We start from the raw sequence: 52,148 nt of genomic DNA on the forward strand, positions 1-52,148 counted from the left end.
ATGGTGATGCCGGGCGACAGCGTGACGATGGACGTGGCGCTGATCGTGCCGGTGGCGATGGAGGAGAAGCTGCGCTTCGCCATCCGCGAGGGCGGTCGCACGGTGGGTGCCGGCGTCGTCGCCGCCATCAACGACTGAAGCTCGGGCAAGCATCCTTAGCAGGGCGCGGCGGGGTGAAAGCCTCGCGTACCCCGCCGTCCCTCTCAAGGTCCTAGGAACATGAACGGTCAGAACATCCGTATCCGCCTGAAGGCGTTCGATCACCGCATCCTCGATGCGTCGACCAAGGAGATCGTCTCCACGGCCCGGCGCACCGGCGCGACAATCCGGGGTCCGATCCCGCTGCCGACGCATATCGAGAAGTTCACCGTGAACCGCTCGCCGCATATCGACAAGAAGTCGCGCGAGCAGTTCGAGATGCGCACGCATAAGCGTGTGCTCGATATCGTCGATCCGACGCCGCAGACCGTGGACGCGCTGATGAAGCTCGACCTCGCCGCCGGCGTGGACGTGGAGATCAAGCTCTGAGTCCGTTGAGGACTTAGAGCTTACCGTTTCATCGCGCGAGGGAGAGAACCTATGCGCTCAGGCGTCATCGCACAGAAGGTCGGCATGACCCGCGTCTTTACGGACGCGGGGGAGCATGTCCCCGTCACCGTGCTCAAGATCGATCAGTGCCAGGTGGTGGCCCACCGCACCGTCGAGAAGAACGGCTACGTCGCGCTGCAGGTCGGCGTCGGTAAGGCCAAGGTCAAGAACGTGTCTCGCGCCGAGCGCGGCCGCTTCGCGGTCGCCAAGGTCGAGCCGAAGAAGAAGCTCGCCGAGTTCCGCGTGTCCGAGGACGCGCTGATCCCGGTCGGCGCCGAGATCACCGCGGACCACTTCATCCCCGGCCAGTTCGTGGATGTCACCGGCACCACGACCGGTAAGGGCTTCGCCGGCGGTATCAAGCGCTGGAACTTCGGCGGCCTTCGCGCCACCCACGGTGTGTCGATCTCGCACCGCTCGATCGGTTCGACCGGTGGCCGTCAGGACCCGGGCAAGACCTTCAAGAACAAGAAGATGCCGGGTCACCTCGGCGTCGAGCGGGTCACGACCCAGAACCTGCGCGTCGTGCGCACCGATCCCGAGCGCGGCCTGATCCTGGTCGAGGGCGCGGTGCCGGGCGTCGCCGGCGGCTGGATCCAGATCCGCGACGCGGTGAAGCGTAAGCTCCCCGCCGATGTTCCGCTGCCGGGCAAGTTCCGTGAGAACGGCGCGTCCATCCCGGCTCCCGAGGCCGCTGCGGCTGAGGAGACCGCGTGATGAAGCTCGATATCAAAACCCTCGATGGGGCCGGTGCCGGTTCGGTCGAGCTGAACGAAGAGATCTTCGGCCTGGAGCCGCGCGCCGACCTGCTGCAGCGCATGGTTCGCTGGCAGCTCGCCAAGCGGCGCGCCGGGACCCATGCCGTGCAGAACCGCTCGGACGTGAACCGGACCCGCAAGAAGCTCTACAAGCAGAAGGGCACCGGTAACGCCCGCCACGGTGCGGCTTCGGCGCCGCAGTTCCGTGGCGGCGGCCGGGCCTTCGGTCCGGTGGTGCGCGATCACAGCCACGACCTGCCCAAGAAGGTCCGTGCGCTGGCGCTGCGCCACGCCCTGTCGGCCAAGGCCAAGGCCTCGACCCTGATCGTCGTCGACGACATCAAGATCGAGGATCACAAGACCAAGGGTCTCGTCGAGCGCTTCGGCAAGATGGGCCTCTCGAACGCGCTGATCATCGGCGGTGCCGAGGTCGACGTGAATTTCGGCCGGGCCGCCCGCGCCATCCCGCAGATCGACGTGCTGCCCGTGCAGGGCATCAACGTCTACGACATCCTGCGCCGCGACACGCTCGTCCTGACGAAGGCTGCCGTCGACGCGCTGGAGGAGCGTTTCAAATGAGTGCCGATCCGCGCCACTACGACATCGTCGTCTCCCCGGTCATCACCGAGAAGGCGACGAACCTGACCGAGCAGAACAAGGTCGTCTTCCGCGTCGCCCCCAAGGCGACCAAGCCTCAGATCAAGGAGGCCGTCGAGAAGCTGTTCGACGTGAAGGTCACGGCCGTGAACACCCTTGTCACCAAGGGTAAGAAGAAGATTTTCCGCGGCCTCCGCGGACAGCGCTCCGACGTGAAGAAGGCGATCGTGACCCTGGCCGAGGGCCACTCGATCGACGTCACGACCGGGCTCTGAGGACGGGATTTAGGGATCCAAGCCGATGGCCTTGAAGACATTCAAACCGGTCACGCCGAGCCTGCGCCAGCTCGTGCTCGTCGACCGCCGTGAGCTCTACAAGGGCAAGCCGGTGAAGGCGCTGACGGAGGGCAAGTCGTCCTCCGGCGGCCGGAACAACCTGGGCCGCATCACCGTCCGCTTCCGCGGCGGCGGCCACAAGCGCGTGCTGCGCAACGTCGATTTCAAGCGTCGCGAGCAGCTCGGCGTCGCCGCCACAGTGGAGCGGATCGAGTACGATCCGAACCGCACGGCGTTCATCGCGCTGATCAACTTCCCCGACGGGAAGCAGAGCTACATCCTGGCTCCCCAGCGCCTGCAGCCGGGCGACAAGGTGGTGGCCGGCGAGAGCGTCGACATCAAGCCGGGCAATGCCGCTCCCGTTGGCTCGATGCCGGTGGGCACGATCGTCCACAACGTCGAGCTGAAGATCGGCAAGGGCGGCGCAATCGCCCGTTCGGCCGGCAACTACGCGCAGATCGTGGGCCGCGACCAGGGTTACGTGACGCTCCGCCTGAACTCGGGTGAGCAGCGCCTGGTCCACGGTCAGTGCTTCGCCAGCGTCGGCGCGGTCTCGAACCCGGACCACATGAATATCTCGCTCGGCAAGGCCGGGCGCAACCGTTGGCTCGGCAAGCGCCCGCACAACCGCGGCGTGGCGATGAACCCGGTCGACCATCCGCACGGCGGCGGCGAGGGTCGCACCTCGGGCGGCCGCAACCCGGTCACGCCCTGGGGCGTGCCCACCAAGGGGAAGAAGACCCGGTCCAACAAGCGGACCGACGTGTTCATCCTGTCCAGCCGCCACAACCGCAAGAAGTAATCGCTATGGCACGCTCTCTCTGGAAGGGGCCGTTCGTCGACGGCTACCTCTTCAAGAAGGCCGAGGCGGCGCGGGGCTCCTCGCGCTCCGAGGTCATCAAGATCTGGAGCCGCCGCTCCACGATCCTTCCGCAGTTCGTCGGGCTCACCTTCGGTGTGCACAACGGGCAGAAGCACATTCCGGTCTACGTCACCGAGGAAATGGTCGGGCACAAGTTCGGTGAGTTCTCGCCGACCCGCACCTTCCCGGGCCACGCGGCCGACAAGAAGGCGAAGAGGCGCTGAGATGGGCAAGCAAGCCACCCCCCGCGCGCTCCCCGAGAACGAGGCGAAGGCCGTCGCGCGCATGCTGCGCGTCAGCCCGCAGAAGCTCAACCTCGTGGCGCAGATGATCCGCGGCAAGAAGGTCGACACGGCCCTCGCCGAGCTCCAGTTCTCCCGCAAGCGCATCTCGACCGAGGTCAAGAAGTGCCTCGAGAGCGCTATTGCCAACGCCGAGAACAACCACGATCTGGATGTCGACGATCTTGTCGTGTCCCAGGCCTTCGTGGGCAAGGCGCTGGTTCTCAAGCGCTTCCACGCCCGCGCCCGCGGCCGCGGCGCGCGTATCCTGAAGCCCTTTTCGAACCTCACCATCGTGGTTCGCGAAGTCCGCCAGGCCGAAGCGGCTTGAGGAGGATCTGATGGGCCAGAAAGTCAACCCGATCGGTCTCCGGCTCGGCATCAACCGGACCTGGGACTCCCGCTGGTTCGCCAACAAGGGCGACTACGCGAAGCTCATGCACGAGGACGTCGCGATCCGCGCCGCCCTCATGAAGCAGCTCAAGCAGGCGGCGGTCTCGAAGATCGTCATCGAGCGTCCGCACCGGAAGTGCCGCGTCACCATCCACTCGGGTCGTCCGGGCGTGGTGATCGGCAAGAAGGGCGCGGATATCGAGAAGCTGCGCAAGCTCGTCGGCACCATGACCAAGGCCGACGTGACCATCAACATCGTCGAGGTGCGCAAGCCCGAGATCGACGCCACCCTGGTGGCCGACTCGATCGCCCAGCAGCTCGAGCGCCGCGTCGCCTTCCGGCGCGCCATGAAGCGGGCCGTTCAGTCGGCCATGCGTCTGGGCGCCGAGGGTATCCGGATCAACTGCTCGGGCCGCCTCGGCGGCGCCGAGATCGCCCGCCAGGAATGGTACCGTGAAGGCCGCGTCCCGCTGCACACGCTGCGCGCCGACGTCGACTACGGCACCGCCACGGCGTTCACGACCTACGGCACCTGCGGCATCAAGGTGTGGGTGTTCAAGGGCGAGATCCTTGAGCACGACCCGATGGCCCAGGACAAGAAGGCCCAGGAAGAGGGCGGCCGCTCCGGCGGACGCCGTGAGCGCGATGGCGAGGGCGGCCGCGAGCGCGGACGCCGCGAGCGCGAGCACGCGTAAGGTAGGAAGCCATGCTGCAACCGAAAAAGACCCGCTTCCGTAAGCAGTTCAAGGGCCGCATCCACGGTGCGGCCAAGGGCGGCTTCGAGCTGAACTTCGGCCAGTTCGGCCTGAAGGCGGTGGAGCCCGAGCGCGTCACCGCCCGCCAGATCGAGGCGGCCCGCCGCGCGATCACCCGCGAGATGAAGCGCCAGGGCCGCGTTTGGATCCGGGTGTTCCCGGATGTCCCGGTCTCGTCGAAGCCGACCGAAGTCCGCATGGGCTCCGGCAAGGGCGCCCCGGACTATTGGGCGGCCCGGGTTCATCCCGGCCGGATCATGTTCGAGGTCGACGGCGTTGCCGAGGCCATCGCCAAGGAGGCGCTCCGCCTCGGCGCCGCGAAGCTCCCGATCCGTACGCGGGTCGTCCAGCGCATCGCCGACTGAACGGAGGATATCGTGAAGTCGACCCAACGAGTGTCTGATCTCAAGGCTCTGTCGCCGGATCAGCTGAATGACGAGCTGATCAACCTCAAGAAGGAGCAGTTCAACCTGCGCTTCCAGGGGGCCACCGGCCAGCTCGAGAACGTCGCCCGCGTCCGCGAGGTTCGCCGCGACATCGCCCGTGTCCGGACTCTGCAGCGTTCCAAGACGCTGCAGCAGGCCAAGGGCTGAGGCGGGTTTTAGGAGATAACCATGCCGAAGCGCATCCTGCAGGGCACCGTCGTCAGCGACAAGGGTGAGAAGACCATCGTGGTGAAGGTGGAGCGCCGCTTCACGCACCCGGTGATGAAGAAGACCGTCCGCCGGTCGAAGAACTACCACGCGCACGACGAGGGCAACGTCGCCAAGGTCGGGCAGACGGTGTTCATCGAGGAGTGCCGCCCGTTCTCGAAGACCAAGACCTGGAAGCTGGTCGAGGGCGACGTGGCGGTGCAGGCCGAGGCCGGCGAGGCAGCCTGATCCCGGGATCCCGGCGGTTGCGGGTAACCGCATCCGCCTGATCGTCGGTCGGGTGCGCGTATCGAAACTATGCGCTGTCAGCATTTGGCCGAGACGATTTGGGACCCACGAAAACCCGGACGTGTTTCGATCTCTCGGGGTCGGAAGCGTGCCGGGTTTTGTCGTTTTCGGAGCCTGATCCCGAATGCGGTTGACTCGATTCGGGGTCAGGCTCGGATCACTCGAACCGGCAGCCCGATCCGGAGGTGACGAAGCGCAGCCGAGGTGTCGCGGACGGGCTTCTGGATCCCGGTGACGTTCGGAGCCCTCGTTCGATGCCCGCTGGCGTGGACATCTTGGATGAGGGACGGTCGGGATCAGCAGCGATTCCTCTGGCGTGATGACCTGACCTTCCGGTGGGTCTGGCGCCACTTCCTGCGGCGCCGGCTGGGGATCAGGAAGCCGGCTGCCGGCGGTACTCGATCCCGCAGTTCCTCTGGATCGAGGCCTGCTCCAGGGCCTCCATCTCGCCCTTCAGGCGTGCCAGCTCTGCCGTCTTCTGATTGTCGCCCTGAAGGAAGAACAGCGACGGCCAGAATACCACGGCCCCGACGACCGTCACGACTTGGTCGGTCTTGCGCTGGTCATCCTGGACACCGGACGCGATCGACGCTCGATTGGCGACGCGGGCCGATTCCTCGCGGATCTGCGGGCAGGTGAGGCTGCTGTACTGGATAGGCGAGATGTAGGTCGCCGCGACCTTGTCGGACGATGACGCGCATGCGCCGAGAAGGCCGCCGGCTGCCGCCGTGACCAAGACAATCCGTTTCATGTGATTCCCCCTCGGATGGAAGGATCCATCCTGGGGTTCCCTTAACGGCGTGGTCTCGCGGTCACTATGGCTTTGCCGACACAGTGTCGTACGGCGTTTTGTTGCAAAAAGCTCTTCCGCGACCTTATAGTCGCGGAAGGGTTGATGTCATCTACTTATCAGGGTCGGCTGAACACGATCGACGGCCCCGATGCGTCGAGATTAAGCTTCGCCTTCATCCAGATCGTCAGCCGTGGGCGTCGCGTTCTCCAAAATCTTCTCGGCGACGAGCCCCGAATTCTGTCGGATCGATCCCTCGATCTCAGCCGCGATCTTCGGGTTGTCGCGTAGGAAGCCCTTCGAGTTCTCACGGCCCTGGCCGAGGCGTTGGCTGTTGTAGGAGAACCAGGCGCCGGACTTCTCGACGATCCCGGCCTTCACGCCGAGGTCGATGAGCTCGCCCACCTTCGACACGCCCTCGCCGAACATGATGTCGAACTCGACCTGCTTGAACGGCGGGGCGACTTTGTTCTTCACCACCTTCACGCGGACCTGGTTGCCGATCGCCTCATCGCGGTCCTTGAGCGTCGAGATGCGGCGGATGTCGAGGCGTACCGAGGCGTAGAACTTCAGGGCGTTGCCGCCCGTGGTGGTCTCGGGGCTGCCGTACATCACGCCGATCTTCATTCGGATCTGGTTGATGAAGATCACCATGCAGTTCGAGCGTGAGATCGAACCGGTGAGCTTGCGCAGGGCCTGGCTCATCAGGCGGGCCTGGAGGCCAGGCTGGCTCTCGCCCATCTCGCCCTCGATCTCGGCCCGCGGGGTGAGCGCAGCGACCGAATCGACCACCAGCACGTCGATGGCGCCGGAGCGCACCAGCGTGTCGGTGATTTCGAGCGCCTGCTCGCCCGTGTCGGGCTGCGAGATCAGCAGATCGTCGAGGTTCACCCCGAGCTTGCGGGCATAGACCGGATCGAGGGCGTGCTCGGCATCTACGAAGGCGCAGACGCCGCCCTTCTTCTGGGCCTCGGCGATGGTGTGGAGCGCCAGCGTCGTCTTGCCGGACGATTCGGGACCGTAGATCTCGATTACGCGGCCGCGGGGCAGGCCGCCGACGCCGAGCGCGATGTCGAGGCCGAGCGAACCCGTGGAGACGGTCTCGACCTCCTGCACCTTGTCGTTTTTGCCGAGCCGCATGATCGAGCCCTTGCCGAAGGCGCGCTCGATCTGGGCCAGGGCGGCGTCGATCGCCTTGGACTTGTCCTTGTCCTTCTCCGCGGGGGGCATATCGACCACTTTCAATGCGGGCTGGGCCATCTGGCGGGCTCCTTATGAAGGGGTTGAGCGCCGTTCACAACGCGCGTCAACGTCCGTCTGGTGTACCCGTTTTGTTCTCATTCGGCAAGGGCGTTCAGGCCTAACGACGGCACGTTGTACCGGTAAAGCCGTAGCGCACGCGCTGCGCGGTAGCTGTGCCGATCTGGCGCGCGTTTCGGAAGTCCACGAGGGCGCGATGCGACGGTCTGCCGGGCGAAGCACGAGGAAGGCCGCCTCCCGGGGCCGTCGGTGCGAATCCCCGACGGCATAAGGAATGGGACCCCTGTTCCTCAGCTCGCCATCGTCTTCTTCACGGTCTCCACGAGCTGCTTCAGGCTGAAGGGTTTTGGCAGGAAGTTGAAGGTCTCGCCCTCCGGCAGGTTCTTGCGGAAGGCGTCCTCGGCGTAGCCGGAGACGAAGATCACCTTCAGGTCCGGCTGGTGCTTGCGGACCTCCCGCAGCAGCGTCGGGCCGTCCATCTCGGGCATGACGACGTCGGACACCACGAGATCGATCGGCTGAGCGTTCTCACGGACGATCGCCAGGGCTTCCAGGCCCGAGGCCGCCTCAAGGACGGTGTAGCCGCGGGCCGAGAGGGCCCGGCTGTTGACCGCCCGCACGGGATCCTCGTCCTCCACCAGCAGGATCGTGCCCTGCCCGGTGTGGTCGGCGGCGGGCTTGCGTGGCGGCACCCGCTCGGGGGCGGGCGGCTCGGCGGCCCGCGTGACGGTCTCGACATTCCCCTCGCCCTTCGTCGACGGACCGGTCAGCCGGACGGCGTCCGTCCGCGGCAGGGCCGGTGCGGGGGGCGGGAGCGGCACCTCCTCGGGCTCCGCCACCGGGATATGGCGCGGCAGGTAGATCCGGAAGGCGGTGCCCTCCCCGACCGTCGACTGGACGTCGATCGTGCCGCCGGACTGCTTGACGATGCCGAACACGGTCGAGAGCCCGAGACCCGTGCCCTTGCCGATCTCCTTGGTGGTGAAGAACGGCTCGAAGATCTTCTCCATCAGCTCGGGCGGGATGCCCTGGCCGGTGTCGCGGACCTCGATCAGCACGTGATCGCCCGAGGGCGCCCCGCCCCGCCCCTCGGCCACCGCCGCCGAACCCGGATCGGTCACGTTCTCGGTGCGGATCACCAGCTTGCCGCCCTCCGGCATGGCGTCGCGGGCGTTGACCGCGAGGTTCACGATCACCTGCTCGAACTGGTTGACGTCGGCCTTCACGGGCCAGACCTCGCGGCCGTGCTTCAGCTCCAGCGCGACACGCTCGCCGAGCAGCCGCTTCAGCAGCAGCGTGAGTTCGGAGAGCGCCTCGCCGACGCTCATCACCTCCGGCCGCAGGGTTTGCCTGCGGGAAAACGCCAGAAGCTGGCGGACAAGGCCCGCCGCCCGATTGGCGTTCTGCTTGATCTGCATGATGTCCTGGAAGGCCGGATCGGTCGGCCGATGGCTCGCCAGCAGCAAGTCCGAGTAGCCGATGATCGCCTGCAGCACGTTGTTGAAGTCGTGTGCGATGCCGCCCGCAAGCTGGCCCACGGCATTCATCTTCTGGGCCTGGGCGACCTGCTGCTCCAGCTGCCGCTGCGCCGTCGTGTCGAGGGCGTACAGGATGACGCGCTCGGCCTCGTCGGTCTGCTGTCCCGGGTCGCCGCCGTCGGCCGGGCTGAGCCAGACCCGGGCCGAGCGCCCCCCCGGCCCGTTGAGCTGGACCTCGATCGGCTCGGGATCGGTGAGCCCGCTCGCCGCCCGGGCGAGCCCGGCTTCCAGGCTGGTCCGGTCGGTCACCGAGTCGGCGACGTTCGGCTCCGCCCGGGCCGTGCCCTCCCCGTCGAACGCGTCATCCTCGATCTGGCGCGGGATCGTGCCGAACAGCCGGGTGAAGGAGGCGTTGGCCCGGGCGATCCGGCCGGTGCGGTCGAGGGTCGCAATGGCGATCGGCGAGTTGTTGAGGAAGCGGGCGAGGCGAACCTCGGCGGCGCGCTGCGGCTCGTCGGTCTCGGCGCCCGCGGAGCGGTTGATCACGAAGGTGCGCGAGGAGCCGGGCTTGCCGTCCTTGCCGAAGGCGATGCGGTGGTAGAGCCGGACCGGCAGGGTGTGGCCGTTGCGGCGGCGCAGGTCGAGGTCGAAACGGTCGGTGCGCACCTCGCCGGGCAGGCCGGCGGTGCGCACGAGGACATCCGCCTCGGGGGCGATCTCGGTCAGGTGCGGACCACCGGGGCCGACGCTGGCGAGATCGTAGCCGAGCCAGGCCGCCAGCGTCGCGTTCATGTACACGATGGCGCCGGCCGGATCGATCGACAGGAACCCCGCCGGGGCGTGGTCGAGGTAGTCGATCGCGTGCTGGAGTTCCTGGAAGACGTTCTCCTGCCGCTCCCGCTCGGCGGTGATGTCGGCCACCGTCCAGAGCGCGGCGGCCCGGCGGGGCCGCGCGAGCGGCCGGACCGAGACCCGGTACCACCCGAAGCTCCGCTCCCCGGCGACCGGGCCGAGCGGCGGCGACATCCGCACCTCCTCGGTGTGGGCCCGGGCGTCGCGGGAGGCCTGCGACAGGCGGTAGACCGCCTCCGAGACCTCGGGTGGGCCGACCAGGATACGCTCCACCGGGACGAGGTTCGAGAAGGTGTCGCCGCCCGCGATCCGCAGATAGGCCTCGTTGGCGTAGATCAGCCGGCCGCCATCCTCGACCACAAGCGCGCCGTCCGGCGAGGCATCGACGATGCCCTTGGTGATGTCGTCCCGGGCGGCGCTGCCGCTGAGCTGGAGCGCCCCGATCGCGAGGGCGAACAGGAAGAACACGCCGGCCATGGCCAGCAGCGCCAGCAGCCACACAATCAGCGACTGGGCCTGCTCGTTCGCCACGAAGGACAGGCCGATGGCGGCCCCGACCAGCAGGCCCGCGAGCACGAGCAGCAACCCGACCCGGCCCGGCTGTTCCGAGCGGTCGATGGAGCCGGTTGCCTGCGGCGCCGGAACCGGTGCACCAGAGATCGGCAGTCCGGCATTCGGCGGGCCCGCGGCAGGGGCCGGAGGTCCAGTGACGTCGGCCATCGGCTTCATTTCCAGAACGTTCCCCCGGTTAGGCCGACCGTCCCTATCAGGGCAAGGGCCACGCGGCACCACGCGCATCACGCCAAGCCTCGGTTCAGCCTCGCGAAAAAAGGTGGACGAAGCGTGGCTTTCGCTTCGTTTCGACCGGTGGTGCTATGCCTTTCGATGGCCGCACCGTCCGCCGTGACGCCGCGCCTCAGGTTACGGTGTCGGCTTCATGCGAGACCCCGGCCGAGCATCGCGCCGCGACGGGCCGTCCGGGCATTCCGGTCGCGAGCCGATCCGAACGGAGACGTGACCACCGCCGCGGGATGATCGTGCCTCCGAACAAGGGTGCCGCGGACCGCCCGGTGAGGGCGGGGCTCAGTGTATCCCCTCGAAGATCGCGGCCTTCGATGTGCGTCCCGGACTGGTCGACCACGAAGATCACGAATTCGTGATCAAACGGTCTATCTCTACGACTGGGAATTCACGTTTTCCGCCGTTGGCGACCAGCCGACCGGCGAAAAACCCGTATCCATGACGCTTCGGTTCCCTCCTTGGCGTCCTCCCGTGCCGTTGCCCGATGCGTCAGGCCGCCTTCCGGAGCCGCCCCCTCCGCCAGCATCCTCTGACGCTGTTCGTGGGGACGCTCTCCTTGGCGGATCAGGGAGGACGGTGCCGGCGTCGAGAGCTACCGGCGCCTCTATGGCATCGGCGCGGATGTCGAACCCGCGGACGGGGCGCTCCGTGCCCAGGTTCGGATCCGGCGATACCGGTGCATGATCTCTTACGAGCGCGAACGCGGCGGCCTGCTGCATGTCGGGCTGATCGGGATCGTCATCCTCCTGGCGACCCGTCCCCGCGCGCGGCGCCAGCCCGGCCGCTGCCGGCCGGGCCGGTGAGCGGGCGCCTACGCCGCTCGCCTCCGCAGACGCAGCACGAAGCCGATCACCTCGGCCACCGCGCGGTAATGCTCGGCCGGGATCTCTCGGTCGATCTCCACGGTGGCGTGGAGCGCCCGGGCCAGCGGCGGGTTCTCGATCACGGCGACGCCGTGCTCGGCCGCCACCGTGCGGATGCGTAGCGCCAGCGCGTCGACGCCCTTGGCGACACAGATCGGCGCTGCCATGCCGGCCTCGTAGCGCAGGGCCACCGCGTAGTGGGTCGGGTTGGTCACCACCACGGTGGCGGTCGGCACGGCGGCCATCATCCGCTTCTTCACCCGGGCCATGCGCAACTGCCGCAGGCGACCCTTGACCTCCGGGTTGCCGTCCGACTCCTTCATCTCCTGCTTGAGTTCTTCCTTCGACATGCGGTGGCGCTTGCGCCAGCGGAACCGCGCGTAGAGGGCGTCCCCCAGGGTGATCGCCAGATGCATGCACAGCATCCCGGCGAGCAGCCGCAGGCTGAGGGACAGGATCGCCGGCAGAGCCGCGCCGGGATCGAGCTGGACGAAGGTCTCCAGCCGGTCGCGGTCGTTCCAGAGAACCACGCTGCCGACCACCCCAACGGCGCCGATCTTGGCCAAGCCCTTGCCGAACTGGAACCACGCCTCGATCCCGAGGATGCGCTTCACCCCGGCCATCGGGGAGAGCCGCTCGAATTTCGGCCTCAGCGTCTCAGCGCTGAAGACCGGCGGGTGCTGGAGGAGCCCCGCGGCCAGCCCGGCGGCGGCGGCGAGGCCGACCGGCACGGCGACCGCCTGCAGCCACAGCCACAGGCCCCGGGTAGCCGCCGCCCGCATGGCGGTGGCGTCGTCCGGCAGGGTGTGGGCGTTGGCGAGGTAGGCTCTAAGTCCGTAGAGCAGGTCCTGGGCGATGCCCGGTGCCGCGATCAGGAGCGCCAGGGTGAAGGCCCCCAGGATCGCGAAGGTGTTGATCTCCATGCTGCTGGCGACGTCGCCGCGCTCGATCGCCTGATCGAGCCGCCGCTGGGACGGCTCTTCGGTCTTGTCCTCGTCGTCCGCGCCCTCGGCCATCCCGCCCCTACCTCAGCGGCCCACGGACTGAGCCAGATACCGGCCCATGTCGTCCAAGAAGACCCCCATCATCACGCCGAGGCAGCCGATCAAGATCAGCACGCCCACCAGCACCGAGGCCGGGACCGCCAGGAAGAACACCTGCAATTGGGGCATCAGCCGCGACAGTACGCCGAGGCCCAGGTTGAACAGGATCCCGAAGGCGATGAACGGCCCGGAGATCTGCATCGCCAGGGTGAAGCCGCGGGCCAGCGCCCGGGTCGCCAGCGTCAGCGCGTCCGAGAAGGCCGGGACCCCGTCGGGGGGCAGGACCTCGTAGCTCCGGGCCAAGCCCTCGATGGCAAGGTGATGCAGATCGGTGGCGAAGATCAGCGTGATGCCCAGCAGCGACAGAAAGTTGCCGATCGCCACCTGCTGGCCGCCCTGGCTCGGATCCACCGTCATGGCATAGGACAGGCCGAGCTGCGCCGAGATGATCACCCCGGCGGTCTGCAGGGCGGCGAGCACCATCCGCACCGACAGGCCGAGGACCAGCCCGACGATCGTCTCGCCGAACAGGAGCCCGATCAGCCGCGGCCCCGCGAGGCCCTCCGTGCCGCCGAGCAGCGGGCGCACGGTCGGGAACAGCACCAGGGTCGTGAGCAGCGCGAAGGCCAGCCGCAGCCGCGGCGCGACGGATTGCTCGCCGATCCCGGGCATCAGCATGATCAGCGTGCCGACCCGCGCGAAGGTGATCAGGAAGGCCGAGGCGATCCCGGGCAGGAGCAGGTTCATCGCCGCCCCTATGGCGCGCGGATTGGGTCCCTGTCGTGGCCGGGCCCCGCATCAGCCGCCCGCCGCGATGCGGGCGGCGATGCGGGTCATGTAGCCAGCCATCGCGTCGCCGATGAAGGGCAGCATCAGGAGCAGCACGGCGAACACCGCGACGACCTTGGGCACGTAGATCAGGGTCTGTTCCTGGATCTGGGTCAGGGCCTGGACCAGCGAGACCGCGAGGCCGACCGCCAGGGAGACGAGCATCAGGGGCCCGGCGATCTTCAGGAACACGAAGATCCCGTCGCGGGCGACGTCGAGGATGGCGAGTCCGGTCATGGTGACGACGGGTCCGAAGAGAGAAAAGTCACGGTTTCAAAAGGTCTTCGACCTTTGCGGGTGCAGGGCCGTGCCCTGCCGTCGGGCCTCGCTCGATCACCGGGCGAAGCCCGATATCGGGTTTCCGCCCCGATGCCCCGTCAGCGGGCGTAGCCCTTCGAGATCCCCGTCAGATCTGCATCCGCATGATCTCCTCGTAGGCGGAGATCATGCGGTCGCGCACGGCGACCATGGTCTGGAGGGCGGTCTCGCTCTCGGCGACCGCGGTGACCACGTCCACGACGTTGGCCTTGCCTGAGGCGGCCGAGACCGCCTGCGCGTCGGCCCGATGCCCGGCGTCGCCGACGCTCTCCAGAGTCTTCCCGAGGAACTGCATGAAGTCGGTGCCGGTCTCGGTGGCCGCCTGGACCTTGGGGACGGGCCGCCCGGAGGCGAGACCCTGCACGGCCGCGTAGGCGCCCGCCGCGAAGTTGCTCGATGCCATCGCTAAACCTCCGCCCCGCTCACTTCAGGATGCCGAGGGTCTGGGACAGCATCTTGCGCGTCGCGGTCACCATGTTGAGGTTCGCCTCGTAGGAGCGCTGGGCTTCGCGCAGATCCATGTTCTCGATCAGCGCGTTGACGTTGGGCATCTGCACCTCGCCCCGCGCGTTGGCCGCAGGGTTGCCGGGCTCGAACTTGGTCCGGAAGGCGGAGGGATCACGCCGGACACGACCAGCCTCCACGAGCCGGGCGCCGGTCTCGTCGTCGAGATGGCTGGTGAAGCTCGGGATCTTGCGTCGGTAGGGCTCCGCACCGGCCGAGGCCGGCGCGGAATCGGCGTTGGCGATGTTCTCGGCGATGATCCGCATCCGGCCCGACTGGGCCTTAAGGCCGGCCGCCGCCACCGCCAGCGACTTGCTGAATTCCATGGCTCAGGGCCCTCCTCCGGATGCGCCAGCGCGATCGTCGCCGACCATCAGCTTTTGCCGATGGCGATCTTCAGGGTGGTCAGGCTATGCTGGTAGAGCGAGGCGGCGAGCTGATAGTCCGACTGGTTGTCGCCGGCCTTCATCATCTCGTCCTCGAGATTGACCCCGTTGCCGCTCGGGCGGATCTCGAAGGCCTTGGCGCGCTTGGATTCGGTCCCGTCACCCTGGCCTGCGGGCGCCAGATGCGCCGGGCTCGTCAGCGCGAGGCTGGTCGAGCCGGAAGCCAGGGCGCCGGTCGCCCGATCGAAGCGCGGCTCGACGAGGTCCCGGGGCTTGAAGCCCGGCATGTCGGCGTTGGCCACGTTCTCGGCGATCAGGCCCTGGCGCGCCTGGGCCCATTGCATCCGTGTGCGCAGCATGCCGAGCACGGGCAGGTCGGTGAGGGCCAAGGTCGCCTCCGGTCTGGCAAGGCCGCGCCGGGACGAGCGGGCTCGGCAAAAACTGCCGCGCGCATGGTTAACGCCCCGTTAAGCCCGTGCCGCCCTTCGCCCCTGAGTTCAGCGCGAGCTCCGCCGCGTCGCAGCGGGCGAAGAAGCAGCCCGGGACGGCACCGGTCTCCGTGGGCGCGTAATGGCCGAAGGGGGGCGACTCGCCGTAGGGCGAGACCGGCGCGTCGAGATGCGCTGCGACCGCCATGTCCCGGCCGTAGTCGCAATGCGGCGTGTAGGCGATGTCGCAAACGGCCTGCACGGGCCGGTTGCAGTCGTTGAAGACCTGGAAGACGTACCACCGCGTCGCGCCGTCCTGCTGGACACCGCGCCGGTACGCGAGGCATCGACCGGGCGTCCCGTCGGTCCGGGCGCTGGGCTCGTAGGTGGTCCAGCGCGGCGGCTGTGGGGCGGCCGCGGCCGGAGCGCCGGCGGCGAGCACGGTCAGGACGAGGGCCGGTCGAAATCGCTGCATCTCGGGTGCCTGTCGGCCGCCCGCCGGGTGAGGCGAGCCCCCGAGGTCTGCCCGCCCGATGTATCGCGGGTGTCTCCGGCCAAGCGCCTGCGCCCGTCACCGGCGCAGCGGAGTCCCGGCAGCCGACCCGGCCGCGCGGGCGCCGGCAAGCGTTCAGCGGCTGCGACCTTCCTGGACCCGGTCGGCCGGTGTCGCCCCAGTTCCACGACGTATTGTCTTGGTCGCGCGGATTTAAAAGGTCTGTTAACGAACTCTTAACGTCGTTTGCCCTGTCGCCCCTTCGGCATGGTATGGACATCCCCTTGCCGGGCGCGGACCAGCGGCGGCCGGAACGTGCGAGTGCGTAACCTTGCGATGGCTGCAATCCGTGTTCGGCTCTGACGGCTCCCCCATCGTTCAATATGTCGTGATCTTCGCCGTCATCTTCACGGCGCTGGCGGCCATCGTCTTCACGGTGCGGCGGCTCACCGGCCGCAGCCTGGCGCTGCCCGGACGGACCGGCAACCGCGGGCGCCAACCGCGGCTCGGCATCGTCGACGTCTATGAGCTCGACCGTGCCCGCCAGCTGATCCTGCTCCGGCGGGACAATGTCGAGCACCTGCTCCTCGTCGGCGGCCCGAACGACGTTGTGGTCGAGCGCAACATCCAGCGCGGCCAGCGTCCCTTGCCGGAGGCGTCCATCCGGCCGGATCCGGAGGCCCTGGATGAGCCCCTGCCGGATCCCCTGGTCCAGGGGGGACGCCTGCCGGAGCCGCCGCGCGCGCTGCCCGAAATGACCGGGCTGCGCTCCGAGCCCCTGTTCGATCCGGGCTTCGAGATGCCGGTGGTCGTGCCGTCGCCTGTCCCGCGCTCCGGGTCCGCGCCGTCCATCACCCTGCCGCTCGACCCCGCGCTACTGAGCGGCGACGAGCCGGGCCAAGACGTCTTCGCGCCCGTTTCGCCAGTCCCACCGCCCCCGCCGAAGGTCGCCGAGCCTCCGCCCGCGCCGTTGCGCGAGCCGGTCGCCCCGCGTCGGATCCTGAGCCGAACCGCACCGCCCCTCGTCGATCCGCGGCCTAGCCCCGCCTCCGCGCGCGCATCCGAGCCTGCGCCCGCCGGGATCCGGGCGGCACCGCCGGCCCCGGCCCTTGCCGTTCCCTCCGAACGCAGGACCGTCGATCCGGCGATCCTGTCCGACATGGCGCGGCAGCTTCAGGCCGCCTTGGCCCGCCCGGCCTCCGCGGTCACGCCGGCTCCCCCACCGTCGGCCCCGACCCCGCCGGCCGAGGGCATCGATCCGGTGGCGGCCGCGATGGCGTCCGCCCCGCCGGTCGAGCCCGCGCCGCCGCCCGAGCCGGTTCCGGCCCCACCGCTCCCGATGGTCGATCCCCCCGTGCCGCCGGCTGCTCCGGCTGCTCCGGCCGCACCGCCGATCCCTCCGATGGTCCGGCGGGAGGTTCCACCCGCGGAGGTAGCATCGCCGCCCGCACCGACCCCGGTCCCGCCCGCGCCGCAGCCGGCACCGAAGGCGCCGCCGGCGTTCCGGCCCCCTCCCCCAACCGAGCCGCCGCGACCCGAGGCGAAGACCGCGGGCAACCCGTTCTCGGTGGAGGAGATCGAGGCCGAATTCGCCCGCCTTCTGGGGCGTCCTCTGGACAAGCGGAGCTGAAGCCGTCTCCGGGCCCTGCGGGGACCAGCCGGCACCTTGTGGCGCTAACGATCGGTTAACGCTCTGCTGGAACGCTCGCGTCCGGAGGTTGAACCGATGCTTGCTCTGAACGCCGATACCGCCCGCCGCAGCCGCGTTTACCGTGCCTTCAGGCTTGACCGCGCCGGACGCGTCGCCTCCGCCGAGATCGTCTCGGCCGAGGATGACGTCCAAGCGCGCCGTCAGGCCCGGGCCATGGTGGAGCGCGCCACGATCGAGCTCTGGGATCGGACGCGGTTCCTCGGCCGCTTCGAGCCCACGTTGCCGGACGGCGGCCAGTTCGCGTGAGCCAGCCCAGCTCTTGAGGACGTCAGGCGTTCTGGCGACCGGCCGTCTCAGGCATCGCCAGCACGGCGAGGAAGCTGAGGATCGCCGCGACCGCCAGGTAGAACCCGACGTAGCCGATCCCGCCGAGGCTCACGAGTTCCTGGGCGATGTAGGGCGCCCCGGAGGCTCCCAGGATGCCCGCGAGATTGTAGGTGACGGAGGCGCCCGTGTAGCGCACCCGGGTCGGAAACAGCTCGGGCAGGACGGCGCCCATCGGGCCGAACACCCAGCCCATGGACAGGAGGGCAAGGCAGAGGAATCCGAGGACCGGCGGCCATGTCCCGGTGCCGGCGGCATGGCCCAGCATCGGCCCCATCAGGAAGCCGAGCCCGAACACCGCGGCCATTCCGGAGAGCAGCACTGGCCGACGCCCGAACCGGTCCGCGGCGGCCCCCGAGATCACGGTGCCGAGCGCCATGAAGCAGACCGCGATGCACTCGAACAGCAGGAAGGTCGGCCGCGCATAGCCGAGTGTGCCGGTGCCGTAGCCCAGCGCGAACACGGTCGAGAGATAGAACACCGCGTAGACCGCCACCATCGCGAAGGTGCCCATCAGGACCGCGCGCCCGTGCTGCGTCAGCATGGTGGCGAAGGGTACGCGCTCCGGCTGGGCTTGACTCAGCGCGGCCCTGAAGGCCGGCGTCTCGGTGAGCTTCAGGCGGACATACAGCCCGACGCCCACGAGCGCGGCCGAGGCCAGGAACGGCAGGCGCCAGCCCCAGGCCTGGAAGCTCTCGGGCGATAATCCGAAGCTCAGGGCCAGGAAGCCGAGATTGGCCAGGATGAACCCCACCGGCGCGCCGAGCTGCGGGAAGATCCCGTACCACGCCCGCCGGCCTGGCGGTGCGTTCTCGACCGCGAGCAGGGCGGCGCCGCCCCACTCACCGCCGAATCCGATTCCCTGGCCGCAGCGCAGGACGCAGAGCGCCGCCGGCGCCCACCAGCCGACAGACGCGTAGGTCGGCAGGCAGCCGATCAGGACCGTGGAGAGGCCCATGATCAGAAGGGAGGCCACCAACGTGGCCTTGCGGCCGACCCGATCACCGAAATGCCCGAACAGGGCGGCGCCGACGGGCCGTGCCACGAAAGCGATCGCGAAGGTCGCGAAGGCGCTGAGCTGCTGCACGCCCGGGGCGCCCGCGGGGAAGAAGACTGGACCGATCACCAGGGCGGTGGCCGTGGCGTAGATGTAGAAGTCGAAGAACTCGATCGCGGTGCCGACGAAGCTCGCGGCGAGGATCCGTCCGGCACTGGGCGGGACGTAGGTCGCGCTCGCGGATTCGACGGTCTGCAGCATGGCGGGTCGGGATGTTCGACGGCAAACGGGATGCGGCGCTTTCGCACGTGGAGGCGCGCGCGGAAACCCCGAAAACACGTCCAGGGCCGGTCGCCTGTGCGATGCAGCGGCCCCGGCCTTGCGTTCCCCGGTCCCCTTCGCCAAGCTGAACGGCCCTAGATCCGCGCGGGACGCCGGCCGCCGCGCCGTCCCTACCAGTCGAGTATTGCGATGAGAGTCACTGTCGAGCGCGCGGCCCTGCTCAGGTCGCTCGGCCACGTGCACCGGGTCGTCGAGCGCCGCAACACGATCCCGATCCTGTCGAACGTGCTGCTGCGCGCGGAGGGGTCCGGGCTCCAGCTGCGTGCGACCGACCTCGACATCGAGGTCACCGAGAGTGTTCCGGCCGACGTGTCGGATGCCGGCGCCACCACGGTGCCGGCGCACGTGATCTACGACATCGTGCGCAAGCTGCCCGACGGCGCGCAGGTCTCCCTGGAGACCGGCGGCGAATCCGGTCAGATGACGATCCGCTCGGGCCGCTCGCGCTTCGCGCTGGGCGCACTGCCGGAGGGCGACTTCCCGGATCTGGCAGCCGGCGAGATGCCGCACGGCTTTGAGATCGCGGCCGCAGACCTCAAGCGCCTGATCGACAAGACGCAGTTCGCGATCTCCACCGAGGAGACGCGCTACTATCTCAACGGCATCTACCTCCACACGCTGGAGACCGAGAACGGTCCCGTGATGCGGGCGGTGGCGACTGACGGTCACCGGCTCGCCCGGGTCGAGATCCCGGCGCCGCAGGGCAGCGTCGGCATGCCGGGCGTGATCGTGCCCCGCAAGGCGGTGGCCGAGATTCAGAAGCTTCTGGACGATGGCGGCGAGTCCGTCGCGGTCGATCTCTCGCCCGCCAAGATCCGCCTGCGCTTCGCCGGCGGCCTGACCCTGATCTCCAAGCTGATCGACGGCACGTTCCCGGATTACCAGCGGGTGATCCCGGCCAACAACGACAAGCGGCTCACCGTCGAGCGCGATGCCTTCGCCAAGGCGGTGGACCGGGTCTCGACGATCTCGTCCGAGCGCGGGCGCGCCGTTAAGCTCGGCCTCGCCGAGGGCCGCCTCGCCCTCTCGGTGAACAACCCGGATTCGGGCAGCGCCACCGAGGAGCTCGATGTCGATTACGAGGCGGCCAACCTCGATATCGGCTTCAACGCCCGTTACCTCCTCGACATCACGGCGCAGCTCGAGGGCGATACCGCCCTGTTCAAGCTCGCCGACCCGGGCTCGCCGACCCTGATCCAGGACCGCGAAGGGGCGCCGGCGCTCTACGTGCTGATGCCGATGCGGGTGTGACGCACGCCATGCCGAGAACCGTCGTCCTCGATCCCATCCAGGAGGCTTCGCTCGATCGTCTGATCGCGGCGGGCCGTTATGGCTCGCCGGAAGAGACGATCGCGGCCGGTGTCGCTCTGCTGCTCCGGCACGAGGACCGCCTCACGACCCTGCGTGAGGCTTGGCACGCGGGTGTCGAGAGCGGCGATTATGAACCCCTCGATGCGACGCTGGACGCCTTGGAGGCGCGCTATGGCGCGATGGAAAAGGCTGTTTCTTGAAGCCTGTCGTGGTTGTCCCGGCAGGCCCGGGCGGACCTGCGTGAGCTTGGTGACGTCATCGCGGCCGACAATCCTCCACGTGCGCGCAGTTTCGTCTCAGAACTGCGCACCCGATGTCAGGCGCTCGGTCAAAGGCCGATGATGGGCAGACCTGCGCCGGAGATTGCGCCCGAGGTGCGGATCCTCGTATTCCGCTCCTATCTGATCCTCCATCGCGTCCTCGACGATCGCATCTCGATTGATCGCGTCGTGCATTCGGCCCGCGACCGCTCCACCTTGCTCCCCGATGAATGAACCCGACAGCGCCGGCAGCGCGCGCGTCACCCGCCTGATCGCCCGCGATTTCCGCAACCATGCCGACCTCGAACTGAACCCCGCGGCCCGGTTCGTCGCGCTGGTCGGGGAGAACGGGGCGGGCAAAACCAACCTGCTCGAAGCGCTCTCGCTGTTCGTGCCGGGCCGGGGCCTGCGCCGGGCCGAGTTCGCCACCATGGCGCGCGCCGGGGGCCCCGGGGGCTTTGCCGTGTCCCTCACCCTCGACCGGGACGGCGCCGAGCATCGGCTCGGCACCGGCCTGGAGCCACCGGGGCCGGACGGGCGCACCAGCCGGCTCTGCCGGATCGACGGCGCCCCGGCCCCCTCCCCGGTGGCGTTCAGCGAGTTCCTGCGGGTGGTCTGGCTGACGCCGGACCTCGACGGGCTGTTCCGCGGCGCTGCGGGCGACCGGCGCCGGTTCCTCGATCGGCTCGTCCTGGCGGTGGATGCCGGCCACGGGGCGCGGGTTTCCGCGATGGAGCGGGCCCTGCGCTCGCGCAACCGCCTGCTGGAGGACCGGCCCGACGACGACCGCTGGCTCGACGCGGTGGAGCGGGAGGTGGCCGAACTTGGTGTCGCCGTCGCGCTGGCCCGCCGGGAGACCGCGGAGCGCCTGGACCGGCTGATCGCCGAGACCCGGGACGATTCCCAGCCCTTCCCCTGGGCCTCGATCCGCCTGGAGGGCGACCTCGACGACCTCGTCGCGGTCTGGCCGGCGATCGAGGCGGAGGACCGCTTCCGGCTGGCCCTGCGCAACGGCCGCCACCGGGACCGGGCGGCGGGCCGCACGCTGATCGGGCCGCAGACCAGCGACCTCGTGGTCCGTCACGGTCCCAAGGACGTGCCGGCGGGGACCGCCTCGACCGGCGAGCAGAAGGCCCTGTTGATCGGCCTCGTCCTGGCCCATGCGCGCCTCGTGCGCGCCATGAGCGGCATCGCCCCCGTGATCCTCCTCGACGAGGTGGCGGCGCATCTCGATCCGCGCCGCCGCGCCGGCCTGTTCGAGGCGCTGGAGGCGCTGCCCGGTCAGGTCTGGATGACCGGCGCCGACCCGGACGCCTTCGCGCAGGCCGGCGACCGGACCGAGGTGCTGCGGATCGGGGCCTGAGCCTCAGGCCGCGCGGATCGTGTTCAGGAAGCGCGACACCTCCGCCCCGAGCTGCTCGGACTGCCGCGACAACTCGCTCGCCGCGCCGAGCACCTGCGTGGCGGCCGCGCCGGTCGCCTCGGACGCCTGGGCCACGCCGACGATGTTGCTCGTCACCTGATCCGTCCCGGTCGCCGCCTGGGAGACGTTGCGGACGATCTCCTGGGTCGCCGCGCCCTGCTCCTCGACGGCCGCCGCGATGGTCGTGGCGACCCCATTGATCTCGCGGATGCGCGCCGCGATCGTGTCGATGGCCGAGACCGCCTGCCCGGTCGCCCCCTGGATCTGATTGATCTGCTGGCTGATCTCCTCGGTGGCCTTGGCGGTCTGTCCGGCCAGCTCCTTCACCTCGGCCGCGACGACGGCGAAGCCCCGCCCGGCGTCGCCAGCCCGGGCCGCCTCGATCGTGGCGTTCAGCGCCAGCAGGTTGGTCTGCCCGGCGATGTTGGAGATCAGCCCGACCACCTCGCCGATGCGGGCTGCCGCCTGGCTGAGGTCCTGGACGAGGTGCTGGGTCTGGTCGGCCTCGCTGACCGCCAACTGGGCGAGGTCGGCCGAGCCGAGCACCTGCCGGCCGATCTCCTGCACCGAGGAGCCGAGTTCCTCGGCCGCCGCCGCCACGGTCTGCACGTTGGTGGAGGCTTCCTCGGCGGCCGCCGCCACGGTCGTGGACTGGCTGGCCGTCTCGGTGGCGCTCGCCGTCATGCTCTGGGCGGTCACCTGCAGCTCGGTGGCCGAGGACGACACCATCCCGACGATGCCGCCCACCGCCCGCTCGAACCCGTCGGCCAGTTCCAGCATGGTGCGCCGGCGCTCCTCGGCCGCCGCCTCGTCGGCGCGGCGCTTGACCTCGGCCTCCTCGGCGGCCTTGCGGGCGACCATCGCCTTGATACCCTCCACCGCCTTGCCGACCGCGCCGATCTCGTCCCGGCGGGCAGCCTCCCTGATGTCGGCGTCGATCTCACCCTGGGCCATGCGCTGCAGGACCCTGACCAGCCGATCGAGCGGCCGCGTGATGCCCACCACCGCGATGAACACCGCCGCCAGCAGGCCCACCAGCATCCCGAGGCCGCTGACGATCATCAGGGTATGACGGGTGTTGTTGGTCTGGTCGGTCAGGTCGTCCGAGCCCTTCTGCATGTAGGCGGTGATCGCCTCGGCGAGGGCGTTGCCCTCCGCCAGCATGCCGGAGAAGGTCGGATCGATCGCCGTATGGATCAGCGCGATCGCCTGCTCGTTCTGGTTGCTGGTGCCGAGTCTGCGAACCTCGCTCACATCCTTGACGTAGCGCTCGATGCGGACCGTCAGCGCGTCAATGCGCGGCGCGAAGGTCTCAGCATGCGCCCGCAGAGTGGGAAGCAGCGCCTTCACATTGGGCAAGACGGCCTCGAAGCCCCGGTTGGCGTCCTGGATCTGGGCCGGATCGGTCTCCGCGATGACGCGATACACCCAATAATTGAGTTCGATCATCAAGCGGTTGAGCCGGCGCGCCTCGGCGACGGCTGCCGCCTCGTTGCTGACGAAGCGGGTGTACCCGGCGTCGATCATCGTCATCTGTGATTGCGCATACCAGACACAGCTGCCGACGATCAGACTGATCAGCGCAATGACGGTCGATATTTTGGGTAGAATATTGATATTTGACAGACGTAACACGGCTATAGACCTCCCGATCGACATCTTTGACAGACGAGCGCGGGGCTGCTGAGTCGATGTTCTACGCAATAGTAAAATGATCTTAATAAATGGTTCTTGTCAAGGCGTAGTCTGCAAGACGCAACTCCATGTCTGGCTACAATTATGCTGAACATTTATTGCGGTGATCAAGCGGATAGACCGGATAAATGAGTACTTCATTTATGAATGTGCGGCGGCCTGTATTGTGCGACAGCAACAGACATTTATGATTGCTTGTATGGATGTATATATTCAAGAATAGTTTGGCTCTTGCGGCCGGCGATCCGGGTACGGGCGTGGGCCGCCGGCGACCGAACGTCGCCACCGTGGCGCGGCCGGCCTTTTCTGCGGACGCTGGGGCGCCACATAGAGGACCGGCACGCGGGAGGCGCGTGCGCACGGAACTCTCGACGCATGTCCAAACCGGTTCACGCCATGATCCGCGTTCTCGAAGAGGAACGCGCGCGCGACTACTACGCCCGTGCCTTCGGGCTCGAAGTCTCGGACCGATTCGACTTCCCGGATTTCACCCTGGTCTACCTGCGCGACCCCGCCTCGCCGTTCGAGCTGGAGCTCACCGTGAACAAGGGGCGCGACAAGCCCTACGATCTCGGCGACGGCTACGGCCACATCGCCTTCGTGGTCGAGGACGTCGAGGCCGAGCATGCGCGGCACAAGCGCGAGGGTTTCACGGCCACCGACGTGAAGACGCTCAAGCACGGCGAGGAGGTCCTGGCGCGGTTCTTCTTCGCCACCGATCCGGACGGCTACAAGATCGAGGTCATCCAGCGCGGCGGGCGATTCGCCTGACCGCTTCGGATCGCCCGGACCAGCCGAGGAACCCGCAGCCGAGATCCATGTCGAACACCACCTGTCACGAGACCCGTATCGTCTGCATCCGCCATGGGCAGTCGACGTTCAACGCCGCCCACAAGCTCGGGGGCGGCGATCCGGGCCTTCTGGACGCCCGGCTGACCGAACTGGGTCAGGCCCAGGCCCGGGCCGCGCGGGATCGCCTGCGCGCGATCCCGTTCGAGCTCGTGGTGGTCTCGCCGCTCACCCGGGCGATCGAGACCGCCGCGATCCTGTTCGGGGAGCATCCAAGCCGGCCGCACGTGCTGGTCGAGGTGCTGCACCGCGAGTGCCAGGAGAGCAGCTGCGATGTCGGCCGGGCGGCCTCAGAAATCGCGGCCGAGTTCCCGCATCTCGATGTCGGGCATCTCCCGGAGATCTGGTGGCACGCGGAGCCGGGCTGCGAGGTCGGCGGCTATCCGGTGGAGCCGCGCCCGCTGTTCGACGCCCGGGTGGCGGCCTTCCGGGACTGGCTGCGGGCGCGGCCCGAGCGGACCATCGCGGTCGTCGGGCACGGCACGTTCTTCTACCACCTGACCGGCACGTTCCTGGAGAATTGCGGAACCATCGAGCTGGATCTCGACGCCGCCCCCGCGGCGGCCTGATCAGACCGGCGCCAGTCCGCGCGCCGCGTCCAGGCGCTCCCGGGCGCCGTTGACGGCGATCTCCGGGGCCTGCCGGCCGATCGTCAGCGTCGCATCGAGGATCGCGCAGGCCTCGGCCCAGGTTCCGGCCACGAACGGGGCGGCCCCTTCGGCGACCTCCGCGGCGCAGCGCGCATCCTCCCCGGCCCTCTGCGCGGCCGTGGCGGTTCTGGAGACGGCGGCGGTCAACGCTCCCTCGCGCCAGCGGCGGGCCTGGGAGGCCGCCTGCGAGAGCGCCCCGCCCCGCCACGTGGCCGAGCGCGCCGCCGCAAACGCCGCGGGCCAGTCCGGCGCCCCGGCGCAGACTTCCGCATCCTCGGCCATTCCGGCGATCGCGCAGAGGGGCGCGAGGATGCGCCGAACGCTGTCGAGCGCGAGCCGCCGGGTCCGGGCCGTCTCGACCTCCGGGGTGTCGGCGCTGCCCGACAGGCGCAGCACGAAGGCCAGCAGCTGCGGCCGCACCGCATCCGGCATGGCGTCGTTCAACCCGAGGGCGTAGGCGGCGATCGGCCGCGAGAAGCAGGGCGGGCAATCCGTGCTCGAGCGGATCGCCCGGTAGGGCAGCCCCGCGGCCACGATCGCGGCCTCGTTGATGCAGGTCCCGCCATCGGGGCCGGGGAAGGGGTGCGATCCGGCGAGCAGGCGCCAGTTCAGGATCGTCGCGAAGTCGGGATGCATCGGCGCGCTCTCCGTCTCGGGCGCTCAGCGTGGCACGCCGCGGCCCGGAAGGCGAGGCCCCTCAGCCGCCCAGCGTCGGCACGAGGCCCGAGAGCATCGCGGCCCCGAGCACCAGCACGAAGGCGGCGGCCACCAGTTCGAGGCTGCCGAGCGCCAGCAGCCCCGTCCGGCCCCGCCCGCCCGCGAGGCGCAGAGCCACGCGCTTGGCGAAGACCGCAACGCCGGCGAGGGCCGTGGTGGTGAGCGCCGTCCCCAGCGCCATGGCCAGCACAGCCAGCACGCCCGCCCCCGGCACGCCCTGCGACACCGCGAAGACCAGCACCAGCACCGCCCCCGCGCAGGGGCGCGAGCCCGCGGCCAGGACCACGCCGGCCCGCTCGCGCCAGGTATCCATCGTCTCGAGGGCCTGCGGCCCGGGCAGGTGGCTGCAGCCGGGCCCGCAGACGGCGTCGAGCTGGACGAGGCGACCGGCCTTGCGCCAGGTCAGCACCAGCCCGATCAGGGCGACGAGAGCAAAGCTCACGGTCTCGATCAGGGTACCGGCCCGGGTGATGCCCGCCGCGGTGGCGTTGAGGATCAGGCTGCCGATCCCCACGATCGCCCCGGCGACGGCGGCCTGGAGCAGGGCCGCGCAGAGGCTCAGCGCGCAGCCGCGCCGGAACGCCCGCTCCCCCGCCAGGATGTAGCCGGCGATCACCGCCTTGCCGTGGCCGGGCCCGGCGGCGTGGAACACGCCGTAGGCAAAGGCGAGCCCGATCAGCGGGCTCCAGCTGCCGCCACCCCGGAGCGCGCTCACGGCGGCGTTGAGGCTGCGCGAAAAGCTCGCCTGGAGGGCCAGGATGATTCCGCCGAGGCCGGTCGCCGCCGGGGCGGCCTCGCGAAAGCCGATCCCGAAGGGCGAGCGCGGCGGCGGGGCGGTGAGGCCGGGCGCCACGAGCCACGCGATCCCGGCGGCCATGAGCGCGGCCAGCCCGATCGCCGCCGCCATGAGGCCGAGCCTCAAGCCCAGCCGCCCCGCCCCGGCGGGGGCGGCGATCCCGATCCCTACGGACATGCGACGAGCACCCGGCTGGCGAACTGCACGCCGTAGGTCGAGGCGGCGGTCAGGGCTTCGAAGAACGCCTCGGTCATGCCCGGAGACCCCGCCTCCGCGGTCTTGGGCTGCTCGGTCTTCGGGCGGGTGACGGTGGCGGCACAGCCCTGCGGCGCGCCGGCCAGCGTCGCGGCGTCGGCCCCCTCCGCGAACGAGAAGGCGACGAAGTAGGTCGGGTCATAGACCTCCAGCGCCGCGATCCCCCGCCCCTGCTGGACCGGAGTCTTCAACGGCAGCAGGAAGGTCATGACCAGGGCCTTGTCCTCCATATGGGCCGCCGGCTCCTTCGGATCGGCGAAGGCCTGTTCCTTGCCGCCGACCTTCAGCTTGGTGAAGTAGCCGAATTCGGCCAGGTTGGCGGTGTTCTCGGCGGCAAGCCCGGCGAGTTCGTCCGGGCTGAGCTTGCCGTCCTTGTTGGTGTCGAGGCCCTGCGTGACGAAGGCGGTGTATTCAGGGTCGAAGCTCCAGGTGTCGCGCACGCCGACGAGCTTGCCGCCCTCGTAGACGAGCTGCGCCTTGGCGGTGACCCAGACGTGGGGGTGGGCGGAGGCGCCCGAGGCTGCGCAGGCGAGGAGGGCAGCCAGGGAGAGGCTGCGGAGCGGGATCGGCATCAGGCGCGGAACCTCGGCGGCCGGCGGTCGAAGCGAAGAGCGTTCGGTTCTCGCCGGCCGGTGGGGCAAAAGCGAGGCGCGGCCGTTGACCCGCCTCGTTGCGGCCGGCTAGCGTAACCGCGTCGAAAATGGCTGGCTTGGTCTGGGTAGGCCCAAGCCCTTCCCCGCACGGGAAGCACTGGTCGGCGCCCGACGCGAAGGTCGCGCGCCCGATCCCCCGACAGTCCCGGCGCCGCGCGCGCCTCACGGGTCTGTCCGGTGGCCATTCTGACGATGCCGCTCCGGCTGACCCTGTTCGCAAGGAGCAGCCCCGTGTCCATCCTCGATCCGTCACGGCCGATCCTGGTCTATCTCGCCAACGGCGTGCAGGGCCGTGCCGTCGTCCGCGCCGCCCTCCGCCGGAACCTCCGGGTGCGGGCTCTGGTCCGCGATCCCGCTCGAGCCGCCGCGCTGGCGGGATCCGGCGTGGAACTGGTCCAGGGCGATCTCCACGATGCGGCCTCGCTCCGGCGGGTGAGCGCCGGCCTCGCCCATGCCGTGCTCCAGATCCCCACCGGGCCCGCGCAGGTGATGGGTTCGGCGGCCGCCAACGCCCTGGCGGCGGCCTCGGCCTGCGGGTTCGAATCCCTGATCCTGAAGCTCGCCAGCGCGAGCCGGCCCTCCCCCTGCCCGGAGCCGAGCTTCGTCGCCAGCTATGCGGTCGAGGATCTGGTGCGGCGCTCCGGCCTGCCCTTCGCCATCGTGCGTCCGACCCTCTATCTCGACAATCTCCTGAAGCCGTCGGCCCGCAAGGACATTGCCGAGGCCGGTCTGTTCGCGCCGCCGATCCCCGCCGCGCAGCGGATCGCCTGGACCTCGGCCGATGATTGTGCCGAAGCGGCGCTCACCCTGCTGGAGCGCGGCGCCTACGGGGGTGATCATCGGCTCGCCGGCCCGGAGAGCGTGACGGGCGATACCTTCGCGGCCCGGGTCGCAGCCGGGCTCGGCCGGCCGTTGGTCTACCGCGCCCAGTCGCTCGAGGCGTTCGAGCGGGAGATCGATGCCGCGATGGGCGCCGGCAGCGGCTCGGTGGTCGCCTCGAAGTTCCGCTACTTCGCCGGGCATCCGGAGGAGGCGCAGTCGATCCTCGCGGATCCGTTCGCGCCCCGGCCCGGTCTGGAGGGCTTCCGTCCGACCGGCATCACCGAATGGGTCCGAGCGCACCGGCAGGCGCTCCTCGGGACAGCCGGGTGAGGCCGCCTACTCGCCCGCGTCGAGGCCCATGAGCTGGAAGCTCACCCGCAGGTCGTTCGACATCGGGATGTCGAGGCGCTCGCCGTTGGGCAGGCGCTTGAGGAACCAGCGCTCGTAGGTCCAGCGCAAAGCCCGGGACTCGGCGAGCCGCGTGAAGGTCTGCTGCACGAGGCCGGCGAGTTCGGGATCGTCCTTGCGGAACATGATGCCGTAGGGCTCGTAGGAGAGCTTGTCGGGCAGCACCGTGTAGTCGGACCCGTCCTTTGCGTCCGTGGCGATCAGCCCGTAGAGCAGCACGTCGTCGGTGGCGAAGGCGTTGGCCTTGCCGGCCTTCACCATCGCGTAAGAGGCGGCGTGGTCGGGCGCTGTCACGACCTGCGCGTCGATCTTCAGGCGGGCGAGCTGGTCGCGCACCGCCTTCTCGTTGGTGGTGCCGGCGGTGACCACGACAATCTTGCCGCCGAGGTCGCGATAGGAGGCGATGCCCGAGCCCCGCTTCACCAAGAGCTGCGTCGCACTGATGTAATCCACCGGCGAGAACGCGACCTGCCTGCGCCGCTCCGCATTGGCGGTGGTCGAGCCGCATTCGAGGTCGATCTTGCTTGAGGTCACCGCCTCGATGCGGGTCTCGGCGGTGACCGGCGCGTAGCGGATTTTCACCGGCCGGCCGATCGCCGCCTGGATGTCGTCGGCGATCTCGCCGCACAGGTCGAGGGCGTAGCCGATCGCCCTCGGGCTGCCGTCCGGGTTCTTGCCCTCCACGAAGGAGAACGGCACCGAGCTTTCCCGATAGCCGAGCACGATCTCACCGCGCTCGGCGACGCTCTTAAGGGTGCCGGTGAGCACCTCGATGGCGGAAGCGGGCGTCGTCGCCAGCGCCAGGATTAGAACCGCGACGAGCCGCATCGTCATCACCCGTTCTTCGAGACTGGTCTCTCGATCACTCTGCCGGCGAGACCACGGTGCCCACATGATCCAGCCGCTGGTCGGTGGCGGTGAGCTGCCCCTCCCACTTGGCCACCGCCACCGTGGCGACGCTGTTGCCGAGCACGTTGGTGGCCGAGCGGCCCATGTCGAGGAACTGGTCGATGCCGATGATCAGCAGCAGCCCCGCCTCCGGGATGTTGAACTGCGTCAGCGTCGCCGAGATCACCACCAGTGAGGCGCGCGGCACGCCCGCCATGCCCTTCGAGGTCACCATCAGCAGGAACAGCATGGTGAGCTGCTGACCCCAGGTCAGCGGGATGTTGTAGGCCTGGGCGATGAACATCACCGCGAAGGTGCAGTACATCATCGAGCCGTCGAGGTTGAACGAGTAGCCCATCGGCAGCACGAAGGAGGTGATGCGGTTGGGCACGCCGAACTGTTCGAGGTTCGTGAGCATCTTCGGGTAGGCCGCCTCGCTCGACGCGGTCGAGAAGGCGAGCACGAAGGGCTCCTTGATCAGGTTGATGAGCCGCATGATGCCGCCGCCCCCGAGCATCAGGAAGCCGACGCCCATCAGCAGCGCCCAGAGCACCGCGAGACCGATGTAGAACTCGATGAGGAACTTGCCGTAGGTGATCAGCACGCCGATCCCCTGCGTGGTGATGGTCGCGGCGATCGCGGCGAACACCGCCACGGGGGCGAACAGCATCACGTAGCCCGTCACCTTCAGCATGACGTCGGCCACGCCCTCGATGCCCTTGGCCAGGAAGTGCCCCTTCTCGCCGAGCGCGGCCAGCGCCACGCCGAAGAAGATCGAGAACACGACGATCTGCAGGATCTCGTTGTTGGCCATCGCCTCCACGGCGCTCTTGGGCACCAGGTGGGTCACGAATTCCTTGAGCGAGAGCGAGGCGGTCTTCAGCCCCGTTCCGGCGCCGACATCGGGCAGCGGCAGGTTCAGGTTCACCCCCGGCTGCATGAGGTTCACCAGGACGAGGCCCAGCATCAGCGAGCAGAACGAGGCGCCCACGAACCAGAGCAACGCCTTTCCGCCGACGCGGCCCACCGCGGCCGTGTCGCCGAGATGCGCGATTCCCACCACCAGCGTCGAGAACACGAGCGGGGCGATGATCATCTTGATCAGGCGCAGGAAGACGTCGGAAATCAGCGCGATGTAACCGGCGATCTCCTTGGCGGTCTGCGGATCGGGCCACGTGATGCTGCAGGCGTAGCCCACCGCGATCCCGAGGAGCATGCCGACGAAGATCATCGTCGTGAGTCGTGAACCTGTCATTGGACGGCTCCTCGCCTATGCCCGGGATGAGCGAGCATTACAGTTCGTTAACGTGAAGCACGAACTGCGCCATACGCAAGCCCGGACGCGGGCGATTACTAGCGTCTTCGACTGTTTTCACGCGACGCCTGGGGGGGGATGAAACCTGTGGCCGGCGTGCTACGGCTGCGGTACGGGACTTGCCCTGCCAAGCTGCCTGCGGTCTCAACAGGCGGCCCGGAACCTACATGCGCGAGAGTACATGGACGTCTTCGTACAGCAGCTCATCAACGGCCTGACGCTCGGCTCCATCTACGGTCTGATCGCCATCGGCTACACGATGGTGTTCGGCATCATCGGCATGGTGAACTTCGCCCACGGCGACGTCTTCATGGTCTCCTGCTTCATCGCGCTCATCACCTTCCTGCTGCTCACCGTGTGGCTGGGCGTCAGCTCCATCGCGCTGGCCTTCCTCGTGGTTCTGGTGGTTGCCATGGTGCTCACCGCCCTGTGGGGTTGGGCAATCGAGCGCGTCGCCTACCGACCGTTGCGCGGCTCGTTCCGGCTGGCGCCGCTGATCTCGGCGATCGGCGTGTCGATCTTCCTGTCGAACTTCGTGCAGGTGGTGCAGGGCGCGCGCAACAAGCCGACCCCGCCGATGTTCTCAGGGGGAATCACCCTGTTCGAGCGCGACGGCTATGCGGTGTTCCTGGCCTGGAAGCAGGTGCTGATCATGGCGGTGACGGCCGTGCTGCTCACCGGCTTCTGGTATCTCGTGCAGCGCACGCCGTTCGGCCGGGCCCAGCGCGCCTGCGAGCAGGACCGCAAGATGGCCGCACTCCTCGGCATCGACGTCGACCGGACGATCTCGCTGACCTTCGTGCTCGGCGCCGCGCTGGCGGCCGTCGCGGGCGTCCTCTACCTGATGTATTACGGCGTCGTGTCGTTCTCGGACGGGTTCGTGCCCGGCGTGAAGGCGTTCACCGCGGCGGTGCTGGGCGGCATCGGCTCCCTGCCGGGCGCAGTGCTCGGCGGCCTGATCATCGGGCTGATCGAGACCTTCTGGTCCGCCTACTTCTCCATCGAGTACAAGGACGTCGCGGCGTTCTCGATCCTGGCGATCGTGCTGATCTTTATGCCCTCGGGCATCCTGGGCCGGCCCGAGGTCGAGAAAGTCTGATGGCCGCCTCGCAGACTGCCCTCCCCGGCTCGGTGATGGCCGGCATCCTGCGCGACGCCGCCCTCTACGCCCTGGTCACCCTCGGCCTGTGCGTGCCGCTCATCGCCTACCGCACCGATCCCGGCCCGGGGACCGAGCTGGTGCTCGTGCCGCGCTGGGGGCTGGTGGCGGCGCTCTGCGCGGCGATCTTCGTCGCCCGCATCGTCCAGCGGCTGGTGCTGCTACGCCGGGACGCGCGGCGGGCGCTCACCCCCTCCCCGGCCCAGGCGACCGAGGCGGTCCACGGCGAGCCCGATGCCGGCCAGAAGACCTCGAAGGTCGGGCTCTACATCTTCATCGCCGTCGCGTTGACCCTGCCGATCCTCGCGGCCGTCGCCACCGGCGGCCTGTCCTCGGCCCGCTACTGGATCGACCTCGGCATCCTCATCCTAACCTACGTGATGCTCGGCTGGGGCCTGAACATCGTGGTTGGTCTCGCGGGCCTGCTCGATCTCGGCTACGTCGCCTTCTATGCGGTCGGCGCCTATTCCTACGCGCTGCTCTCGACCACCTTCGGCCTGTCCTTCTGGATCTGCCTGCCGCTCGCCGGGCTGTTCGCCGGCCTGTGGGGGATGATCCTGGGCTTCCCGGTGCTGCGCCTGCGCGGCGACTACCTCGCCATCGTGACGCTCGCCTTCGGCGAGATCATCCGCCTCGTGCTGATCAACTGGACCGACGTGACCGGCGGCGGGGCCGGCATCTCGTCGATCCCGCGGGCGACCTTCTTCGGGATCCCGTTCACGGCCGGCGAAGGCGGGTTCGCGGCGACCTTCGGCATCCCATACGATTCGATGCACCGGCTGGTGTTTCTCTACTACCTGATCCTGGCGCTCGCCCTGATCACCAACTTCGTCACCCTGCGCCTGCGCCGCCTGCCGATCGGACGGGCCTGGGAGGCGCTCCGCGAAGACGAGATCGCCTGCCGGTCGCTGGGCATCAACACGACGGCGGTCAAGCTCACCGCCTTCGCGCTGGGTGCGGCCTTCGGCGGCTTCGCGGGCTCGTTCTTCGCCGTGCGCCAGGGCTTCATCAGCCCGGAGAGCTTCAACTTCCTGGAGAGCGCCATCATCCTGGCGATCGTGGTGCTCGGCGGCATGGGCAGCCAGGTCGGCGTCGCGATCGCCGCGGTGGCGATGGTCGGCGGCCCGGAGATGCTGCGCAACCTCGGCTTCCTGAAGGCCGTGTTCGGCGAGGGCTTCGATCCCAACGAGTACCGCCTGCTGCTGTTCGGCCTCGCCATGGTGGCCATGATGGTCTGGCGGCCCCGGGGGCTGATCTCGGTGCGCCTGCCCTCGGTCTCGCTCGGCGAGCGCCGCGCCGTCTCGGGCGCCCATGTCAGCGAGGGGCACGGCTGATGGCGACGCATCCCGACATCCGCGCGGCGGCCTCGGCCCCGCCGGTGCTCACCGTCGAGCATCTCACCATGCGGTTCGGCGGGCTGGTGGCCGTCTCCGACCTGTCCTTCGCGGCCAGGCGCGGCGACATCACCGCGCTGATCGGCCCGAACGGGGCCGGCAAGACCACGGTGTTCAACTGCATCACCGGCTTCTACAAGCCGACTGAGGGCATGCTGACCCTGGCGCACGCGGATGGCACCACGCATCTGCTGGAGCGGTTGCCGAACCACGAGGTGAACCGCACCGCCCGGGTCGCGCGTACCTTCCAGAACATCCGCCTGTTCCAGGGCATGACAGTGCTGGAGAACCTGCTGGTCGCCCAGCACAAGCCGCTGATGCGCGCCTCCGGCTACACGGTACTCGGCCTGCTCGGGCTCAAGACCTTCCGGGACGCGCAGGAGGCGGCGATCGAGCGCGCCAAGGCGTGGCTGACGCGCATCGACCTGATGAGCCGGGCCGACGATCCGGCCGGCGCCCTGCCGTATGGCGCGCAACGGCGCCTGGAGATCGCCCGGGCGATGTGCACCGATCCGGTGCTGCTCTGCCTCGACGAGCCGGCGGCGGGCCTGAACCCCCGGGAATCGGCCGAGCTGAATGGCCTCCTGCGCCACATCCGTGACGAGCACGACACCTCGGTCCTGCTGATCGAGCACGACATGTCGGTGGTGATGGAGATCTCAGACCACGTGGTGGTGCTCGATTACGGCCAGAAGATCGCCGACGGCACGCCCGCCGAGGTCCGCTCCGATCCCAAGGTGATCGCCGCCTATCTCGGCGTCGAGGACGAGGAGGTGGAGGCCGTGGAGGCCGAGGTCGGGATCAGCGTGCCGCATGGCGACGACGCCCATACGGGAGCCCCGGCATGAGCGTCGCCGGCATCAACGTCCTGGTCGAGGAGACGCGGGCGATCCAGGCGGGACGGAAGCCGCCGCTCCTCGCTGTGCGTGACGTCTCGACCTATTACGGCAGCGTCGCCGCGCTCCGGGGCGTCGATCTCGACGTCGCCGAGGGCGAGATCGTCACGCTGATCGGCGCCAACGGCGCCGGCAAGTCGACCCTGATGATGACGATCTTCGGCAGCCCCCAGGCGCGCTCGGGCACGATCACCTATGACGGGCGCGACATCACCCGGATGCCGACCCACGCCATCGCCCGGCTCGCCATCGCCCAGTCGCCGGAGGGCCGCCGGGTCTTCCCGCGCATGAGCGTATACGAGAATCTCCAGATGGGCGCGGCGCTTCATGACGGGCGCTTCTTCGCCGAGGATCTGGAGAAGGTCTGCGTGCTGTTCCCCCGGGTGAAGGAGCGCCTGAACCAGCGCGCCGGCACCATGTCGGGGGGCGAGCAGCAGATGCTGGCCATCGCCCGGGCGTTGATGAGCCGCCCGCGCCTGCTGCTCCTCGACGAGCCGTCGCTCGGCCTCGCGCCGCTCGTCGTGAAGGGCATCTTCGACGCGATCCGGGAACTGAACCGGACCGAGGGCATGACGATCTTCCTCGTCGAGCAGAACGCGTACCATGCCCTGAAGCTCGCCCATCGCGGCTACGTGCTGGTCAACGGCCGGGTCACGATGAGCGGCACCGGCCGCGCGCTGCTCGACGATCCGAACGTCCAGGCCGCCTATCTGGAGGGGGGCCATGCCGGCCCGGTGGGGGCATGAGCATGCTGCAGGGGCTTCTCTACGAGGAGGATTCGGCTGGCCTGTTCCTGCTCGTCACCGTGGTGATGGGCGGCTGGGCCGGCTGGATGGCCGCGCGCGGCATCGCTCGGGGCTGGCGGCCGTTCTGGCAATGCGCCCTGGCGCTGCTCCTCGTGGCGGCCGCCGTGCGCTTCATCCACTATGCCCTGTTTTCGGGCACGCTGCTGTCGCTGCACTACTATGCGGTCGACGCGCTCGTGGTCATGATCATCGGCGCGGCGGGCTTCCGCTACACGCGGACGCGCCAGATGACGAGCCAGTACCGCTGGCTCTACGAGAAGACCTCCCCGCTGACATGGCGCGAACGGGCGCCGGAAGCGGGCGGGGTCCGATGAGTGCGGCCGGATCCGCACGTGCGGTCCTGACCATAGGGGAAGAACGCTGATGAGATCGATTCTGCTGGCCGGGCTCGCCCTCGGCGCCATGATGGCCGGGGCACAGGCCGCCGAGGTCAAGCTCGGCATCGCCGCGCCGATCACCGGCAACAGCGCCGCCATCGGCGCGCAGCTCAAGAACGGCGCGAGCCAAGCGGTGGAGGACCTCAACAAGGCCGGCACCCTCAAGGGCACGACGCTCTCGGTCACGGTGGGCGACGACGCCTCCGATCCGAAGCAGGGCGTCTCGGTGGCCAACAAGTTCGCCAGCGACGGCGTGAAGATGGTGGTCGGCGACTACAACTCGGGCGTGTCGATCCCGGCCTCCGACGTCTATCTCGACGCCGGCATCATCCAGGTCACCCCGGCTTCGACGAACGTGAAGTTCACCGAGCGCGGCATGTGGAACACCTTCCGCACCTGCGGCCGCGACGACCAGCAGGGCGCGGTGGCGGGCACCTACCTCGCCGATCACTTCAAGGGCAAGAAGATCGCCTTCGTCCACGACAAGACCCCCTACGGCAAGGGTCTGGCCGACGAGACCCTGAAGGCGCTCAAGGCCAAGGGCGGCAAGGACGTGATGTACGAGGGCATCAATCCGGGCGAGAAGGATTATTCCGCCCTCGTGTCCAAGCTGAAGTCGGCCAATGTCGATGTCGTCTATTTCGGCGGCTACTACACCGAGGCCGGCCTGATCCTGCGCCAGATGCGCGACCAGGGCCTGAAGGCGCCGATGATGGGCGGCGACGGCATGGTCGACCGCGAGCTGGTGGCGATCGCCGGCCCGGCCGCCGAGGGCACGCTGACCACCTTCCCGCCGGATGCCCGCAAGAACCCGAACGCCAAGGCCGCGCTCGCCGCCTTCAAGGCCAAGAATATCGATCCCGAGGGCTACACCCTCTACTCCTACGCGGCCGTTCAGGTGCTCGCGAAGGCGATGGCCGAGACCGGCTCCAGCGACGGCAAGAAGCTCGCCGACTGGCTGCACCAGGGCAAGGCGGTGGACACCGTTGTCGGCCCGATCGCCTACGACAAGAAGGGTGACATCACCCGGCCCGATTATGTGATGTACGAGTGGAAGAAGGGTGCCGACGGCAAGATCGATTACGCCGGCAACGAGCTGACGAAGTAAAACCCGGCGGCCCTCCCGTCCCGTCCCACCGCCCGACGCCGCTCCGCATCACTCCGCGGGGCGGCGTCGCTGTTTGAGACGCGGCGAATTCGTCAGCTTTGACTGCGGATACGTCCTCAGGACCCCGTGCGTACGCCTAAGAAGTGTGCATGATGCCGCCGGCGCGAGCGGTAGGCCGGCTCGACGTCATGGAGGAGGCCATGCGGGGGACAGGGGGCGCGTCTTCGGGCGCCGTCACAAGCTTGGCTGGACCCTGTCGGTATTCCGCCGCGTTCGCGCGCGGCGCTTCGACCCGCCTCCCGGCACCATCATTGCAAAGGCGTCGCCCGAGCGGGCGGGCCCGCAGGTCCAGCCGCCAGCCGACCTCGTTCGGCTCGATTCAGGAGTTCCGTACCGATGCAGTTTGATATCGCTCGCCGCGGCGTCGCCGCGGCGCTGGGCCTGACCCTCGCCCTCGCCCCCTTCAGCCTCCGGGCCGAGGAGCTGACCGGCACCCTCAAGAAGGTGAAGGACGCCAACGCCATCGTGATCGGCTACCGCGACGCCTCCGTGCCGTTCTCGTATCTTGGCGGCGACGAGAAGCCGATCGGGTACGCGCTGGACATCTGCTACAAGATCGCCGACGCCGTGAAGGCCAAGCTCAACCTCCCGAACCTGCAGGTGAAGCTGAACCCGGTCACCTCCGCCACCCGCATCCCGCTGATGGCCAACGGCACGATCGACCTCGAATGCGGCTCGACCACCAACAACGCCGACCGCGAGAAGCAGGTGTGGTTCACCAACTCGCACTTCCTGACCGCGACCCGGTATGTCTCGAAGAAGTCGGCCAACCTGCACACGATCGAGGACCTGAAGGGCAAGACGGTCGTGTCGACCTCCGGCACCACGAACATCCGGCAGATCAACGAGGCCAACACGGAGCGCAAGCTCGGCCTGACGATCCTGCCCGCCAAGGATCACGCCGAAGCGTTCCTGATGGTCGAGACCGGCCGCGCCGCCGCCTTCGTGATGGACGACGTGCTGCTCGCCTCGCTGGCCGCCTCGTCGAAGGATCCGTCGGCCTACGAGATCTCCACCGAGGCCCTGTCGAAGCCTGAGCCCTACGGCATCATGCTGCGCAAGGACGATACGGAGTTCAAGAAGGTCGCGGACGACGCCACCGCCAAGCTCTATACGAGCCCCGAGGGCAAGGCGCTCTACGACAAGTGGTTCACCCAGGCGATCCCGCCGCGCAACATCAACCTCAACCTGCCGATGAGCGCGGAGATGAAGAAGCAGTTCGCCCACCCGATCGCCAGCCCGGATCCGGCTGCCTACTGAGATCGGTCCAAGGCGATGAGGCGCACCGCGGGCAAGGGCCTGCGGTGCGTCGCGTAAGGTTCGTAGTCGAAGGCCCTCCAATCCTCACCCTCATCCTGAGGTGCCGAAGCGCAGCGGAGGCCTCAAAGGAGCCCTCCAGGGATCGCAGCGCCCTCTGGAGCCTTCCTTCGAGGCCCGCTTCGCGGTCACCTCAGGATGGGGGTGAGCGTGGGACGGACCGAATAAGCAGCATCTCTCAGAAGCAGCGCGATGAACTACAACTGGAACTGGCGGATCTTCTTCGATGCCTCGCCTGAGGGCAACGGCACGTATCTCGACATGCTGCTCTCCGGGCTCATGTGGACGATCGCCACCGCGCTCTGCTCGTGGATCATCGCGTTCTTCTTAGGGTCGCTGATCGGCGTGCTGCGCACCCTGCCGTCGAAGACCGCGAACGCGATCGGCACGGCCTATGTCGAGCTGTTCCGCAACGTGCCGCTGCTGGTGCAGATGTTCCTCTGGTACTTCGTGATGCCGGAGGTCGTTCCGACCCGGATCGGCGACGCGATCAAGCAATTGCCGGACGCGCCGTTCTACACCGCGGTGGTGTGCCTCGGCTTCTTCACCGCCTCGCGGGTGGCCGAGCAGGTCCGCGCCGGCATCCAGGCGCTGCCGCGGGGCCAGCGCATGGCCGGCACGGCCATGGGCTTCACCACCTACCAGACCTACCGCTACGTGCTGCTGCCCAATGCCTACCGGATCATCCTGCCGCCGATGACCTCGGAATTCCTCAACAACCTGAAGAACACGTCGGTCGCCCTGACCATCGGCCTCTTGGAACTGACCGCCCGGGCTCGCTCGATGCAGGAATTCTCCTTCCAGGTGTTCGAGGCGTTCACGGCCGCGACCTTGCTGTACGTGATCATCAACCTCGTGGTCGTCACGGCGGCGACCTTCCTGGAGAAGGCGGTCGCCATCCCCGGCCAGCGCTGAGGACAGCCCGCCCCCGATCCCCCGCCCGACGGCCACCGCGAACAGGCGCCGATGCTCTCGAACTTCGATTTCTCCGTCATCGTCCAGTCCCTGCCCTACCTGTTCGGGCAGGGCATGGTCTTCACCGTGACGCTCACCGCCATGGCGGCCGTGGGCGGCGTGATCATCGGCACGCTGCTGGCGATGGCCCGGCTCTCGGGCGTGCCCGGCCTCACCCAGGTCGCCAAGGGCTATGTCGAGCTGTGCCGCTCGCTGCCGCTGGTGCTGGTGATCTTCTGGTTCTACTTCCTGGTGCCGTATATCGGCGCCTACGTGACCGGGTCCTCGACGCCGATTCAGGTCGGTGCCTTCCCGTCGGCGCTGATCACCTTCATGGCCTTCGAGGCGGCCTATTTCTCGGAGATCATGCGGGCGGGCATCCAGTCGATCCCTAAGGGCCAGACCGCCGCCGCGCAGGCTTTGGGCATGAACTACTGGCAGACGATGGGCAACGTCGTCCTGCCCCAGGCCTTCCGCAACATGCTGCCGCTGCTGCTGACCCAGACGATCGTGCTGTTCCAGGATACCTCGCTGGTCTACGTGCTCTCGCTGACAGACTTTATGGGCGCCGCCTCGAAGGTGGCCCAGCGCGACGGCCGCCTCGTCGAGATGTATATCTTCGCGGCGGTCGTCTACTTTGTGATCTGCTTCTCGGCCTCGTTCCTGGTGCGCCGCCTGCAGCGCCGCGTGGCCATCATCCGCTGACCGACACTGGAGACCGCGTATGACCTCGTCCCCGATGCCGGCCCCGCACGCCACCGAGCCCGCCGCCGAGGCGGCCTATGCGCCGGCGGATGCGGGCCTCCAGCCCGGCCACCTCGTCTCCGGCGTGCCCCAGGCGGCGCCCGGCGAGACGATGATCGCCATCGACAACATCAGCAAATGGTACGGCGACTTCCAGGTGCTGACGAACTGCACCACCAAGGTCGCCAAGGGCGAGGTCGTGGTGGTCTGTGGCCCCTCGGGCTCGGGCAAGTCGACCCTGATCAAATGCGTCAACGCCCTGGAGCCGTTCCAGAAGGGCCAGATCACGGTGGCGGGCACCAAGGTCGTCGACAAGGGGACCAACCTGCCCAAGCTCCGCTCGCGGGTCGGCATGGTGTTCCAGCATTTCGAGCTGTTCCCGCACCTGTCGATCACCGACAACCTCACCATCGCCCAGCGCAAGGTGCTCGGCCGCAGCGCCGAGGACGCCAAGAAGCGCGGGCTCGACCTGCTCGCCCGGGTCGGCCTCGGGGCGCATGCCACGAAATTCCCGGGCCAGCTCTCCGGCGGCCAGCAGCAGCGCGTGGCGATTGCCCGGGCGCTTGCCATGAACCCGGTGGTGATGCTGTTCGACGAGCCGACCTCGGCCCTCGACCCCGAGATGGTCGGCGAGGTGCTCGACGTGATGGTGGAGCTCGCCAAGGAGGGCATGACCATGATGGTCGTGACCCACGAGATGGGCTTCGCCCGCAAGGTGGCCGACCGGGTGATCTTCATGGATCGCGGCGAGATCGTCGAGGACGCGAAGAAGGAGGACTTCTTCGGCAGCCCGCGGTCGGAGCGGGCGCAGACCTTCCTGTCGAAGATCCTGCAGCATTGAGCGCGCCCAATCCCGGATCGCCGCGACGAGAGCTTCGCCCGTGCTTGGACTGCGCGCGGGCGCTACGCATCGGCGGATGAGATCCGGCGCGACGGACGTGGCCGCGCAAGCCGCACACCAGGCCGGACTCGCGGCGATCCAGCTGAATAGCTGATGGGTCAGGAGAGCGGCGCGTCCGAGCCGTTGAAGTGAGGCGGGCAAGGTGGACGGGCGCCGCCGCCGGCTCGCCGCAGGTGGTGGGTTGAACCCTGCGGGCGCGGCGGCAGTGTAGCGGCCGCGCCGCACCGAGCGTCGAAACCGTCGCAAGGGCGCCGCCGGAGCTTGACTGGCGAGCCGGCCGGGTCATCGTCCCCGGATGCAGGACCGCACATCCGCCGAGGCCCGCGCCATGCGCCCGATCCGTCACGGCCTTGCCCTCGGGCTGGCCCTCCTCGCCCTGGTCCAGCCGGCGCTCGCCCGCTCGGCGCGCGAGGATATCGAGCCCGCCGAGGAGCGGGAATTCCCCTTCGATGCGCAGATTCCCGGCTGCCAGGACCCGTCGGTGCTGGAGCGGGTCTCGACCAACTTCGCCGAGAAGGAGGCGAAGTTCTGGAACTCGTCGATGACGATCCTGTCCTTCGACACGATCGAGCGCACCGCGTGGCGCCCCTGGGGGCTCGACACCTATCCCCGCCGCTTCTGCACCGCGACCGTGACGACCTCGGACGGCGTGCGCCGCAAGGTCGATTATTCGGTGCGCGAGAGCCTCGGCATCATCGGCGCGACCTGGGGCGTCGAGTTCTGCGTCCACGGGCTCGACCGCGACCTCGCCTATGCCTACGCCACCGCCTGCCGGATGGCGCGTCCCTGACGGTGCGAGCCTGACGATGCGCGCTCGGGCCGCCTGCCTCGCCGCCCTGCTGCTCTCCGGGCCGGCCGCCGCCCAGGATTACGGCGGCTTCGCCCGCCGCGGCACCCCCGGCGAGTTCGACTTCTACGTGCTGGCTTTGTCGTGGTCGCCGACCTACTGCGCCGGGGCCGGTGAGCGCCGGGACGACGTCCAGTGCGCGCCCGGCCGCGGGCTCGGTTTCGTCGTCCACGGTCTGTGGCCGCAATACAGCCGCGGTTATCCCGAGAATTGCTCGGCCGTGGTGCGCGCGCCGACCCGGCAGGCGATCGAGGTGGCCGGGCAGGTCTATCCGAGCGAGGGGCTGGCCCGCTACGAATGGCGCAAGCACGGCACCTGCTCGGGCCTCGATCCGACGGCCTATTTCACCGCCGCCCGGGACGCCCGGCTGGCCGTGACGATTCCCGACACCCTCAAGGGCGGCGGCCCGGCGCAGACCCTGGCGCCCATCGAGATCGCCCGGCAGTTCGTCGCCGCCAATCGCGGCCTGCGCCCCGACATGATGGCGGTCACCTGCACGCGGGGGCAGCTGCAGGAGGTGCGCATCTGCTTCGGCAAGGACCTGAAGGGCTTCACCCCCTGCCCCGAGGTCGCCCGCGGCAATTGCCGCGCGCCGGAGATCACCCTCGACGCCGCGCGCTGATTTTTGGCCCCGGGCGCTGGACCCGGACCGCAGGATCCGCTTCACGGCGTTCCCATGAACTATCGGCACGCCTTCCACGCCGGCAACCATGCCGACGTGCTCAAGCACCTCGTGCTCGCGCGGGTGCTCGACCATCTGCGCCTCAAGGACAAGCCGTTCCGGGCGCTCGACGCCTTCGCGGGGCTCGGGGTCTACGACCTCGCGGCCGATGAGGCGTCCCGCACCGGCGAGTGGCGGGAGGGCTGGGGCCGGATGGACGTGCCCTTCGCGCCGCCCGTGGAGGCGCTGCTCGCCCCCTATCGGGCCGCGGTGGCGGCGGTACAGGCGCGGTTCGGCGCCACCGCCTATCCCGGCTCGCCCGCGGTGATCCGCGAGGCCCTGAGGCCCGGCGACAAGGGCGTGTTCGTCGAGCTGCATCCGGCCGATGCCGCGACGCTTCGGGGGCGCTACGAGCGCGATCCGCGCACGAAGGTCCTGAGCCTCGACGGATGGACCGCGGTCAACGCCCAGATCCCGCCGCCCGAGCGGCGCGGCCTCGTGCTGATCGACCCGCCCTACGAGGTGCCGGGCGAGATCGAGCGGCTCGGCGCCCACCTGGCCCGGGCCGTGGCGAAGTGGCCGACCGGCGTGTTCCTCGCGTGGTATCCGATCAAGGATGCGGCCGCCCTCGACCGCATGGTCCGGGATCTCGACGGCGCCCTGCCCCGTCCGGCTCTGCGCCTCGACCTGCTGATCGACCGACCCGACGATCCGACGCGCCTGACCGGCAGCGGGATGATCGTCGTCAACCCGCCCTGGCGCCTCGCCGACGAGGCTCTCGTCTTCCTGCCGGCCCTCGCCGAGCGGTTGGCCCGGCAGGACTTCGGAGGGTTTCGCTGCGATCCGATCGGCCCCCAACTGTGATCGGGGAGCATTGTATCGCCCGCGGGAGATCGTTTCTCAATCATCGCAAGCAGAAGACGCGGCCTGCCCATTCTTGTTGCCACAAAGACACATTTGAGCCGCGACCGATCGCAGCAATGTGAAAATGCCCAAAAACTATGCAATTGCTACATGTTTGATTTTGTACCAACCGCGTGTCGATGTCAGCTTGGCCGTAGACCAATCCCAACGAGCGGCGATATCATGCTGACCCGATCCACCTTGGCCGGCTTTACCGCTGTCCTGCTGTCCTCGACCAGCATCCTGGCGGCCGATCTGGCGGCCCCCGCCCCCGTCCCCGTCGCGCCCCCGGTCGAGCCGTGCAAGGCCACGCTGCTCGGCCCGACCTATAGCGGCGTGATCAAGGCCAACCCGAACCCGACCTGCTTCTCGGCTGGCCCCCTGGGCGACCTGTATGTCGGTGGCGCGGTCACCGGCTACGCCTACACCCAGACCAACCCGTTCGCGTCGTTCTCGACCCCGGCCGCCCCCAACGATCGGGACCGGGCTGCGCGGGTCGACTTCTCGAACCTCCAGGGCATCATCCAGAAGCCCGAGGGCGCGTTCCAGTTCTACGTGCAGGCGGGCGCCTACTCGATCCCGCAGCTCGGATTCCCGACCCTCGGCACCTTCACCCAGACGGACCTCCTGTTCGGCCCAGTTCCGGTCGCCTACGGCAAGTTCCAAATCAACGATGAGTGGTCCATCCAGGGCGGACGCATGTTCACCCTGATCGGCACCGAGCCGCTGTTCACCTATCAGAACCTGAACATCAACCGCGGCCTCCTGTTCGTGCAGGAGAACTTCATCAACCAGGGCGTGCAGGTGAACTACGCGAGTGGCCCGCTCTCGGTGTCGCTCGCCGGCACGGATGGGTTCTTCTCGAACGAGATCACGTGGTTCACCGGGAACGTCGCCTACAAGCTCGACGACTTCAACACGATCGGCGTCAATGGCGGCTTGAACCTCGGCCGGACGAATGCGCTGGCCCGCAGCTCGCGCTACCAGTTCGCAACGCCTTACCTGCAGCAGAACAGCGGCATCTTCGACATCAACTACACCTACGCGAACGGTCCGTGGATCGTCTCGCCGTACTTCCAGTTCACGAATGTCGAGCGGGATCCGCGGATCGGGATCTACAACTCGGCCTCGACCTATGGCGGCGCGCTGCTCGCGGCCTATTCGTTCACCGACAACTTCTCCCTCGCCGGTCGCATCGAGTACACCGAGCAGACGGGCGTGCGGGGCTCCGGCACCACGAACCTCCTCGGCTTCGGCGCCGGCAGCAACGCCTTCTCGGTGACGGTGACGCCGACCTTCACGTTCGACCGGTACTTCTTCCGGGTCGAGTACGCCCACGTCGAACTCGGCGGGATCACCAGGGCCAGCATCTCGGACACGGGTCTGCTCACGCCCGGCACCGGCTTCGGCCGGACGGGCAACCGGACCTCGCAGGACCGCTACATGGTCGAGACCGGCATCACGTTCTGAACCGCTCGACATCCCGGCCTCGCGGCCGGACAGAGGAAGCCCCCGGCCGCAATGCCGGGGGCTTTTTCTTTGTGATGATGTTCTCAATAAAATTGCAATCGCGTATTTTTGTGGTGTTCAACAGTACAATTATAATCGTGTTGTAGATTTTTGTGATCTACTGAGCAACAATATTTGATTGATGCTTGGGTGGCGCGGTTTGGTGCGGTCGATCACTTGATGCGTCACGTCGGCGTCATGTATTGCTCTTTCCGTCCCGGTCGCAGCCGGAGGTGGAGATTATGGGAGCGATGTCGATGGAAGCTTTGTCGGCAACCCTGTGGAGCTTGGCGGCGCCCGGCATGACGCCGAAGGCGCTGCGCGCCGCCGTCCGCGAAAGGCATCCCGAGGCGTCCAAGAAAGATGTCGTGCGCGCCGCTTTCTACGCGCTGATCGACGCCCGCTCTCAGGATGGGCAGACCCTGGACGCGCTGCACCGATTCGCCCTCGCCGAGCGCGCGCCCTCCGACGAGCCGGCAGAGGCGATCGGCAAGCGGCGGAAGAAGAAGCATAGCCGGGCAACCGAAGCTGCGAGGACCGAGACAGCCGTGACCGAGACAGCCGTGACCGAGACCGCCGTGACCGAGATCGTAGCGACCGAGACCGCCGAAGCGGCTTGAGCGGCGCGCCTGCGCAAGACCCGCCTCGACCGGGAGCGCGCACGCGCGGGGCGGATCCCACTTCGGCACGCGGGAGGTCCGGCCGCCGATGCGTCTGTCCGGACGAGGGTGGGCCGTCGCATGTCGGCGTGTCGTGCCGGCAGCCGGAGCCCGGGATCAGGCGCTAATCCCGGCGGAGCAGCCGCCGCCCAGGCCGATGGCCCGCCTCGCCCGTGTCGCGGAAGCCAAGCTTCTCCAGAAGCCCCCATGACGCGACGTTGGCCGGGCGGCACTCCGCCACGATGATGCGGCCGGGGAAACGTGCGCGGAGCAGATCGATGATCGCCGAGACTGCCTCATAGGCGAAGCCGCGCCCCCGCGCGGCGCCACCGATCCAGTAGCCGATCTCGATCACGCCCGGCCCGCGCAGGTGCGTGCCGACAACGCCGACGAGTTCACGCCCGGCACATCCGACCGGCGCGTCGGCGCTGCCGGACCCGCGGATCCAGGCGCCGAGAAAGCAATCCTGCCCGCGTGTGCCGCTTCGAATCAGGTCCTGCGCGTCCTGCAGGGTGAACGGCGCCGGCAGGAAGTTCACCGCGGCGGTGATCGCGGCGTCGTCCGTGAGCCGGCGTAGGGCCTCCGCGTCCTCGGGCCGGAGGGCCGCGATCGAGAGGCGCGGCGTCTCAAGTCCGGGCAGGTCGCTGAGGCTGGCGCGGGCGACGCGGATGGTAAACATCCCTTCGAGATGGGGTGCCAAGCGGGCCGGAAAAGGCACGGTCATGGTCCCCGCAATCATCCCTGAAAACCGGCGAGAAGACTGCGTCACCCTTCGCGCGAGGGTGGCAGACCGGCCGAACGGGAACGGTTGCTTAACCTGAATCCGTCTTCATTGGGGCATCAAGTTGCGTCAGGCAAACGGGTGCGTCGATGCGGGTGCGCGGTAAGGGTCGGATGTTGCGGACGCTGTCGCGGGTCGCCCTCATCGGCATCATTGGCGGGGCAGCGGCTGCCTGTTCGTCGGATGCCTCGCGGCTGAGCAATCCGTTCTCGAACCCATTTGATTCGGAGCCTTCCGCCACCGGCAGCCTGCCGGATGGCGGCCTCAAGTCAGTCCCGCCGGTCCGCACCGGCCGGATCCAGTCGGAGGCGCTGAGCGCGCCCGGCGCACCGCGCGCCGCCAGCGTCGCGCCTCCGGCGCAAACCCACGCGGCCGCCCCCGCCACCCGCGTCGCCTCGACCGGGCAGGTCGGCTGGAGCGCCCAGGGCGGCACCCAGATCACCGTCTCGCAGAACGACAGCCTGAACCAGATGGCGACCCGGTACGGGGTTCCGGCCTCGGCGATCCTGTCGGCCAACGGTCTGAGCAGCGCGAACCAGATCACCCCGGGGCGGCAGATCGTCATCCCGGTCTACAATGCCTCCGGCTTGAATCCGGCCGCCGCGCCGATGACCGCCCGCCCCGCCCGAGCCGCTGAAGAGAAGCGCGAGGACGCCAAGCAGGTCGAGAGCAAGCTCGCCGCCAAGCGCGAGGAGGCCGCCAAGGAGGCCAAGCGCGAGGAAGCCAAAGAGGCGGCCAAAGAGGCAGCCAAGGAAGCGGCCAAGCGTGAGGAAGCCTCCAAGGCAGCCGAGAAGCGGGCCGCCGACAAGGAGGCGGAGCGCAAGGAAGCCCTCGCCCGCGATGCCGCTGCCCGGAAGGTCGCCGACGCCAAGACCCGCAAGGAGGCCGTGAAGGAGGCCGCGGCGAAGGCGGATGACAAGCCGCGGCATGTCCGCCCCGGGCAGGTCGCCAAGGCCGACGAGAAGAAGCCGGATCCGAAGGCCGAGGCGAAGGCCAAGGCTGAGGCGAAGGCGATGGAGGCCAAGGCTGAAGCCAAGGCCGCCGCGAAGGCCGAGGCCGTTCAGAAACTCGCCGAGGCCAAGGCCGCCAAGGAGGCCGCGCAGAAGGCCGCCGCCGCCGAGAAGGTCGAGAAGGTCGCCGCCAAGGAGGCCCCGAAGCCGGTCGCGGCCGCCACTCCGGCGAAGCCCGAACCCGCCGCCACCGGTTCGGTTGCCGAAGCTGCGGCCTCCGAGAGCTTCCGCTGGCCCGCCAAGGGCCGGGTGATCTCGGGCTACGGCACGTCCGGCAACGAAGGCATCAACATCGCGGTGCCGGAGGGGACGCCGGTCAAGGCCGCCGAGGAGGGCACGGTGGCGTATGCCGGCTCGGACGTGAAGGGCTACGGCAAGCTGGTGCTGGTACGCCACGCCAACGGTTACGTCTCGGCCTACGCCCATAACGGCGAGATCGACGTGAAGCCGGGCGACAAGGTCAAGCGCGGCCAGACCATCGCCAAGTCCGGCGCCTCCGGCAACGTGACGTCACCGCAGCTGCACTTCGAGATCCGCAAGGGCGGCGCCCCGGTGGACCCGATGTCGCAACTCGCCAGCAACTGAGCGATCGATCCGATCGGAGGAGAGCGGCGGCCCTGAGGGGCCGCCGTTTTCGCTTCCGGCGCCGTCAGGCCGGAGGCGCCTGCAGCGTCCCGTCGGGGCTGTGGTGATCCACCGCCTGCGGCAGCGCCTCAGCCAGGGCGGGAAACAGCTGATCCATCGGGATGCCGAGCTTCTGCGCCATCTGGCGAACCTGCTCGTTGTCGAGGACCTTACGCAGGTCGTCCGCGGTGATCGGCTCGTTCGGGCCGCGGCCGAGCCAGGAATTCACCTGGCTCTCGTAGCCGGAGCGGCGGAGCTGATCGAGCAGCGCGTTGAGGCCGCCGGGCAGCACCTGCTGGATGATGCCGGGCAGCGCCTTCAACGCCATCTGGCCGAGTGAGCCGCCGAAAGCGCCACCCAATGAGTCGAGCAAGCTCATGCGATCTCCCTATCGACCGATCCATCCCGCATCAGTCTAGCGCACCGCGCCGGCTGGGGGAGGTCGGGACCACGTGAACCGCAATTTAGTCGACAGCGCCGTCGCCTTGGCGCGGGATGCCGATCCGGTTCCTGCTCCCCGGTCGCGCGGTCATGAGATCCTTCGCCCCATCCCTGCTGCTCGCGCTCTGGGCCGGCGCGGCCCTGGCGCTTCCGTTCGAGGCGGCCCGGCCGATGTTGCAGGAGCGGGCCCTCAGCGATGCGGTGTTCGTCCGCCCGCTCTACGGCACCTACCGGCATTGCGGCGGCGCCTGCCTCAAGAGCGGCGAGCTGTCCTGGTTCTGCTTCCAGAAGCAGAGCTGCTACCTGAGCTGCGCCACCGCGCCGCCGCTGATGAAATGCGCAATCCCGTAGCTCAGCGGATCTGGGTGCTGAAGTTCGGCTGCGGCTTCAGCACGCCGTTCTCGCTCTCGGCCGCCACCGCGGCCGGCAGGAACTCCGAGAGGGCGGTGGCGACGCGTCCTTCGGGGATGCCGAGATCGTAGGCCAGACGCCCGGCGACAGCCTCTGGCAGGCACGCCGCGATCGCGGAGGCCGGAACGGCCTGCCGGTCCTCGGCTTGCGCCCCGGCCGACAGCCAGGAGTCCACCGCGCCGCCGTGGCCGGTCTCGCGCAGGCGGTCGAGGAACGCCACCAGACCACCAGGATAGAATTTTGCCAATGCCAGGGCGAGTTTGCCGCTGCCGGTGTCCTCCAGGGCGCGGTCCATGGCGGCCACGACATCGCCGATCAGGTTCTTCGCACCGTCCAGCAGGCCCATCAGTCTCCCCCGTCACGCTTGAGTTTCGCGTTGAAAGGTCGGGCGCAAAACGCTGCCGGCAAGCGCGTGCGGCAAATCCACGGCGGATCGTTTAAGCTGTGCCCCGCGATGGAGCGGGAGCCGTCATGAAGAGCGTGCGCGCCGGTGTGCTGGAGGTTGCCTACCGGGAAGCCGGGCCACCGGACGGACCGCCCGCCGTACTGCTCCACGGCTTTCCCTACGATATCCATGCCTACGACGTCGCGGCCGAGCGGCTCGCCGCCGCCGGGGTGCGCTGCCTGATCCCGTACCTGCGCGGCTACGGGCCGACGCGGTTCCTCGATGCCGCCACCCCGCGCTCGGGCGAGCAGGCCGCGCTCGGCGCCGACCTCCTGGCCTTCCTCGACGCCCTCGGCATCGGGCGCGCCGTGCTCGCCGGCTACGATTGGGGTGGGCGGGCGGCCTGCGTGGTCGCGGCCCTCTGGCCGGAGCGGGCGAAAGGGCTCGTCAGCTGCGGCGTCGGCTACAACATCCAGAACATCCCGGTCGCCGGGCGGCCCGCCGCACCAGAGGTCGAGCATCGGCTCTGGTATCAATACTATCTTCACGGGGAGCGCGGCCGCGCCGGGCTGGAGGCCAACCGCGACGCCTTCTGCCGCCTGCTCTGGCAGCTCTGGTCGCCGAGCTGGGGCTTCGACGACGGGACCTTCGCGCAGACAGCCGGATCCTTCGACAATCCCGATTTCGTCGACGTGGTGGTGCATTCCTACCGCCACCGCTTCGGCCTCGTTCCGAGCGATCCGGCGTATCTCGAGATCGAGGCGCGGCTGGCGGAACAGCCGGCGATCGCGGTGCCGTCGATCGTGCTGCTCGGCGCCGATGACGGCGTCGGTCCGCCGCCCGCGAGTGATACGGCTGCGCGCCACTTCACCGGCCCCTATCGGCGTGAGATCGTCGCGGGGGTGGGCCACAACTTCCCGCAGGAGGCGCCGGATGCCTTCGCGACGGCGGTGCGCGCCCTGCTGTGAGGCCGATCCGGGCGGCGCGCGCTTCGACGTTGCTTTCGGGAAGCCCCTGGCTATAGTCCGCGCGCTTTTCGACAGGTCTGCCAGCGCCGAAAACCGGCGGCAGACCCGATCGCCATTTGCAGGAGACGCTCGTTGATCACCCCCGCCTTCGCGCAAGGGGCCGGTACGGCCGCTGGCGGAGCGGAGATCGCCTTTCAGGTGATCCCGTTCGTCCTGATCTTCGTGATCATGTACTTCCTGATCCTGCGGCCGCAGCAGAAGCGGGTCAAGGACCACCAGACGTTGCTCAAATCCGTGCGCCGGGACGACACGGTGGTCACCAATGGCGGCCTCGTCGGCCGGGTGACCAAGGCGGCGGACGACCAGCCCGAGATCGAGGTGGAGATCGCCCCGAACGTCCGCGTGCGGGTGGTCCGCTCGATGATCTCCGAGGTCCGCGCCAAGGGCACCGTCAAGGCCGCCTGAGCTCCTGGTTGAAACGGCCGGCGTAAGGCGCCGGCCCACAAGAGAAAAAGACGGCCGATGCTGCGCTTCTCCCGTGCGAAGATCATCGCGACGCTGGGTCTGATCCTGGTGGGGCTGATGCTCGCCGTGCCGAGCTTCTTCTCCCCTGAGCAGCGCAAGGGCTTCGTCGCCAGCCTGCCCTCCTGGTTCCCGAGCTGGATCGTGCCGACCCGCGCCATCGTGCTCGGCCTCGACCTTCAGGGCGGCTCGCAGCTCCTGCTCGAAGTTGATCAGAACGAGCTGATCGCCTCCCAGGCCAAGGCCCTGCGCGACGACGTGCGCCGCGTGCTCCAGCAGGAGAATGTCCGGGCCGACGGCGGCATCGGCCTGCTCCAGCGCGGCGTTCAGGTGAAGATCGCGGATGACGCGGCCCGGGCCAAGGTGCTGCCGAAGCTGCAGGAACTGTCGCAGCCGATCACCACGTCCCTCGGCCAGACCGCGGCCCGCACCCTCGACGTGGCCGAGCAGCCCGGCGGTCTCATCCGCCTGACGCTGACCGATGCCGGCATCACCGACCGGACCCGGCGGGCCGTCAGCCAGGGCATCGAGGTCATCCGGCGCCGCCTCGACTCCACGGGCACCACCGAGCCCTCGATCCAGCAGCAGGGCGCCGACCGGATCCTGATCCAGGTGCCGGGCGAGCAGAACCCGGAGCGCCTGGAGAAGCTCCTCGGCTCGACCGCCAAGCTCGAATTCCGCATGCTCGCCGACAGCCCCTCGGGCGACGTCGACATGCTGCCCTCCAAGGACGAGAAGGGCGCCAAGGTGCCGGTCGAGCGCCGGGTCATGGCCGATGGCGGCGAGCTGACCGACGCGCAGCCCTCCTTCGACCAGCAGTCCCACGAGCCGATGGTGAGCTTCAAGTTCAACCTCCGCGGGGCGCAGCGCTTCGGTCAGGCGACCTCGGAGAATGTCGGCCGGCGCATGGCGATCGTGCTCGACAACGAGGTGGTGTCGGCGCCCGTGATCCGCTCGGCGATCACCGGCGGCTCGGGCCAGATCACCGGCAACTTCACGGTGCAGCAGGCCAACGACCTCGCGGTGCTGCTGCGGGCGGGCGCCCTGCCGGCCAAGTTCACCGTGGTCGAGCGCCGCGTCGTCGGCCCCGGCCTCGGCCGCGACTCGATCGAGGCCGGCAAGCTCGCGACCCTGGTGGCGGCGGGCCTCGTGGTCTGCTTCATGTTCGCGACCTACGGGACCTTCGGCTTCATCGCCAACATCGCCCTGATGGTCCACGTGGGGCTGATCCTGGGCCTGATGTCGGTGTTGGAGGCCACCATGACGCTCCCCGGCATCGCCGGCATCGTGCTCACCATCGGCACCGCGGTGGATTCCAACGTGCTGATCTACGAGCGCATGCGCGAGGAGCAGAGGGCCGGCCGGTCGCTGATCTCGGCGCTGCAGGCGGGCTTCGACCGGGCGTTTGCCACCATCATCGACTCGAACTCGACCATGGCGATCGCCGCCCTGATCCTGTTCTTCCTCGGCTCGGGCCCGGTGAAGGGGTTCGCCGTGGTCTTCATCCTCGGCATCCTCACCACGGTCATCACGGCGGTGACGCTGACCCGTATGATGATCGCGGTGTGGTACAAGACCTTCCGACCGAAGGCCCTGCCGTTCTGATTTTTTGGAGGGTCGACGCGGGAAGCGCGGGCGGCGCGACGGACCCCCTCTCCCGTGCGGGAGAGGGTTGGGGTGAGGGACGAGAAGTCCCAGGATCGAGCTCGGGATGCGTGTGCCGACGAGACGCGCTTCATCC

62 protein-coding genes are annotated in these 52,148 nt (G+C 68.8%); 42 read left to right on the forward strand and 20 right to left on the reverse strand.

Features of this window, described 5'->3' with window-relative positions; all coding sequences use genetic code 11:
- From BLQ49_RS21065 to rpsQ, 12 genes are all read left to right on the forward strand, one after another.
- The coding region (locus BLQ49_RS21065; protein ID WP_483127864.1) for an EF-Tu C-terminal domain-related protein at nt 1-138 on the forward strand (138 nt) is incomplete at its 5' end.
- Between the two features lie 81 nt (nt 139-219).
- Nucleotides 220-528 (forward strand): 30S ribosomal protein S10, encoded by a 309-nt coding sequence (rpsJ, locus tag BLQ49_RS21070; protein ID WP_043351245.1) that lies wholly within the window; start codon nt 220-222, stop codon nt 526-528.
- A 51-nt stretch (nt 529-579) separates the two neighbouring features.
- The gene (rplC, locus tag BLQ49_RS21075) at nt 580-1,305 is read left to right on the forward strand and encodes a 50S ribosomal protein L3 (protein ID WP_091719326.1); all 726 of its coding nucleotides are present in this window, start codon (nt 580-582) and stop codon (nt 1,303-1,305) included.
- The gene (rplD, locus tag BLQ49_RS21080) at nt 1,305-1,925 is read left to right on the forward strand and encodes a 50S ribosomal protein L4 (protein ID WP_091719328.1); all 621 of its coding nucleotides are present in this window, start codon (nt 1,305-1,307) and stop codon (nt 1,923-1,925) included. Before rplC ends, rplD begins: the two co-directional genes overlap by 1 nt.
- Complete coding sequence (locus BLQ49_RS21085) at nt 1,922-2,218, forward strand: 50S ribosomal protein L23 (RefSeq protein WP_020094257.1); 297 nt, start codon at nt 1,922-1,924, stop codon at nt 2,216-2,218. The genes rplD and BLQ49_RS21085 overlap by 4 nt, the downstream gene beginning before the upstream one ends.
- Before the next feature lie 25 nt (nt 2,219-2,243).
- A complete protein-coding gene (gene rplB / locus BLQ49_RS21090; protein WP_020094256.1) occupies nt 2,244-3,080 on the forward strand; it encodes a 50S ribosomal protein L2 in 837 nt (278 codons plus the stop codon).
- Between the two features lie 5 nt (nt 3,081-3,085).
- Entirely contained in the window at nt 3,086-3,364 is a 279-nt protein-coding gene (rpsS, locus tag BLQ49_RS21095) for a 30S ribosomal protein S19 (RefSeq protein WP_012319190.1), read from the forward strand.
- A gap of 1 nt (nt 3,365) precedes the next feature.
- Nucleotides 3,366-3,752, forward strand: a complete 387-nt coding sequence (gene rplV, locus BLQ49_RS21100) for a 50S ribosomal protein L22 (protein WP_012319191.1) — start codon at nt 3,366-3,368, stop codon at nt 3,750-3,752.
- A 10-nt stretch (nt 3,753-3,762) separates the two neighbouring features.
- Entirely contained in the window at nt 3,763-4,509 is a 747-nt protein-coding gene (rpsC, locus tag BLQ49_RS21105) for a 30S ribosomal protein S3 (protein WP_012319192.1), read from the forward strand.
- A gap of 11 nt (nt 4,510-4,520) precedes the next feature.
- The gene (gene rplP / locus BLQ49_RS21110) at nt 4,521-4,934 is read left to right on the forward strand and encodes a 50S ribosomal protein L16 (protein WP_091719330.1); all 414 of its coding nucleotides are present in this window, start codon (nt 4,521-4,523) and stop codon (nt 4,932-4,934) included.
- A 12-nt stretch (nt 4,935-4,946) separates the two neighbouring features.
- A complete protein-coding gene (rpmC, locus tag BLQ49_RS21115) occupies nt 4,947-5,162 on the forward strand; it encodes a 50S ribosomal protein L29 (protein WP_091719333.1) in 216 nt (71 codons plus the stop codon).
- Nucleotides 5,163-5,183: 21 nt separating this feature from the next.
- Nucleotides 5,184-5,450 (forward strand): 30S ribosomal protein S17, encoded by a 267-nt coding sequence (rpsQ, locus tag BLQ49_RS21120; protein WP_091719335.1) that lies wholly within the window; start codon nt 5,184-5,186, stop codon nt 5,448-5,450.
- A 433-nt stretch (nt 5,451-5,883) separates the two neighbouring features.
- Here the strand turns inward: rpsQ and BLQ49_RS21125 are convergent, their stop codons facing one another.
- The 3 genes from BLQ49_RS21125 to cckA all read right to left on the reverse strand — a co-directional run bounded on the left by BLQ49_RS21125 (nt 5,884) and on the right by cckA (nt 10,610).
- Entirely contained in the window at nt 5,884-6,261 is a 378-nt protein-coding gene (locus BLQ49_RS21125; protein WP_091719337.1) for a hypothetical protein, read from the reverse strand.
- 201 nt (nt 6,262-6,462) lie between these two features.
- Nucleotides 6,463-7,530, reverse strand: a complete 1,068-nt coding sequence (gene recA, locus BLQ49_RS21130; RefSeq protein WP_412760060.1) for a recombinase RecA — start codon at nt 7,528-7,530, stop codon at nt 6,463-6,465.
- 320 nt (nt 7,531-7,850) lie between these two features.
- Complete coding sequence (gene cckA / locus BLQ49_RS21135) at nt 7,851-10,610, reverse strand: cell cycle histidine kinase CckA (RefSeq protein ID WP_244507706.1); 2,760 nt, start codon at nt 10,608-10,610, stop codon at nt 7,851-7,853.
- 761 nt (nt 10,611-11,371) lie between these two features.
- Here cckA and BLQ49_RS30660 point away from each other — a divergent pair.
- Nucleotides 11,372-11,494, forward strand: a complete 123-nt coding sequence (locus tag BLQ49_RS30660) for a hypothetical protein (protein ID WP_280140994.1) — start codon at nt 11,372-11,374, stop codon at nt 11,492-11,494.
- An 8-nt stretch (nt 11,495-11,502) separates the two neighbouring features.
- Here BLQ49_RS30660 and flhB read toward each other — a convergent pair whose 3' ends face one another.
- The 7 genes from flhB to BLQ49_RS21170 all read right to left on the reverse strand — a co-directional run bounded on the left by flhB (nt 11,503) and on the right by BLQ49_RS21170 (nt 15,536).
- Entirely contained in the window at nt 11,503-12,570 is a 1,068-nt protein-coding gene (flhB, locus tag BLQ49_RS21140) for a flagellar type III secretion system protein FlhB (protein ID WP_091719341.1), read from the reverse strand.
- A 12-nt stretch (nt 12,571-12,582) separates the two neighbouring features.
- Nucleotides 12,583-13,344 carry a flagellar biosynthetic protein FliR gene (fliR, locus tag BLQ49_RS21145; RefSeq protein WP_091719343.1) on the reverse strand — a complete coding sequence of 254 codons (762 nt, stop codon included), beginning with the start codon at nt 13,342-13,344 and terminating at the stop codon, nt 12,583-12,585.
- Between the two features lie 51 nt (nt 13,345-13,395).
- On the reverse strand, nt 13,396-13,662 hold the full coding sequence (fliQ, locus tag BLQ49_RS21150; RefSeq protein WP_091719345.1) for a flagellar biosynthesis protein FliQ: 267 nt from the start codon (nt 13,660-13,662) through the stop codon (nt 13,396-13,398).
- Nucleotides 13,663-13,831: 169 nt separating this feature from the next.
- Entirely contained in the window at nt 13,832-14,146 is a 315-nt protein-coding gene (gene fliE, locus BLQ49_RS21155; RefSeq protein ID WP_091719347.1) for a flagellar hook-basal body complex protein FliE, read from the reverse strand.
- Nucleotides 14,147-14,165: 19 nt separating this feature from the next.
- Entirely contained in the window at nt 14,166-14,573 is a 408-nt protein-coding gene (gene flgC, locus BLQ49_RS21160; RefSeq protein ID WP_091719350.1) for a flagellar basal body rod protein FlgC, read from the reverse strand.
- 47 nt (nt 14,574-14,620) lie between these two features.
- Complete coding sequence (flgB, locus tag BLQ49_RS21165; RefSeq protein ID WP_091719352.1) at nt 14,621-15,022, reverse strand: flagellar basal body rod protein FlgB; 402 nt, start codon at nt 15,020-15,022, stop codon at nt 14,621-14,623.
- 67 nt (nt 15,023-15,089) lie between these two features.
- On the reverse strand, nt 15,090-15,536 hold the full coding sequence (locus tag BLQ49_RS21170) for a hypothetical protein (RefSeq protein ID WP_091719354.1): 447 nt from the start codon (nt 15,534-15,536) through the stop codon (nt 15,090-15,092).
- Nucleotides 15,537-15,903: 367 nt separating this feature from the next.
- Here BLQ49_RS21170 and BLQ49_RS21175 point away from each other — a divergent pair, with 367 nt between their 5' ends.
- Both BLQ49_RS21175 and BLQ49_RS21180 read left to right on the forward strand, forming a co-directional pair.
- Nucleotides 15,904-17,184, forward strand: a complete 1,281-nt coding sequence (locus BLQ49_RS21175) for a hypothetical protein (protein WP_244507707.1) — start codon at nt 15,904-15,906, stop codon at nt 17,182-17,184.
- A 96-nt stretch (nt 17,185-17,280) separates the two neighbouring features.
- Nucleotides 17,281-17,511: a hypothetical protein gene (locus tag BLQ49_RS21180; RefSeq protein ID WP_091719358.1), complete on the forward strand. Its 231-nt coding sequence runs from the start codon at nt 17,281-17,283 to the stop codon at nt 17,509-17,511.
- A 22-nt stretch (nt 17,512-17,533) separates the two neighbouring features.
- Here the strand turns inward: BLQ49_RS21180 and BLQ49_RS21185 are convergent, their stop codons facing one another.
- The gene (locus BLQ49_RS21185) at nt 17,534-18,847 is read right to left on the reverse strand and encodes an MFS transporter (RefSeq protein ID WP_091719360.1); all 1,314 of its coding nucleotides are present in this window, start codon (nt 18,845-18,847) and stop codon (nt 17,534-17,536) included.
- Between the two features lie 210 nt (nt 18,848-19,057).
- Between BLQ49_RS21185 and dnaN the strand changes: the two genes are divergently transcribed.
- From dnaN to recF, 4 genes are read left to right on the forward strand one after another with little or no spacing between them, the layout of a single operon-like run.
- Entirely contained in the window at nt 19,058-20,179 is a 1,122-nt protein-coding gene (dnaN, locus tag BLQ49_RS21190; protein ID WP_091719362.1) for a DNA polymerase III subunit beta, read from the forward strand.
- Nucleotides 20,176-20,439 (forward strand): ribbon-helix-helix domain-containing protein, encoded by a 264-nt coding sequence (locus BLQ49_RS21195; RefSeq protein ID WP_091719364.1) that lies wholly within the window; start codon nt 20,176-20,178, stop codon nt 20,437-20,439. The genes dnaN and BLQ49_RS21195 overlap by 4 nt, the downstream gene beginning before the upstream one ends.
- Before the next feature lie 12 nt (nt 20,440-20,451).
- Nucleotides 20,452-20,733: a type II toxin-antitoxin system RelE/ParE family toxin gene (locus tag BLQ49_RS21200; RefSeq protein ID WP_208859091.1), complete on the forward strand. Its 282-nt coding sequence runs from the start codon at nt 20,452-20,454 to the stop codon at nt 20,731-20,733.
- Nucleotides 20,726-21,862, forward strand: coding sequence for a DNA replication/repair protein RecF (gene recF / locus BLQ49_RS21205; RefSeq protein ID WP_091719368.1), 1,137 nt, complete (start codon nt 20,726-20,728; stop codon nt 21,860-21,862). Before BLQ49_RS21200 ends, recF begins: the two co-directional genes overlap by 8 nt.
- 3 nt (nt 21,863-21,865) lie before the next feature.
- On the opposite strand, the gene BLQ49_RS21210 is transcribed toward recF, so the two are convergent.
- Entirely contained in the window at nt 21,866-23,581 is a 1,716-nt protein-coding gene (locus tag BLQ49_RS21210; protein ID WP_425284021.1) for a methyl-accepting chemotaxis protein, read from the reverse strand.
- Between the two features lie 411 nt (nt 23,582-23,992).
- Between BLQ49_RS21210 and BLQ49_RS21215 the strand changes: the two genes are divergently transcribed.
- Together BLQ49_RS21215 and BLQ49_RS21220 are read left to right on the forward strand one after the other, a co-directional pair.
- Nucleotides 23,993-24,388: a VOC family protein gene (locus tag BLQ49_RS21215; RefSeq protein WP_091719372.1), complete on the forward strand. Its 396-nt coding sequence runs from the start codon at nt 23,993-23,995 to the stop codon at nt 24,386-24,388.
- Between the two features lie 47 nt (nt 24,389-24,435).
- Entirely contained in the window at nt 24,436-25,035 is a 600-nt protein-coding gene (locus tag BLQ49_RS21220) for a histidine phosphatase family protein (protein WP_091719374.1), read from the forward strand.
- Here the strand turns inward: BLQ49_RS21220 and BLQ49_RS21225 are convergent, their stop codons facing one another.
- The 3 genes from BLQ49_RS21225 to BLQ49_RS21235 form a co-directional block, all read right to left on the reverse strand.
- Nucleotides 25,036-25,752, reverse strand: coding sequence for a hypothetical protein (locus BLQ49_RS21225; protein ID WP_091719376.1), 717 nt, complete (start codon nt 25,750-25,752; stop codon nt 25,036-25,038).
- 61 nt (nt 25,753-25,813) lie between these two features.
- Complete coding sequence (locus BLQ49_RS21230; RefSeq protein ID WP_091719378.1) at nt 25,814-26,806, reverse strand: nickel/cobalt transporter; 993 nt, start codon at nt 26,804-26,806, stop codon at nt 25,814-25,816.
- Nucleotides 26,797-27,456: a DUF1007 family protein gene (locus BLQ49_RS21235; protein WP_091719380.1), complete on the reverse strand. Its 660-nt coding sequence runs from the start codon at nt 27,454-27,456 to the stop codon at nt 26,797-26,799. Before BLQ49_RS21235 ends, BLQ49_RS21230 begins: the two co-directional genes overlap by 10 nt.
- Nucleotides 27,457-27,768: 312 nt before the next feature.
- Between BLQ49_RS21235 and BLQ49_RS21240 the strand changes: the two genes are divergently transcribed.
- Entirely contained in the window at nt 27,769-28,689 is a 921-nt protein-coding gene (locus BLQ49_RS21240) for an SDR family oxidoreductase (RefSeq protein WP_244507708.1), read from the forward strand.
- A 6-nt stretch (nt 28,690-28,695) separates the two neighbouring features.
- Here the strand turns inward: BLQ49_RS21240 and BLQ49_RS21245 are convergent, their stop codons facing one another.
- Together BLQ49_RS21245 and BLQ49_RS21250 are read right to left on the reverse strand one after the other, a co-directional pair.
- Nucleotides 28,696-29,601 (reverse strand): amino acid ABC transporter substrate-binding protein, encoded by a 906-nt coding sequence (locus BLQ49_RS21245; protein WP_091719384.1) that lies wholly within the window; start codon nt 29,599-29,601, stop codon nt 28,696-28,698.
- 28 nt (nt 29,602-29,629) lie between these two features.
- Complete coding sequence (locus tag BLQ49_RS21250; protein ID WP_091719386.1) at nt 29,630-30,910, reverse strand: dicarboxylate/amino acid:cation symporter; 1,281 nt, start codon at nt 30,908-30,910, stop codon at nt 29,630-29,632.
- A 241-nt stretch (nt 30,911-31,151) separates the two neighbouring features.
- On the opposite strand from BLQ49_RS21250, the gene BLQ49_RS21255 reads away from it, so the two are divergent.
- From BLQ49_RS21255 to BLQ49_RS29810, 15 genes are all read left to right on the forward strand, one after another.
- Entirely contained in the window at nt 31,152-32,069 is a 918-nt protein-coding gene (locus BLQ49_RS21255) for a branched-chain amino acid ABC transporter permease (RefSeq protein WP_091719388.1), read from the forward strand.
- Entirely contained in the window at nt 32,069-33,463 is a 1,395-nt protein-coding gene (gene livM / locus BLQ49_RS21260; RefSeq protein WP_091719390.1) for a high-affinity branched-chain amino acid ABC transporter permease LivM, read from the forward strand. The genes BLQ49_RS21255 and livM overlap by 1 nt, the downstream gene beginning before the upstream one ends.
- Entirely contained in the window at nt 33,463-34,371 is a 909-nt protein-coding gene (locus BLQ49_RS21265; protein WP_091719392.1) for an ABC transporter ATP-binding protein, read from the forward strand. The genes livM and BLQ49_RS21265 overlap by 1 nt, the downstream gene beginning before the upstream one ends.
- Complete coding sequence (locus tag BLQ49_RS21270; protein WP_091719394.1) at nt 34,368-35,165, forward strand: ABC transporter ATP-binding protein; 798 nt, start codon at nt 34,368-34,370, stop codon at nt 35,163-35,165. Before BLQ49_RS21265 ends, BLQ49_RS21270 begins: the two co-directional genes overlap by 4 nt.
- Entirely contained in the window at nt 35,162-35,539 is a 378-nt protein-coding gene (locus BLQ49_RS21275) for a DUF6867 family protein (protein ID WP_208859092.1), read from the forward strand. The genes BLQ49_RS21270 and BLQ49_RS21275 overlap by 4 nt, the downstream gene beginning before the upstream one ends.
- 49 nt (nt 35,540-35,588) lie before the next feature.
- Nucleotides 35,589-36,710: a branched-chain amino acid ABC transporter substrate-binding protein gene (locus BLQ49_RS21280; RefSeq protein WP_091719396.1), complete on the forward strand. Its 1,122-nt coding sequence runs from the start codon at nt 35,589-35,591 to the stop codon at nt 36,708-36,710.
- A gap of 396 nt (nt 36,711-37,106) precedes the next feature.
- A complete protein-coding gene (locus BLQ49_RS21285; RefSeq protein WP_091719398.1) occupies nt 37,107-38,030 on the forward strand; it encodes an amino acid ABC transporter substrate-binding protein in 924 nt (307 codons plus the stop codon).
- 249 nt (nt 38,031-38,279) lie between these two features.
- Entirely contained in the window at nt 38,280-39,002 is a 723-nt protein-coding gene (locus BLQ49_RS21290) for an amino acid ABC transporter permease (RefSeq protein ID WP_091719400.1), read from the forward strand.
- A 51-nt stretch (nt 39,003-39,053) separates the two neighbouring features.
- On the forward strand, nt 39,054-39,746 hold the full coding sequence (locus BLQ49_RS21295; RefSeq protein ID WP_091719402.1) for an amino acid ABC transporter permease: 693 nt from the start codon (nt 39,054-39,056) through the stop codon (nt 39,744-39,746).
- A gap of 151 nt (nt 39,747-39,897) precedes the next feature.
- The gene (locus BLQ49_RS21300) at nt 39,898-40,626 is read left to right on the forward strand and encodes an amino acid ABC transporter ATP-binding protein (RefSeq protein ID WP_091719699.1); all 729 of its coding nucleotides are present in this window, start codon (nt 39,898-39,900) and stop codon (nt 40,624-40,626) included.
- A gap of 388 nt (nt 40,627-41,014) precedes the next feature.
- Entirely contained in the window at nt 41,015-41,476 is a 462-nt protein-coding gene (locus BLQ49_RS21305; protein ID WP_091719701.1) for a hypothetical protein, read from the forward strand.
- 16 nt (nt 41,477-41,492) lie between these two features.
- A complete protein-coding gene (locus tag BLQ49_RS21310) occupies nt 41,493-42,155 on the forward strand; it encodes a ribonuclease T2 family protein (protein WP_091719404.1) in 663 nt (220 codons plus the stop codon).
- Nucleotides 42,156-42,209: 54 nt separating this feature from the next.
- Nucleotides 42,210-43,058, forward strand: a complete 849-nt coding sequence (locus BLQ49_RS21315) for a 23S rRNA (adenine(2030)-N(6))-methyltransferase RlmJ (protein WP_091719406.1) — start codon at nt 42,210-42,212, stop codon at nt 43,056-43,058.
- A 222-nt stretch (nt 43,059-43,280) separates the two neighbouring features.
- Nucleotides 43,281-44,567, forward strand: coding sequence for a porin (locus BLQ49_RS21320; protein WP_091719408.1), 1,287 nt, complete (start codon nt 43,281-43,283; stop codon nt 44,565-44,567).
- 296 nt (nt 44,568-44,863) lie between these two features.
- Complete coding sequence (locus tag BLQ49_RS29810) at nt 44,864-45,226, forward strand: hypothetical protein (protein ID WP_143012291.1); 363 nt, start codon at nt 44,864-44,866, stop codon at nt 45,224-45,226.
- 163 nt (nt 45,227-45,389) lie between these two features.
- Here BLQ49_RS29810 and BLQ49_RS21330 read toward each other — a convergent pair whose 3' ends face one another.
- A complete protein-coding gene (locus BLQ49_RS21330; RefSeq protein WP_091719703.1) occupies nt 45,390-45,944 on the reverse strand; it encodes a GNAT family N-acetyltransferase in 555 nt (184 codons plus the stop codon).
- 191 nt (nt 45,945-46,135) lie between these two features.
- On the opposite strand from BLQ49_RS21330, the gene BLQ49_RS21335 reads away from it, so the two are divergent.
- Nucleotides 46,136-47,641 (forward strand): peptidoglycan DD-metalloendopeptidase family protein, encoded by a 1,506-nt coding sequence (locus tag BLQ49_RS21335; RefSeq protein ID WP_091719412.1) that lies wholly within the window; start codon nt 46,136-46,138, stop codon nt 47,639-47,641.
- A 64-nt stretch (nt 47,642-47,705) separates the two neighbouring features.
- Here BLQ49_RS21335 and BLQ49_RS21340 read toward each other — a convergent pair whose 3' ends face one another.
- Nucleotides 47,706-48,059 (reverse strand): YidB family protein, encoded by a 354-nt coding sequence (locus tag BLQ49_RS21340; protein ID WP_091719414.1) that lies wholly within the window; start codon nt 48,057-48,059, stop codon nt 47,706-47,708.
- Between the two features lie 152 nt (nt 48,060-48,211).
- On the opposite strand from BLQ49_RS21340, the gene BLQ49_RS21345 reads away from it, so the two are divergent.
- Complete coding sequence (locus tag BLQ49_RS21345) at nt 48,212-48,472, forward strand: hypothetical protein (RefSeq protein ID WP_091719705.1); 261 nt, start codon at nt 48,212-48,214, stop codon at nt 48,470-48,472.
- A gap of 1 nt (nt 48,473) precedes the next feature.
- Here the strand turns inward: BLQ49_RS21345 and BLQ49_RS21350 are convergent, their stop codons facing one another.
- Nucleotides 48,474-48,878 carry a YidB family protein gene (locus BLQ49_RS21350; protein WP_091719417.1) on the reverse strand — a complete coding sequence of 135 codons (405 nt, stop codon included), beginning with the start codon at nt 48,876-48,878 and terminating at the stop codon, nt 48,474-48,476.
- A 125-nt stretch (nt 48,879-49,003) separates the two neighbouring features.
- On the opposite strand from BLQ49_RS21350, the gene BLQ49_RS21355 reads away from it, so the two are divergent.
- From BLQ49_RS21355 to secD, 3 genes are all read left to right on the forward strand, one after another.
- Nucleotides 49,004-49,885, forward strand: coding sequence for an alpha/beta fold hydrolase (locus BLQ49_RS21355; protein ID WP_091719419.1), 882 nt, complete (start codon nt 49,004-49,006; stop codon nt 49,883-49,885).
- 132 nt (nt 49,886-50,017) lie between these two features.
- Nucleotides 50,018-50,350, forward strand: coding sequence for a preprotein translocase subunit YajC (gene yajC, locus BLQ49_RS21360; RefSeq protein ID WP_091719421.1), 333 nt, complete (start codon nt 50,018-50,020; stop codon nt 50,348-50,350).
- 57 nt (nt 50,351-50,407) lie between these two features.
- Nucleotides 50,408-52,012 carry a protein translocase subunit SecD gene (gene secD / locus BLQ49_RS21365; RefSeq protein WP_091719423.1) on the forward strand — a complete coding sequence of 535 codons (1,605 nt, stop codon included), beginning with the start codon at nt 50,408-50,410 and terminating at the stop codon, nt 52,010-52,012.
- Nucleotides 52,013-52,148 lie beyond the last annotated feature (136 nt).

This window comes from Methylobacterium phyllostachyos (assembly GCF_900103445.1).
Taxonomy (GTDB): Bacteria; Pseudomonadota; Alphaproteobacteria; order Rhizobiales; family Beijerinckiaceae; genus Methylobacterium; species Methylobacterium phyllostachyos.

Excerpts from the sequence above, each read along its gene's own strand:
- BLQ49_RS21230 (WP_091719378.1), bottom strand. The coding sequence starts at position 26,806 with ATGTCCGTAGGGATCGGGATCGCCGCCCCCGCCGGGGCGGGGCGGCTG.
- BLQ49_RS21125 (WP_091719337.1), bottom strand. The coding sequence starts at position 6,261 with ATGAAACGGATTGTCTTGGTCACGGCGGCAGCCGGCGGCCTTCTCGGC.
- BLQ49_RS21305 (WP_091719701.1), top strand. The coding sequence starts at position 41,015 with ATGCGCCCGATCCGTCACGGCCTTGCCCTCGGGCTGGCCCTCCTCGCC.
- rpsC (WP_012319192.1), top strand. The coding sequence starts at position 3,763 with ATGGGCCAGAAAGTCAACCCGATCGGTCTCCGGCTCGGCATCAACCGG.
- recA (WP_412760060.1), bottom strand. The coding sequence starts at position 7,530 with ATGCCCCCCGCGGAGAAGGACAAGGACAAGTCCAAGGCGATCGACGCC.
- BLQ49_RS21350 (WP_091719417.1), bottom strand. The coding sequence starts at position 48,878 with ATGGGCCTGCTGGACGGTGCGAAGAACCTGATCGGCGATGTCGTGGCC.
- BLQ49_RS21330 (WP_091719703.1), bottom strand. The coding sequence starts at position 45,944 with ATGTTTACCATCCGCGTCGCCCGCGCCAGCCTCAGCGACCTGCCCGGA.
- rpsQ (WP_091719335.1), top strand. The coding sequence starts at position 5,184 with ATGCCGAAGCGCATCCTGCAGGGCACCGTCGTCAGCGACAAGGGTGAG.
- BLQ49_RS21315 (WP_091719406.1), top strand. The coding sequence starts at position 42,210 with ATGAACTATCGGCACGCCTTCCACGCCGGCAACCATGCCGACGTGCTC.
- BLQ49_RS21340 (WP_091719414.1), bottom strand. The coding sequence starts at position 48,059 with ATGAGCTTGCTCGACTCATTGGGTGGCGCTTTCGGCGGCTCACTCGGC.
- BLQ49_RS21215 (WP_091719372.1), top strand. The coding sequence starts at position 23,993 with ATGTCCAAACCGGTTCACGCCATGATCCGCGTTCTCGAAGAGGAACGC.
- BLQ49_RS21275 (WP_208859092.1), top strand. The coding sequence starts at position 35,162 with ATGAGCATGCTGCAGGGGCTTCTCTACGAGGAGGATTCGGCTGGCCTG.
- BLQ49_RS21335 (WP_091719412.1), top strand. The coding sequence starts at position 46,136 with ATGCGGGTGCGCGGTAAGGGTCGGATGTTGCGGACGCTGTCGCGGGTC.
- rplB (WP_020094256.1), top strand. The coding sequence starts at position 2,244 with ATGGCCTTGAAGACATTCAAACCGGTCACGCCGAGCCTGCGCCAGCTC.
- fliE (WP_091719347.1), bottom strand. The coding sequence starts at position 14,146 with ATGGCATCGAGCAACTTCGCGGCGGGCGCCTACGCGGCCGTGCAGGGT.
- rplC (WP_091719326.1), top strand. The coding sequence starts at position 580 with ATGCGCTCAGGCGTCATCGCACAGAAGGTCGGCATGACCCGCGTCTTT.
- rplV (WP_012319191.1), top strand. The coding sequence starts at position 3,366 with ATGGGCAAGCAAGCCACCCCCCGCGCGCTCCCCGAGAACGAGGCGAAG.
- BLQ49_RS21270 (WP_091719394.1), top strand. The coding sequence starts at position 34,368 with ATGAGCGTCGCCGGCATCAACGTCCTGGTCGAGGAGACGCGGGCGATC.
- rpsS (WP_012319190.1), top strand. The coding sequence starts at position 3,086 with ATGGCACGCTCTCTCTGGAAGGGGCCGTTCGTCGACGGCTACCTCTTC.
- BLQ49_RS21355 (WP_091719419.1), top strand. The coding sequence starts at position 49,004 with ATGAAGAGCGTGCGCGCCGGTGTGCTGGAGGTTGCCTACCGGGAAGCC.
- BLQ49_RS21220 (WP_091719374.1), top strand. The coding sequence starts at position 24,436 with ATGTCGAACACCACCTGTCACGAGACCCGTATCGTCTGCATCCGCCAT.
- BLQ49_RS21295 (WP_091719402.1), top strand. The coding sequence starts at position 39,054 with ATGCTCTCGAACTTCGATTTCTCCGTCATCGTCCAGTCCCTGCCCTAC.
- flhB (WP_091719341.1), bottom strand. The coding sequence starts at position 12,570 with ATGGCCGAGGGCGCGGACGACGAGGACAAGACCGAAGAGCCGTCCCAG.
- BLQ49_RS21300 (WP_091719699.1), top strand. The coding sequence starts at position 39,898 with ATGATCGCCATCGACAACATCAGCAAATGGTACGGCGACTTCCAGGTG.
- BLQ49_RS21185 (WP_091719360.1), bottom strand. The coding sequence starts at position 18,847 with ATGCTGCAGACCGTCGAATCCGCGAGCGCGACCTACGTCCCGCCCAGT.
- fliR (WP_091719343.1), bottom strand. The coding sequence starts at position 13,344 with ATGAACCTGCTCCTGCCCGGGATCGCCTCGGCCTTCCTGATCACCTTC.
- BLQ49_RS21245 (WP_091719384.1), bottom strand. The coding sequence starts at position 29,601 with ATGACGATGCGGCTCGTCGCGGTTCTAATCCTGGCGCTGGCGACGACG.
- rplP (WP_091719330.1), top strand. The coding sequence starts at position 4,521 with ATGCTGCAACCGAAAAAGACCCGCTTCCGTAAGCAGTTCAAGGGCCGC.
- BLQ49_RS21255 (WP_091719388.1), top strand. The coding sequence starts at position 31,152 with ATGGACGTCTTCGTACAGCAGCTCATCAACGGCCTGACGCTCGGCTCC.
- livM (WP_091719390.1), top strand. The coding sequence starts at position 32,069 with ATGGCCGCCTCGCAGACTGCCCTCCCCGGCTCGGTGATGGCCGGCATC.
- rplD (WP_091719328.1), top strand. The coding sequence starts at position 1,305 with ATGAAGCTCGATATCAAAACCCTCGATGGGGCCGGTGCCGGTTCGGTC.
- BLQ49_RS21320 (WP_091719408.1), top strand. The coding sequence starts at position 43,281 with ATGCTGACCCGATCCACCTTGGCCGGCTTTACCGCTGTCCTGCTGTCC.
- flgC (WP_091719350.1), bottom strand. The coding sequence starts at position 14,573 with ATGGAATTCAGCAAGTCGCTGGCGGTGGCGGCGGCCGGCCTTAAGGCC.
- recF (WP_091719368.1), top strand. The coding sequence starts at position 20,726 with ATGAATGAACCCGACAGCGCCGGCAGCGCGCGCGTCACCCGCCTGATC.
- secD (WP_091719423.1), top strand. The coding sequence starts at position 50,408 with ATGCTGCGCTTCTCCCGTGCGAAGATCATCGCGACGCTGGGTCTGATC.
- rpsJ (WP_043351245.1), top strand. The coding sequence starts at position 220 with ATGAACGGTCAGAACATCCGTATCCGCCTGAAGGCGTTCGATCACCGC.
- BLQ49_RS30660 (WP_280140994.1), top strand. The coding sequence starts at position 11,372 with ATGATCTCTTACGAGCGCGAACGCGGCGGCCTGCTGCATGTCGGGCTG.
- BLQ49_RS21265 (WP_091719392.1), top strand. The coding sequence starts at position 33,463 with ATGGCGACGCATCCCGACATCCGCGCGGCGGCCTCGGCCCCGCCGGTG.
- BLQ49_RS21345 (WP_091719705.1), top strand. The coding sequence starts at position 48,212 with ATGAGATCCTTCGCCCCATCCCTGCTGCTCGCGCTCTGGGCCGGCGCG.
- BLQ49_RS21210 (WP_425284021.1), bottom strand. The coding sequence starts at position 23,581 with ATGTCGATCGGGAGGTCTATAGCCGTGTTACGTCTGTCAAATATCAAT.
- fliQ (WP_091719345.1), bottom strand. The coding sequence starts at position 13,662 with ATGACCGGACTCGCCATCCTCGACGTCGCCCGCGACGGGATCTTCGTG.
- BLQ49_RS21170 (WP_091719354.1), bottom strand. The coding sequence starts at position 15,536 with ATGCAGCGATTTCGACCGGCCCTCGTCCTGACCGTGCTCGCCGCCGGC.
- BLQ49_RS21235 (WP_091719380.1), bottom strand. The coding sequence starts at position 27,456 with ATGCCGATCCCGCTCCGCAGCCTCTCCCTGGCTGCCCTCCTCGCCTGC.
- BLQ49_RS21280 (WP_091719396.1), top strand. The coding sequence starts at position 35,589 with ATGAGATCGATTCTGCTGGCCGGGCTCGCCCTCGGCGCCATGATGGCC.
- BLQ49_RS21310 (WP_091719404.1), top strand. The coding sequence starts at position 41,493 with ATGCGCGCTCGGGCCGCCTGCCTCGCCGCCCTGCTGCTCTCCGGGCCG.
- BLQ49_RS21290 (WP_091719400.1), top strand. The coding sequence starts at position 38,280 with ATGAACTACAACTGGAACTGGCGGATCTTCTTCGATGCCTCGCCTGAG.
- dnaN (WP_091719362.1), top strand. The coding sequence starts at position 19,058 with ATGAGAGTCACTGTCGAGCGCGCGGCCCTGCTCAGGTCGCTCGGCCAC.
- BLQ49_RS21285 (WP_091719398.1), top strand. The coding sequence starts at position 37,107 with ATGCAGTTTGATATCGCTCGCCGCGGCGTCGCCGCGGCGCTGGGCCTG.
- BLQ49_RS21085 (WP_020094257.1), top strand. The coding sequence starts at position 1,922 with ATGAGTGCCGATCCGCGCCACTACGACATCGTCGTCTCCCCGGTCATC.
- BLQ49_RS29810 (WP_143012291.1), top strand. The coding sequence starts at position 44,864 with ATGGAAGCTTTGTCGGCAACCCTGTGGAGCTTGGCGGCGCCCGGCATG.
- cckA (WP_244507706.1), bottom strand. The coding sequence starts at position 10,610 with ATGGCCGACGTCACTGGACCTCCGGCCCCTGCCGCGGGCCCGCCGAAT.
- BLQ49_RS21250 (WP_091719386.1), bottom strand. The coding sequence starts at position 30,910 with ATGACAGGTTCACGACTCACGACGATGATCTTCGTCGGCATGCTCCTC.
- BLQ49_RS21180 (WP_091719358.1), top strand. The coding sequence starts at position 17,281 with ATGCTTGCTCTGAACGCCGATACCGCCCGCCGCAGCCGCGTTTACCGT.
- BLQ49_RS21225 (WP_091719376.1), bottom strand. The coding sequence starts at position 25,752 with ATGCATCCCGACTTCGCGACGATCCTGAACTGGCGCCTGCTCGCCGGA.